The 47795-nt window shown below is 66.6% G+C and carries 48 protein-coding genes; 27 read left to right on the top strand and 21 right to left on the bottom strand.

Annotated elements, in window-relative coordinates; all coding sequences use genetic code 11:
• The first annotated feature begins 322 nt into the window (after nucleotides 1–322).
• Nucleotides 323–1732 (top strand): short-chain fatty acid transporter, encoded by a 1410-nt coding sequence (locus B597_RS32275; protein WP_024161884.1) that lies wholly within the window; start codon nucleotides 323–325, stop codon nucleotides 1730–1732.
• 10 nt (nucleotides 1733–1742) lie between these two features.
• A complete protein-coding gene (locus B597_RS32280; RefSeq protein WP_024161885.1) occupies nucleotides 1743–3023 on the top strand; it encodes an amidase in 1281 nt (426 codons plus the stop codon).
• 601 nt (nucleotides 3024–3624) lie between these two features.
• Here the strand turns inward: B597_RS32280 and mdcH are convergent.
• The 8 genes from mdcH to B597_RS32320 all read right to left on the bottom strand — a co-directional run bounded on the left by mdcH (nucleotide 3625) and on the right by B597_RS32320 (nucleotide 10682).
• Nucleotides 3625–4551, bottom strand: coding sequence for a malonate decarboxylase subunit epsilon (gene mdcH / locus B597_RS32285; protein WP_003293063.1), 927 nt, complete (start codon nucleotides 4549–4551; stop codon nucleotides 3625–3627).
• Nucleotides 4548–5171, bottom strand: a complete 624-nt coding sequence (locus B597_RS32290) for a malonate decarboxylase holo-ACP synthase (protein WP_024161886.1) — start codon at nucleotides 5169–5171, stop codon at nucleotides 4548–4550. Before B597_RS32290 ends, mdcH begins: the two co-directional genes overlap by 4 nt.
• Nucleotides 5172–5250: 79 nt before the next feature.
• On the bottom strand, nucleotides 5251–6036 hold the full coding sequence (gene mdcE / locus B597_RS32295; RefSeq protein WP_003296877.1) for a biotin-independent malonate decarboxylase subunit gamma: 786 nt from the start codon (nucleotides 6034–6036) through the stop codon (nucleotides 5251–5253).
• Nucleotides 6033–6899, bottom strand: coding sequence for a biotin-independent malonate decarboxylase subunit beta (locus tag B597_RS32300; protein ID WP_003296878.1), 867 nt, complete (start codon nucleotides 6897–6899; stop codon nucleotides 6033–6035). The genes mdcE and B597_RS32300 overlap by 4 nt, the downstream gene beginning before the upstream one ends.
• Nucleotides 6892–7191 carry a malonate decarboxylase subunit delta gene (locus tag B597_RS32305; protein ID WP_003296879.1) on the bottom strand — a complete coding sequence of 100 codons (300 nt, stop codon included), beginning with the start codon at nucleotides 7189–7191 and terminating at the stop codon, nucleotides 6892–6894. The genes B597_RS32300 and B597_RS32305 overlap by 8 nt, the downstream gene beginning before the upstream one ends.
• Before the next feature lie 2 nt (nucleotides 7192–7193).
• Entirely contained in the window at nucleotides 7194–8069 is an 876-nt protein-coding gene (locus B597_RS32310; RefSeq protein ID WP_003296881.1) for a triphosphoribosyl-dephospho-CoA synthase, read from the bottom strand.
• Entirely contained in the window at nucleotides 8069–9745 is a 1677-nt protein-coding gene (gene mdcA / locus B597_RS32315) for a malonate decarboxylase subunit alpha (protein ID WP_003296882.1), read from the bottom strand. The genes B597_RS32310 and mdcA overlap by 1 nt, the downstream gene beginning before the upstream one ends.
• A gap of 172 nt (nucleotides 9746–9917) precedes the next feature.
• Nucleotides 9918–10682 (bottom strand): SDR family oxidoreductase, encoded by a 765-nt coding sequence (locus B597_RS32320; RefSeq protein WP_003296883.1) that lies wholly within the window; start codon nucleotides 10680–10682, stop codon nucleotides 9918–9920.
• Nucleotides 10683–10948: 266 nt separating this feature from the next.
• Between B597_RS32320 and phnC the strand changes: the two genes are divergently transcribed.
• The 13 genes from phnC to phnP all read left to right on the top strand — a co-directional run bounded on the left by phnC (nucleotide 10949) and on the right by phnP (nucleotide 21824).
• Complete coding sequence (gene phnC, locus B597_RS32325; RefSeq protein ID WP_003296884.1) at nucleotides 10949–11779, top strand: phosphonate ABC transporter ATP-binding protein; 831 nt, start codon at nucleotides 10949–10951, stop codon at nucleotides 11777–11779.
• A gap of 51 nt (nucleotides 11780–11830) precedes the next feature.
• Entirely contained in the window at nucleotides 11831–12835 is a 1005-nt protein-coding gene (phnD, locus tag B597_RS32330; RefSeq protein WP_003296885.1) for a phosphonate ABC transporter substrate-binding protein, read from the top strand.
• Between the two features lie 62 nt (nucleotides 12836–12897).
• Nucleotides 12898–13692 carry a phosphonate ABC transporter, permease protein PhnE gene (gene phnE / locus B597_RS32335; protein ID WP_003296886.1) on the top strand — a complete coding sequence of 265 codons (795 nt, stop codon included), beginning with the start codon at nucleotides 12898–12900 and terminating at the stop codon, nucleotides 13690–13692.
• A 34-nt stretch (nucleotides 13693–13726) separates the two neighbouring features.
• Nucleotides 13727–14434 (top strand): phosphonate metabolism transcriptional regulator PhnF, encoded by a 708-nt coding sequence (phnF, locus tag B597_RS32340; protein WP_003296887.1) that lies wholly within the window; start codon nucleotides 13727–13729, stop codon nucleotides 14432–14434.
• Between the two features lie 11 nt (nucleotides 14435–14445).
• On the top strand, nucleotides 14446–14892 hold the full coding sequence (gene phnG, locus B597_RS32345; protein ID WP_003296888.1) for a phosphonate C-P lyase system protein PhnG: 447 nt from the start codon (nucleotides 14446–14448) through the stop codon (nucleotides 14890–14892).
• Nucleotides 14892–15500, top strand: coding sequence for a phosphonate C-P lyase system protein PhnH (phnH, locus tag B597_RS32350; RefSeq protein ID WP_003296889.1), 609 nt, complete (start codon nucleotides 14892–14894; stop codon nucleotides 15498–15500). The genes phnG and phnH overlap by 1 nt, the downstream gene beginning before the upstream one ends.
• Nucleotides 15500–16603, top strand: a complete 1104-nt coding sequence (locus B597_RS32355; protein ID WP_024161888.1) for a carbon-phosphorus lyase complex subunit — start codon at nucleotides 15500–15502, stop codon at nucleotides 16601–16603. Before phnH ends, B597_RS32355 begins: the two co-directional genes overlap by 1 nt.
• Nucleotides 16600–17469, top strand: a complete 870-nt coding sequence (locus B597_RS32360) for an alpha-D-ribose 1-methylphosphonate 5-phosphate C-P-lyase PhnJ (RefSeq protein WP_003296892.1) — start codon at nucleotides 16600–16602, stop codon at nucleotides 17467–17469. Before B597_RS32355 ends, B597_RS32360 begins: the two co-directional genes overlap by 4 nt.
• Nucleotides 17466–18278: a phosphonate C-P lyase system protein PhnK gene (gene phnK, locus B597_RS32365; RefSeq protein WP_003296893.1), complete on the top strand. Its 813-nt coding sequence runs from the start codon at nucleotides 17466–17468 to the stop codon at nucleotides 18276–18278. Before B597_RS32360 ends, phnK begins: the two co-directional genes overlap by 4 nt.
• A gap of 232 nt (nucleotides 18279–18510) precedes the next feature.
• Nucleotides 18511–19215, top strand: a complete 705-nt coding sequence (gene phnL / locus B597_RS32370) for a phosphonate C-P lyase system protein PhnL (RefSeq protein WP_003296894.1) — start codon at nucleotides 18511–18513, stop codon at nucleotides 19213–19215.
• Nucleotides 19205–20350 (top strand): alpha-D-ribose 1-methylphosphonate 5-triphosphate diphosphatase, encoded by a 1146-nt coding sequence (locus B597_RS32375; RefSeq protein ID WP_003296895.1) that lies wholly within the window; start codon nucleotides 19205–19207, stop codon nucleotides 20348–20350. Before phnL ends, B597_RS32375 begins: the two co-directional genes overlap by 11 nt.
• A 179-nt stretch (nucleotides 20351–20529) precedes the next feature.
• Nucleotides 20530–21084 carry a phosphonate metabolism protein/1,5-bisphosphokinase (PRPP-forming) PhnN gene (gene phnN, locus B597_RS32380; RefSeq protein WP_003296897.1) on the top strand — a complete coding sequence of 185 codons (555 nt, stop codon included), beginning with the start codon at nucleotides 20530–20532 and terminating at the stop codon, nucleotides 21082–21084.
• Entirely contained in the window at nucleotides 21075–21824 is a 750-nt protein-coding gene (gene phnP / locus B597_RS32385) for a phosphonate metabolism protein PhnP (RefSeq protein ID WP_003296898.1), read from the top strand. The genes phnN and phnP overlap by 10 nt, the downstream gene beginning before the upstream one ends.
• A gap of 120 nt (nucleotides 21825–21944) precedes the next feature.
• Here phnP and B597_RS32390 read toward each other — a convergent pair whose 3' ends face one another.
• Together B597_RS32390 and B597_RS32395 are read right to left on the bottom strand one after the other, a co-directional pair.
• Nucleotides 21945–22187, bottom strand: a complete 243-nt coding sequence (locus B597_RS32390; protein WP_003296899.1) for a hypothetical protein — start codon at nucleotides 22185–22187, stop codon at nucleotides 21945–21947.
• Nucleotides 22188–22260: 73 nt separating this feature from the next.
• Complete coding sequence (locus B597_RS32395; protein ID WP_003296900.1) at nucleotides 22261–22689, bottom strand: hypothetical protein; 429 nt, start codon at nucleotides 22687–22689, stop codon at nucleotides 22261–22263.
• A 365-nt stretch (nucleotides 22690–23054) separates the two neighbouring features.
• On the opposite strand from B597_RS32395, the gene B597_RS32400 reads away from it, so the two are divergent.
• The 3 genes from B597_RS32400 (at nucleotide 23055) to B597_RS32410 (ending at nucleotide 26572) form a co-directional block, all read left to right on the top strand.
• On the top strand, nucleotides 23055–24008 hold the full coding sequence (locus B597_RS32400) for a TAXI family TRAP transporter solute-binding subunit (protein WP_003296901.1): 954 nt from the start codon (nucleotides 23055–23057) through the stop codon (nucleotides 24006–24008).
• A gap of 135 nt (nucleotides 24009–24143) precedes the next feature.
• Nucleotides 24144–26168, top strand: coding sequence for a TRAP transporter permease (locus tag B597_RS32405; protein WP_003296902.1), 2025 nt, complete (start codon nucleotides 24144–24146; stop codon nucleotides 26166–26168).
• Nucleotides 26165–26572, top strand: coding sequence for a DUF1850 domain-containing protein (locus B597_RS32410; protein ID WP_003296903.1), 408 nt, complete (start codon nucleotides 26165–26167; stop codon nucleotides 26570–26572). The genes B597_RS32405 and B597_RS32410 overlap by 4 nt, the downstream gene beginning before the upstream one ends.
• A gap of 307 nt (nucleotides 26573–26879) precedes the next feature.
• Here the strand turns inward: B597_RS32410 and B597_RS32415 are convergent, their stop codons facing one another.
• The 3 genes from B597_RS32415 to B597_RS32425 all read right to left on the bottom strand — a co-directional run bounded on the left by B597_RS32415 (nucleotide 26880) and on the right by B597_RS32425 (nucleotide 30057).
• Complete coding sequence (locus tag B597_RS32415; protein WP_003296905.1) at nucleotides 26880–27602, bottom strand: ferritin-like domain-containing protein; 723 nt, start codon at nucleotides 27600–27602, stop codon at nucleotides 26880–26882.
• 10 nt (nucleotides 27603–27612) lie between these two features.
• Nucleotides 27613–28782: a hypothetical protein gene (locus tag B597_RS32420; RefSeq protein WP_024161889.1), complete on the bottom strand. Its 1170-nt coding sequence runs from the start codon at nucleotides 28780–28782 to the stop codon at nucleotides 27613–27615.
• A gap of 216 nt (nucleotides 28783–28998) precedes the next feature.
• Complete coding sequence (locus B597_RS32425; protein ID WP_031323341.1) at nucleotides 28999–30057, bottom strand: aminopeptidase; 1059 nt, start codon at nucleotides 30055–30057, stop codon at nucleotides 28999–29001.
• Nucleotides 30058–30200: 143 nt separating this feature from the next.
• Here B597_RS32425 and B597_RS32430 point away from each other — a divergent pair, with 143 nt between their 5' ends.
• The 4 genes from B597_RS32430 (at nucleotide 30201) to B597_RS32445 (ending at nucleotide 33638) form a co-directional block, all read left to right on the top strand.
• Entirely contained in the window at nucleotides 30201–30626 is a 426-nt protein-coding gene (locus tag B597_RS32430; protein WP_003296908.1) for a PA0061/PA0062 family lipoprotein, read from the top strand.
• A 91-nt stretch (nucleotides 30627–30717) separates the two neighbouring features.
• On the top strand, nucleotides 30718–31128 hold the full coding sequence (locus B597_RS32435; RefSeq protein WP_003296909.1) for a PA0061/PA0062 family lipoprotein: 411 nt from the start codon (nucleotides 30718–30720) through the stop codon (nucleotides 31126–31128).
• A gap of 35 nt (nucleotides 31129–31163) precedes the next feature.
• The gene (locus tag B597_RS32440; protein WP_003296910.1) at nucleotides 31164–32162 is read left to right on the top strand and encodes an LLM class flavin-dependent oxidoreductase; all 999 of its coding nucleotides are present in this window, start codon (nucleotides 31164–31166) and stop codon (nucleotides 32160–32162) included.
• A 123-nt stretch (nucleotides 32163–32285) separates the two neighbouring features.
• A complete protein-coding gene (locus B597_RS32445) occupies nucleotides 32286–33638 on the top strand; it encodes a cation:proton antiporter (protein WP_003296911.1) in 1353 nt (450 codons plus the stop codon).
• Nucleotides 33639–33657: 19 nt separating this feature from the next.
• Here B597_RS32445 and B597_RS32450 read toward each other — a convergent pair whose 3' ends face one another.
• From B597_RS32450 to B597_RS32475, 6 genes are all read right to left on the bottom strand, one after another.
• Complete coding sequence (locus B597_RS32450) at nucleotides 33658–33873, bottom strand: dodecin (protein WP_003296913.1); 216 nt, start codon at nucleotides 33871–33873, stop codon at nucleotides 33658–33660.
• 674 nt (nucleotides 33874–34547) lie between these two features.
• Nucleotides 34548–34763 carry a KTSC domain-containing protein gene (locus B597_RS32455; RefSeq protein WP_003296916.1) on the bottom strand — a complete coding sequence of 72 codons (216 nt, stop codon included), beginning with the start codon at nucleotides 34761–34763 and terminating at the stop codon, nucleotides 34548–34550.
• Nucleotides 34760–36565, bottom strand: coding sequence for an ABC transporter ATP-binding protein (locus B597_RS32460; RefSeq protein WP_003296917.1), 1806 nt, complete (start codon nucleotides 36563–36565; stop codon nucleotides 34760–34762). Before B597_RS32460 ends, B597_RS32455 begins: the two co-directional genes overlap by 4 nt.
• The gene (locus tag B597_RS32465) at nucleotides 36562–37716 is read right to left on the bottom strand and encodes a glycoside hydrolase family 1 protein (protein WP_003296919.1); all 1155 of its coding nucleotides are present in this window, start codon (nucleotides 37714–37716) and stop codon (nucleotides 36562–36564) included. The genes B597_RS32460 and B597_RS32465 overlap by 4 nt, the downstream gene beginning before the upstream one ends.
• 95 nt (nucleotides 37717–37811) lie before the next feature.
• Nucleotides 37812–39032 carry a UDP-galactopyranose mutase gene (gene glf, locus B597_RS32470; protein WP_003296921.1) on the bottom strand — a complete coding sequence of 407 codons (1221 nt, stop codon included), beginning with the start codon at nucleotides 39030–39032 and terminating at the stop codon, nucleotides 37812–37814.
• Nucleotides 39020–40204, bottom strand: a complete 1185-nt coding sequence (locus B597_RS32475; protein ID WP_003296922.1) for a glycosyltransferase family 1 protein — start codon at nucleotides 40202–40204, stop codon at nucleotides 39020–39022. Before B597_RS32475 ends, glf begins: the two co-directional genes overlap by 13 nt.
• Nucleotides 40205–40627: 423 nt before the next feature.
• On the opposite strand from B597_RS32475, the gene galE reads away from it, so the two are divergent.
• Complete coding sequence (gene galE, locus B597_RS32480) at nucleotides 40628–41680, top strand: UDP-glucose 4-epimerase GalE (protein WP_003296924.1); 1053 nt, start codon at nucleotides 40628–40630, stop codon at nucleotides 41678–41680.
• An 80-nt stretch (nucleotides 41681–41760) separates the two neighbouring features.
• Here the strand turns inward: galE and B597_RS32485 are convergent, their stop codons facing one another.
• A complete protein-coding gene (locus B597_RS32485; protein ID WP_003296926.1) occupies nucleotides 41761–42315 on the bottom strand; it encodes a cysteine hydrolase family protein in 555 nt (184 codons plus the stop codon).
• 102 nt (nucleotides 42316–42417) lie between these two features.
• On the opposite strand from B597_RS32485, the gene B597_RS32490 reads away from it, so the two are divergent.
• On the top strand, nucleotides 42418–43407 hold the full coding sequence (locus tag B597_RS32490; RefSeq protein ID WP_031323343.1) for a GlxA family transcriptional regulator: 990 nt from the start codon (nucleotides 42418–42420) through the stop codon (nucleotides 43405–43407).
• Nucleotides 43408–43525: 118 nt separating this feature from the next.
• On the opposite strand, the gene B597_RS32495 is transcribed toward B597_RS32490, so the two are convergent.
• The gene (locus tag B597_RS32495) at nucleotides 43526–44425 is read right to left on the bottom strand and encodes a LysR family transcriptional regulator (protein ID WP_003296928.1); all 900 of its coding nucleotides are present in this window, start codon (nucleotides 44423–44425) and stop codon (nucleotides 43526–43528) included.
• A gap of 154 nt (nucleotides 44426–44579) precedes the next feature.
• On the opposite strand from B597_RS32495, the gene trpB reads away from it, so the two are divergent.
• The 3 genes from trpB to B597_RS32510 all read left to right on the top strand — a co-directional run bounded on the left by trpB (nucleotide 44580) and on the right by B597_RS32510 (nucleotide 47269).
• Nucleotides 44580–45791, top strand: a complete 1212-nt coding sequence (gene trpB, locus B597_RS32500) for a tryptophan synthase subunit beta (protein WP_003296929.1) — start codon at nucleotides 44580–44582, stop codon at nucleotides 45789–45791.
• The gene (trpA, locus tag B597_RS32505; protein ID WP_003296931.1) at nucleotides 45788–46597 is read left to right on the top strand and encodes a tryptophan synthase subunit alpha; all 810 of its coding nucleotides are present in this window, start codon (nucleotides 45788–45790) and stop codon (nucleotides 46595–46597) included. The genes trpB and trpA overlap by 4 nt, the downstream gene beginning before the upstream one ends.
• A gap of 147 nt (nucleotides 46598–46744) precedes the next feature.
• Entirely contained in the window at nucleotides 46745–47269 is a 525-nt protein-coding gene (locus B597_RS32510; protein ID WP_003296933.1) for an REP-associated tyrosine transposase, read from the top strand.
• Nucleotides 47270–47795: the final 526 nt, after the last annotated feature.

The raw sequence follows: 47795 nt of genomic DNA on the forward strand, positions 1-47795 counted from the left end.
GCGGACCGACTTGAATCAATGGCCCCGAAGCGTATTTACGAATTTGGCTACGGTCGCCACCGATATCATCTCGTCTGGTTTCGTCTTCCAGCACCAACTCATGCAGATTATTAACTTAATCGTAACGGTGCTCTAGCCTCCTTGATTGATTGATCTTGGCAAGCCGATATCGTGTGACCCACAAGTCAAACAAAAAAGGAGACATGCCATGTATCAGACAGCAATCGGCACTCCCTAGGGCCGCGGTCGTCACCGCGCTCTTCTTCTCTCACCTGCCATTGAATTTCATCCGGCTCGAGCCGGCTCTAGGGAATTAGGAATCATGAGTAACGCTACCATTGCCGTGGGCGCACCCAAGCCCAATCTGTTGACCCGCTTCACCAACGTCTGCGTACGCTATGTTGAAAGATACATGCCCGACCCCTACCTCTTTGCGGTCATTCTGACTCTGGTGGTAGTGGGCCTGATCACGCTGTTCGTCGAGGGCGCCACGCCAGGCGGCATGGTCGATGCCTGGTACCGGGGCGTTTGGGGACCGAAGAGCATTTTCACATTCGCCCTGCAAATGATCCTCATCCTGGTGACCGGCTACACGCTGGCCGAAGCACCGCCGCTCAAGCGTGGCATAATCTGGCTGGCATCGCACCCACGTACCCAAGTCGAAGGCGCGCTGCTCTGCTTCGCCGTGGGCGCGTTCTTCTGCCTCCTGAACTGGGGCTTGGGCTTGGTGGCCGGCGCCCTGGTCGCACGCCAAGTCGCCAAACGCCTGCCTAAGGTTCACTTTGGCTACCTCATCGCCTCCGGCTACATGGGCTATCTGCTGTGGACCCAGGGGCTGTCCAGCTCCATTGCTTTGGCCAACACTGACACCAACAGTCCCATCAATGTCATCTACCAGTTGACCGGCATGACCGTTCCGTTCAGTCAGACTATCTTCCAACCCTATAGCTGGGTTCCGGTGGTCGCTCTGATCGTTATCCTGGCCATAGTCATCTTGCGCATGGAGCCCGATCACGCCCTTGCACCCGACCCAGCGGTTTTCAACGACGCCAGCAAGGACCAGCCGAAGACCCAGCCTACCACCTTCGCCGAGAAGCTGGAAAACCTGTGGATTCTCAACGTGTTGTTCTTCGCGGCCGGTATCTACTACTTCGTGCGCAGCGATTTCGCATTGAACATCTCGTCGCTGATCATGCTGTTCACGGTGACTGGCGCTCTGCTGCACTGGACGCCCATCCGCTTCATCAAGGCCTTCGTCGAGTCGGCCAAGACCGCCGGCCCGCTGATCCTGCAGTATCCACTTTACGGCGGCATCATGGGCTTGCTTGCCTACCTGCCCATGGAGAACAGCCAGGCGCTGGAAGAAATCCTTTCCTCGGCACTGGTCACCGGCGCGAACGAGTACACCCTGCCGTTCCTGACCTTCCTGGCCTCCATCGTGATCTCGCTGTTCGTGCCCTCCGGCGGTGGCCACTGGGGCGTGCAAGGTCCGATCGCCGTGCAGTCAGCAATCGCCATCGGTCAGGACAGCGCAGCCTACATGGGCCTCATGTCAATGGCTGTCGCCTTCGGCGAGGCCGTGGCTAACATGATCCAGCCGTTCTGGCTGCTGCCGGTTCTGGCCATCGCGCGACTGAACGTGCGGCAGGTCATGGGCTTCACCGTGGTGGCTTTCCTGATCGGCACGGCAGTACTCAGTATTGCCATCCTCATCGCCCCCTTCACGCTCTGAGGTCCGCGTCATGACGGCATCCCCTTCGACACTCACCAAAGCCACGGCCAGCCAGGCCGTGGAGGCCGCTATCGAGCGCTTCCACGAGACCGAAGCGCAGATCCAGGCCTTCCAATGGCTCGACGAAAAACGCGTCCGCGAGGAAGCGCGCAGCCAGGACGAGCGCAGCGACGCCGCGCCCCTGACCGGCATGGTCGTCGGCATCAAGGACCTGATCGACACCGTCGATGCGCCCGCCACCTATGGCTCGCCGATCTACAGCGACAACCGCCCGCACAAAGACGCTCTGATCGTTACCCGCTTACGCCAGGCCGGCGCGGTGCCATTCGGCAAGACGGTCACCACCGAGTTTGCGCTGTTCAACCCGCCGAAGACACGCAACCCGTGGAATCTGGAACGCACACCGGGCGGCTCCTCGTCCGGCTCGGCCGCCGCGGTTGCGGCCGGCGTGGTGCCGGTGGCGCTGGGCACCCAGACCGCCGGATCGATCATCCGCCCGGCGGCCTTCTGCGGCATCTTCGGCTTCAAGCCCAGCTTCAACCTGTTACCCTCGGCGGGCCTCAAGCACATCAGCCCGTCCTTGGATACCGTCGGTCTGCTGGCACGCCAGATCAGCGACATCCGCCGAGTGTTCGACGCCGTGCGCAGCGGGCACACGGCGCTGCCGCCGTCACCCTCGCGGCTGCGCATCGCAATCATACGCACGCCTTGGTGGCAGGATATCGCGACCGAGATCCGCGCGCGCATCGACTGGGTCGCCAGCCAGTTGGCCGATTGCGGCGATGGTTTCGACATCGTCGAGTCGCCGAACAGCATGTTGTTCGGCGACGTCACCGAGGCCCAGCAAGCCATCATGGCCGCCGAGGTGCTAGCCAACCTGGCCTACGAGCGCCGTGACCACGTCAGCCAGCTTTCCCCCCTGTTGCGGCGCTATCTGGACCAGGCCGCCCAGGCCGAACCATCCCTGGAAACGGCGGCACGGATGACGGTCAACCGGCTCAAGATCGAGCCGGACCTGATTTTCGGCGATGCCAACCTGCTGCTGAGCGCCGGCACCCTGACCGAAGCCCCCACGCGCGACTCTACCGGCGATCCGCTGCTGTGCCGCGCCTGGACCATCCTCGGCGCACCCAGCATCAACCTGCCCATCGGCTTCAGCACCAGCGGCCTGCCCATCGGTCTGCAACTCGCGGCCCGTCCGGGGTACGACGATCTGCTGCTGGACGCGGCCTCACACATCGCCCAGAGCCTGGACATCAGCACCGCCCCGATGGCCCGGCTGAACGCTTGACCGCGCGCCGCCCAAGGGCGGCGCGCCCCGGATTCCGCCGGTAATATCTTTCCCCGCCCTATTCAAGGGCGGTTTTTTTTGCACCGGCAACGCCCGGCAGCTACGCTCCATCGCGACGGCTTTTAGCTCACCGATTCTGGCGGAGTTCAAGAAGCCGCCAATCTTGATTTTCTCACTTGCCCCACTCTGAGCAAATGACAAGCCCCAGGAAAAGTCGATTCGGCAAGGCTTTACCGTAATCATCTTTTGGTGAAAACGTCTTTGCTCAATCAAACCCTACCGGGTACCGGCAGCACACTCAGGCGAGCTGACAGAAACAGAGCAGTCATCGCCTTAATGCTGATCAGATAAAGGCTTTTTACCCCCATTTTGCTTGCCGTAGAGGGCACTTTTCGTCGGATCCTGGGGGACGCCAGCCCTTGCTGGCGGTGCTCTGCTACGGCGGATCGCCGGCAAGCCGGCTCCTACAGAGACCGGGATTCACCAGGGGGGAGACAAAAACTTAACTGATAGGCATTAGCCATCGCCTGTGCCCTTCGCCAGCTCAGACCGGCTTCCACTAAGCGCCGAAGGCTAGGAGACAGAGCGTCTAGTACGTACTTTAATCGATGCGATCTGTTTCGCGACGCAGCAAGGCGTCCAGTGTGTCCAGACGGGCGCCATCGAAGGCGACCAGCGTACCCTGTTCGAAAACCCGCCGTGCCAGCCCGGTGAGCACCGAGCCGGGCGGCAGTTCGATATGCAGCCGCACGCCGCGCTCGTAGGCGGTGCGCAGGGTGCCGTGCCAATCGACGACACGGCACATGTTGAAAGCCAGGTCGTCGCGCAGGCGTTCGGCATCGAATACCGGGCGCGCCGAAGAACCGCTGAGGTAACGCACGCGCGGCGCACGCAGGCTGACCCGGGCGAAGGCTTCGGCCAGTTGCCGCGCCGGCTGTTCGAGCAGCGTGCAGTGCGACGGCACGCTCATCGCCAGGCGGCGAGCGCAGGACGCGCCGAGGCTCTTGGCCTGGGCGGCGACCGCGGCCATGGCGGCATCGCTGCCGGCGATGACGATCTGGTTGTCGGCGTTGATGTTGCCCAGATGGACCGGGCCCTCGGCGCCGGCCAGCAGACCTTCGACCGTGGTCAGCGACAGGCCGAGGATGGCGGTCATGCCGTAACCCTCGGGGTAGGCCTGTTGCATCAGTTCGCCGCGCAGGGCGACCAGGCGCAGGGCGTCGGCGAACTCCAGCGACTCGGCGACCACCGCCGCTGCGTAGGCACCGATGGACAGCCCGGCGACATAGTCCGGCCGCTGACCGTCGCGCAGCAGCAGCCGGGCCGCCGCCACTCCGGCGATCAGCAGGCAGAGCTGCACGGCGCGGGTCGACCGCAGCGCTTCAGCCGAATCCAGTGCCAGCGTGTCCTCGCCGAGCACCGCGCTGGCCTCGGCCAGGGTCGCGACGACTTCGGGCGCATCCGGCAGGCGATGAAGCATGCCGGGCTTCTGTGCGCCCTGGCCGGGAAAGGCAAGCAGGCTGCTCATGCCGCCAGCTCCTCTGCCCAAGGATCGCTGACCAGCAGCGGTCCGTGGCTGGTCTTGACCAGCACCCGCGCCGCGTCACCGGCCCATTCGCGCAGCGCCACGCCACCCAGCGGGGTTTCCAGCTGCAGATCGATACGGCAGGCGCGGCCTTCCAGCAACTGCAGCAGCGGGCGCGCCTCGCTGCGTCGCAGCGGCCGCTCGGCTCTGAGCAGCAGATCGAGATCGCTGTCCGGATGGGCGGCCGGCAGGCCGCTGGCAAGCTGGAATCCGGCCGAGCCAGTGACGCCCCAGGCATGGCCAAGCGCATCGAGCAGCGGACGCAGTTCGGCCAGTACGCGGAATACCGGCAGGTCTTCACTGGCGCGGCGATCGAGCAAATGTTCCGGCGCAAGCCGCTGGCTGACCGCCTCGACCGGCATCAGCGCGGCCAGGCGCTGCTCCCGCGTGGCTCCACGCAGGCCAACCCCGACCAGCCCTGGCGCCACGGCGGCACGGCGCACCACCACCGGCTGGCCGGCAGCGAGCACGGCGACCGCCCAGGCCGGCGCATCGGCGGGCAACTGCTCGGGGCGCATGCCCCAGAGCAGGTCGTGGGGCCGCAGATCTTCAGGCTGGTACATGGCAGTCTCCTGCTCTTGTTGTTCATCGCCGGCTTGACCGGCGCTGGTTCGCGGCCGCCTCGGCAGCGGCCGCAAGCCGTTACCACTGCGCGCGCAGCAGCTCCCGCACCCTGGTAGAAGCCGCACGATTCGGCGCGCCGAGGCGGCCACGCAGATCGCTGCTGCTGCCGATGTCTTCGACAGCCCTGTGCAGGCACTCGCGCACCCGCTGCAGGTCGGCGTCGGCAGGCTGCTCGATGTTGTCCACCGAGAGGGTTTCCCAGAGCAGGCCGAGGGTCGCGTAGTTGTCGATGTCGTAGGCCATCGGCGGCACCGACTCGGCCAGCGCCTCCAGCTCCTCGACGCTGCGCAGGGTGATGCGCGCCGCGGCGGCCTTGCCCATGGCATGCACCATCACGCCCGGATCGCGCAGGGCGATGATCCGCTGGGCCTGATAGCCATGGGCGAGGAAGGCGCCGGACATGGCCTTGCCGACCAGCAGCGAAACCACCGGATGCCCCGCCAGGCGGGCACGGGCATAGCCGTCCACCGCGCCGGCCAGCGCCTGGTGAATGCCCAGGGCTTCCTCGCGGCGGCCGTAGGCCTGGCTCGGCACGTCGACCACGGCCACCACGACGCGCTTGTCCGCCTTGTCGCGATCGGCTTCGATGACTTCATCCACGGCCTTGCCCAGCGCCCAACCTTCGAGCAGGCCGACCTCGCCGTTACGGGCGCGGGGAAAGGGGTTCTCGGCATCCGGCACCACGGCGATGTACCGCGCGGCGCGCCCGGCCAGTTCGCCGTCGACCACCTTCACCGAGGCGGGATAGCCCGCCAGTGCCTGACCGCCGGCCAGGGCTTGCAACCAATTCAGTCCACGGCTCATTGGGCATCTCCTTCATAGAGGGCGCGCACCGCGGCGGCATCGAGCTGCGCGCGGGTGTCGACATCGGCCAGGCGCTGCAGGAACCAGGCGTGCCGGCGGCTGCGCGGTTGCGCCGGCACGCCCCGGGCGAACAGCTCGTGCAGCTGCGCACGGATGGCGTCGGTGTCGTCGGCGACGTAGGCGTCCACCAGACCGCTGGCGTGGCGCTGCTCGCCGCCGGTCAGGCTCCAGATGAACGGACGGTCACGCGAGTCGTATTCCTCGATGCCGGCTTCCTGTTCGATCACCTGCGGGCCGTTGAGGCCGACCCGCGCTTCACGGGTGACGACCAGGTAGCTGCAAAGCCCGGCGGCGATGGACATGCCGCCGAAGCAGCCGACCGAGCCGGCGACCACGCCGATCACCGGCTGGTAGGTGCGCAGCTCGACGATGGCGGCCTGGATCTCGGCGATCGCGGCCAGCCCCAGGTTGGCTTCCTGCAGGCGCACGCCGCCAGTTTCCAGCAACAGCACGGCGCGGGTGGGAATGCCGTTGCGGTTGTCTTCGGCGGCCAGCTCCAGCGCGCCGGCGATCTTCGCGCCGCCGACCTCGCCCATGCTGCCGCCCTGGAAAGCGCCTTCGATGGCGGCGATCACCGCCGGCTGGCCGTCGATCGTGCCCTTGGCAACCACCACGCCATCATCGGCCTGGGTGACGATGCCCTGCTTCGGCAGCCAGGGCGAGGTGACGCGATCGAACGGGTCGAGCAGTTCGCGGAAGCTGCCTTCATCCAGCAGTGCGCGGGCACGCTGGCGAGCACCGAGCTCGACGAAGCTGCGCGATTGAAGTAAACGGGCCACGGTGTTAGCGGACACATCAGTCATGGCCGACCTCCTCCAGTCCCTGCTCCAGGCGCAGACGCACTACGCCGGGTGTGGCCCCAAAATCGTGAATATCGATGTTCAATGCCGGAGGCGTCTGTTCGCGAAACATCCGCTCGAACAGTTGCTGCCAGCGTTGCTCGGCACCGTTGACCGAGGTGACCACCTGGATCGCCAGCTTGCCGGCCTGGCCGGGTTCGAGCAGCACTTCCAGATCGCCCGAGCCGACCACGCCGACCAGGGCCTTGCCGCGGGCGGGCTGCCCGGCGGCGAATTCGAAAGACAGGGTTTCCATGATCAATAGCTCCCAATCGGCGCCGACGCGGCTGGCGTCAGGCGGTCGAGGAATAAGGTGGCGGCGAGCAGGTCGGCGGCACCGCCCGGCGAAGCGCGAAGGCTCAGCATCTCGCCTTCCAGTGCGCGCAGCCGACGACGGCCGGCCAGGCTGGCGCAACCGCCGGCATCGAGCACGGCGCGGGCACCGGCCTGCATGCGGGTCAGACCTTCGCGGCCGGCGCGGTGCAGCACGCAGGTGTCGGTCAGGTCACTCATGATCGCCAGCAGCGCATCGAGCCGGGCGTTCTGCTCGCCGGCACCGGCGCGGCGGCTGGCGTGCAGCTGCGGCAAGCCCTGTTCGATGACCGCGGGAAAGCCGTGCTGCGCCTGTTCACGGGCACCGAGCACACCGTAGATGCGGCAGACCCGTGCACCATGGCTGTCGGGGTTGGCCGGCGCGGCCGGATCGCTCAGGCGTGCCAGCGCTGCGGCGCTGGCGGCAATCGGCCGAGCGCTGCGCGCAGCGCTCTCGAGTGCCGCTGCCGCGCTGAGCAGCCCCAGCGCCCAGATGGCACCACGGTGCGTATTCACCCCGCCGGTGACGCGCAGCATCTCGACTTCGCCATCACGCCCCAGCTGGCCGAGCGCCTCGCGCAGTGGCTGGCCGACTTCACCAATCACCAGCGCTGCGTCGGCCATGGCTTTGAAGGTCGGCCACAAGGCGTTCGCCGAGGCGTGCATCAGGCCCAGATGCAGGTCGTCGTGCGCGCCATTGCCGCGCCGATCCACCAGGCCGGGCTTGGGCGACAGGTCGGCCTCGTCGACCAGCGCCTGCACCGCCAGATCCGCCAGCCGCTCGGCCAGCGAGGGCTGTTGTCTTGCAATGAGGGCACTCATCACCAGCTCCTGAACTTGGCGGGCGGGTTGTAGAGGCCGCCGGACCAGTCGACCAGTTCGGCGATGCTCTTGGCCGCCAGCAGTTCGCGCGTCGCGTCGTTGCGACGGATGCCGAGGTCTTCCGGCAGGGCGATCAGCCCTTCGCGGCGCATGCGCTCGGTGTCCTTCGGGTTGTGCCGCAGGCCGATGCTGGTGACGCCGGCCACCGCAGCGATCATTGCCTGGCGTTCTTCCAGCGAGCGCGCCTTGTACAGGTAGGCGATGCCTTCCTCGGTAAGCAGGTGGGTGACGTCGTCGCCGTAGATCATGATCGGTGCCAGCGGCATGCCGCTCTTCTTCGCCACCTCGATGGCATCGAGCTGCTCGACGAAGGTGGGTTTGCCGCCTTCCTGGAAGGTCTCGACCATCTGCACCACGAGCTTCTTGCCGCGCTCGAGCATGGTTACCGGCGCTTCGCCACCGGGCATGGCCATGTCCAGCCAGGCCGGCGTGGGATGGCGGCGACCACGCGGGTCGTGGCCCATGTTCGGCGCGCCGCCGAAGCCGGCCAGGCGGCCGCGGGTGACGGTGGAGGAATGGCCGTCGCCATCGACCTGCAGGGTCGCACCGATGAACAGGTCCACCGCGTACTGGCCGGCCAGCTGGCACATCATGCGGTTGGAGCGCATCGAGCCGTCGCGACCGGTGAAGAACACATCCGGGCGCTGGGCGATGTAGTTCTCCATGCCCAGCTCGGTGCCGAAGCAGTGCACGCTTTCGACCCAGCCGGTCTCGATCGCCGGGATCAGCGTCGGGTGCGGGTTGAGCGTCCAGTTGCGGCAGATCTTGCCCTTCAGCCCCAGCGACTCGCCGTAGGTCGGCAGGATCAGCTCGATGGCGGCGGTGTTGAAGCCGATGCCGTGGTTGAGTGACTGGACGTTGTGTTTCTCGTAGATGCCGCGGATCGCCATCATCGCCATCAGCACGTGCACCGGCTTGATGTGGCGCGGGTCGCGGGTGAACAGCGGTTCGATGTAGAACGGCTTGTCGGCGACCACAACGAAATCGACCCAGCTCGCCGGGATGTCCACCCGCGGCAGGTCACGCGGGTCATCGACGATCTGGTTGACCTGGACGATGACGATGCCGTCGGAGAAGGCGGTGGGCTCGACCAGAGCCGGGGTGTCCTCGGTGCTCGGGCCGGTGTAGATGTTGCCCTCGCGATCGGCGGTGAAGCCGGCCACCAGCGCGACGTTGGGGATCAGGTCCACCAGCAGGCGCGAATACAGTTCGATGTAGGTGTGGATGGCGCCGACTTCCAGCAGGCCGTCTTCCAGCAACTGGCTGATGCGCAGGCTCTGCGGTCCGGCGAAGGAGAAGTCGAGCTTGCGCGCGATCTGCCGCTCGAACAGATCCAGATGCTCAGCGCGGCTGACGCTGGGCATGATCATGTGCAGATCGTGAAGTTTGCCTGGGTCGACCTGGGCCAGCGAACGGGAGAGAAAGTCCGCCTGCTTCTGGTTGTTGCCTTCGAGCACCACCCGATCACCCGGAGCGATCAACGCTTCGAGCGCCGCGACGATCTTGTCACTCGGCAATACCACGCCATCGGCGAGGCTGCGCACCTGGTCGAGACGGCGGGCTTTTTCAGCACGACGACGCGACCATTGCGGCGGTGGGGATATTGTTGTTGTCATGACGACTCCACAGATTTCCGCGATGTGGAGCGCACAGTAGGGAGATGACCGACAGGTCATCAATCAAGCAGCCTGATCGACCGTTACGATTTTGTTAACGATAGGTCTGAGTCGCCGGTTTGCGCCGGATTCGAGAGGCGCGGCGCCTTGCGCGCCACGCCCCGTTTAACGATTACTTGTCGCGATCGATATTGAACGGCGACCAGGCCTGGCGCGTCGGCATCACTTCCAGGCGGTTGATGTTGATGTGATCCGGCAGGGTGGCGACGTAGAAGATCTGCTCGGCGATGTCCTCGGCGGTCAGCGGCGTGGTGCCGCGGTACAGCCGGTCGCTTGCGTCCTGATCGCCCTTGGTGCGGACCAGGGTGAATTCGGTCTCGGCCATGCCCGGGGCGATGTCGGTGACGCGTACGCCGGTGCCCAGCAGGTCGCAGCGCAGGTTGTAGCCGAACTGTTCGACGAACGCCTTGGTCGCGCCGTAGACGTGGCCACCCGGATAGGGCCAGTGCCCGGCCACCGAGCCGATGTTGACGATGCTGGCGCCCTTGCCGGTGGCGATCAGGGTCGGCAGCAGCGCATGGGTGACATTGACCAGGCCGGTGATGTTGGTGTCGATCATGGTGTGCCAGTCGGCGAGATCGACCTGCTGCGCCGGCTGCGGTGCCAGCGCCAGGCCGGCGTTGTTGACCAGGCAGTCGATCTGGCGGAACGCAGCGGGCAGTTGCGCGACCGCCTCCTGCACCGCGCCGGCATGGCGCACGTCGAGGGTGGCGATGTGCACCGGCACCTTGGCCGACAGTTCGCCCTTCAACTCTTCCAGACGCTCGCTGCGCCGGCCGGTGAGGACCAGTGCCCAGCCAGCCTCGGCGAAGCGGCGGGCGGTGGCGCGGCCGAAGCCGGAGGTGGCACCGGTGATGAATACGATCTTCTGTTTCATGCTCTTCCTCTTTCTCTAATGCCAGACCGTCGTGTAGGCGACGCGGCAGGTGAAGGCGTCCAGCTTAGGGGCACCGGAACCCCGAGGCAAAGGCCGGCGTGCGCCGGGCGGCCATCATCGGCTCGCCGCTGCGCTGACCCCATAACGTCACCGAACGGTCATCACAGGTTCATCGTCGCTTCGCCGGACTGCAACAGAGCCTGACTAGCTTCTCGTCTAGACAAGTTGGCCGACTCACCCGGCCGCACAGACGAAAGGGCAAGACGATGAATGCAGCTATTCGAGTCGAGCGACTGAACAAGACCTTCGCCGGCAAGCAGGCGCTGTTCGACCTGGGGCTGGCGGTGCAGCCGGGCGAGATGGTGGCGCTGATCGGCGCTTCCGGCTCCGGAAAGTCCACCCTGTTGCGCCATCTGGCCGGGCTGGCCTGCTGCGATCGCACTGCCGGCGGACGCATCGAGGTGCTCGGTCGCGAAGTGCAGGCCACCGGCCGCCTGCATGGCGAGGTGCGTCGCCTGCGCGCCGACATCGGCTACATCTTCCAGCAGTTCAACCTGGTCACCCGCCTCAGCGTGCTGGACAACGTATTGCTCGGCTTTCTCGGCCGCATGCCGCGCTGGCGCGGCTCGCTGGGCATGTTCAGCGACGAGCAGAAGCGCCAGGCCATGGCTGCGCTGGAGCGCGTCGGCCTGGCCGAGCGCGCCGCGCAGCGTGCCTCGACGCTCTCCGGCGGCCAACAGCAACGAGTGGCCATCGCCCGTGCGCTGACCCAGCAGGCCGAGGTGATCCTCGCCGACGAACCGATCGCCTCGCTCGACCCGGAGTCGGCACGCAAGGTCATGGAAATCCTCGCCGACATCAACCGCCAGGACGGCAAGACCGTGGTGGTGACCCTGCATCAGGTCGACTACGCACTGCGCTACTGCTCGCGCGTGGTGGCACTCAAGGGCGGCCGCATCCATTACGACGGGCCTTCTGCGGCGCTCAGCGACCACTTGCTCAATGACCTCTACGGCGCCGATCTGGATGCCAGCCTGCTGTTCTCCGACCGCGCCCGCGCCGCCGAGCCGCGGACGTTGCAGCTGGTCAACGGCTGAGCCGTCGGCAACGCCCCGACACCCAACGCCACACCTTCAGGAGTGACCTCCATGTTGAAATCCATCAGCCGCGCCGTCGCCGCCTCCACGCTGCTGGCCGGCGCCCTGTTCGGTACGGCCCAGGCCGCCGAGACCATCACCTTCGGCATCATTTCCACCGAGTCGTCGCAGAATCTGCGCAGCGTCTGGGACCCCTTCCTGGCCGACATGAGCAAGCAGACCGGCTACCAGGTGAAGGCCTTCTTCGCCCCCGATTACGCCGGGGTGATCCAGGGCATGCGCTTCGACAAGGTCGACCTGGCCTGGTATGGCAACAAGTCGGCGATGGAAGCGGTGGACCGCGCCAATGGCGAAATCTTCGCCCAGACCGTCGCCGCCAACGGCAGCCCGGGCTACTACAGCCACCTGATCGTGCACAAGGACAGCGCCCTGAACTCGGTCGAGGACGTACTGAAGAATGCCAAGGACCTGACCTTCGCCAATGGCGACCCGAATTCCACCTCTGGCTACCTGGTGCCCGGCTACTACGTGTTCGCCAAGAACAAGGTCGATGCCGGCCGGATCTTCAAGCGCAGTCTCAACGGCAGCCATGAAGTGAACGCGCTGTCGGTGGCCAACAGGCAGGTCGATGTCGGCACCTTCAACAGCGAAGGCATGGAGCGCCTTGAGATCACCGCGCCGGACAAGGCCGCGCAACTGAAGATCGTCTGGACCTCGCCACTGATCCCGGCCGACCCGCTGGTGTGGCGCAAGAGCCTGAGCGACGAGCAGAAGAACCGGCTGCGCGAGTTCTTCATGAGCTACGGCGCCAAGCCGGCCGAGAAGGAAATCCTCGCCGGCCTGCAGTGGGCACCGTTCCGCGCCTCCGACAACGACCAGCTGCTACCGATCCGCCAGCTGGAACTGTTCAAGAAGCGCAGCGAAGTCGCCGCCGACAGCAAGCTCTCCGACAGCGACCGCCAGGCGCAGCTGCAGGGCATCGACGACGAACTGGCCAAGCTGGAACAACGCATGGCCGAGCGCGAGCAGAAGAACGCCGCCGCCAAGGCCAGCTGAGCAACGCCGGGCGTGGCGCGCTGGCGCCACGCTCCCGTCCGCGCCGTTTGTGAGAACCGAACATGTCCACTCTGAGCACCACACCGCCACTGGCGGGCAACGACAAGCGCAGCTGGTTGCGCCTGCTCGGCTGGGGCCTGTGCCTGGCCGTACTGGCCTGGTCCTGGCAGGGCGCGGAGATGAATCCGCTGCTGCTGATCCGCGACAGCGCCAACATGGCGACTTTCGCCGCCGACTTCTTTCCGCCGGACTTCAGCGACTGGCAGCTGTATCTCAAGGAGATGGTCACCACGGTGCATATCGCCCTCTGGGGCACGCTGCTGGCGATCGTCTGCGCCATCCCGCTGGGCATTCTCAGCGCCGAGAACATCGTGCCCTGGTGGGTCTACCAGCCGGTGCGCCGGCTGATGGATGCCTGCCGCTCGATCAACGAGATGGTCTTCGCCATGCTCTTCGTCGTCGCGGTCGGTCTCGGCCCCTTCGCCGGCGTTCTGGCGCTGTGGATCAGCACCACCGGCGTGCTCGCCAAGCTGTTCGCCGAAGCGGTGGAAGCCATCGAACCCGGCCCGGTGGAAGGCGTGCGCGCCACCGGCGCCAGCGCGCTGCAGGAAGTCATCTTCGGGGTGACTCCACAGGTGCTGCCGCTGTGGATTTCCTACTCGCTGTACCGCTTCGAATCCAACGTGCGCTCGGCCACGGTGGTCGGCATGGTCGGCGCCGGCGGCATCGGCGTGATCCTCTGGGAGGCCATACGCGGCTTCCAGTTCGGCCAGACCGCCGCCCTGCTGCTGATCATCATCGCCGTGGTGAGCCTGATCGACCTGCTCTCCCAGCGCCTGCGCAAGCTCTTCATCTGACGGAGTGAGGGCCTGCGCGGCTCTCGAAAAAACCATGCAGTTGTCTAGACAACCCAGCGAACCGCTCTACCTTGAACTCGCCGAGCTGCTTCGGGGCGAATTGCACCACTACCGCAGCGGCGATTTCCTGCCCGGCGAGATGCAGCTGGCGCGGCGCTTCGCCGTCAACCGCCATACCCTGCGCCGCGCCGTCGACGAGCTGATCAGCGAAGGCCGCCTGCTGCGCCGCCAGGGCAAGGGCACCCAGGTGCTGCAACGCCCGCTGGTCTATCCGCTACAGGCCGACAGCGCCTACAGCGATGCGCTCGCCGCCCTCGGCGTGCGCACCGAGGCGCGCCTGCTCGAGCGTCGCACGCTGGCCGCCAGCGCCGAGGAAGCGCGCCACCTGGAATTGGCCGAGGGCGCCGCGCTGATCGAGCTGAGCACCCTGCGCCTGCTCGATGGCGAGCCGGTCAGCCTGATCCGCCACCGCTACTGCGCCAGCCATGCCGAACTGCTCGCCGACTACCAGGGCGGCTCGCTGCGCCGTTACCTCGGCGAACGCGGCCTGCCGCTGACCCGCCGCTTCAGCCTGATCGGCGCGCGCCTGGCCGATCGTGACGAGGCCGCACGGCTGCTGATGCCGCTGCGCATGCCGCTGCTGTCGGTGTTCACCCTGTCCTGCGACGCCGCCGGGCGACCGCTGGAGATCGCCCTCTCGGCCAGCCGGTCCGACCGCTTCCAGTACCAGGTCGCCACCTGATGGAGAACCCTATGCACACCCGCGAACCATCCCCCCGCCAGCGCTGGATGGCCGTGCTGGCCCGCGCCAGCGCCGCCGAGCTGGCGCCTTTCGAGAGCGCCCTGTGCGACTGCGCCTACCAGCTGATCCGCCCCGCGGAAATCGGCATGACCCTGGTGCGCGGCCGCATGGGCGGCACCGGCGCGCCGTTCAACCTCGGCGAGATGAGTGTCACCCGCTGCGTGGTGCGCCTGGCCGACGGCAGCACCGGCTACAGCTACCGCGCCGGCCGCGACAAGCGCCAGGCCGAGCTCGCCGCCCTCGCCGACGCCCATCTGCAGGGCGCCCGACAGAGCCGCTGGCTCGCCGAGCTGATCGAACCACTGGCCGCCGCGCAGGCCCGTCGCGCCGCGCACAAGGCTGCCGAAACCGCCACTACCCGCGTGGAGTTCTTCACGCTGCTGCGAGGAGAAGACTGATGTATCGCGCCCCATCCGAATTGCTGCAGGCCGCTTTCGACGACCCGGTGCTGGACGCCCAGCAGAGCTTCCGCGCCGCGCTCAAGGCCCTGTCCGAGCCGGGCACCCGCCGGCCGCTGGTCAGCGTCGCCGCCGTCGACCACTTGCAGGCCGCCACCTACGCGCTGTGCCTGAGCCTGCTGGATAACGACACGCCGCTGTGGCTGGCGCCGGCCTTCGACACCCCGGCGATCCGCGCCAACCTGGCCTTCCATTGCGGCTGCCCGGTGGTCGAAGCGCGCGAGGAGGCGATGTTCGCCCTGCTCGACGCCGCCGCACTGGACGACCTGTCCGGCTTCTACAACGGCAGCGAGCGCTACCCGGACCAGTCCTGCACGCTGCTGGTCCAGCTCGATCGGCTCGACCGCGGCCCGGCGCTGAGCTGGCAGGGTCCGGGCATCGACGGCAACCGGCTGGTCGGCCTGCCACTGAAGCCGACGTTCTGGCAGCAGCGCGCCGCGCGCAGCGACTTCCCGCGCGGGCTGGATGCGCTGTTCTGCGCCGACGGCGAGGTGCTCGGCCTGCCGCGCAGCACGCGCATCGGCGACTCGCTCGCGGAGGTCGCCTGATGTACGTCGCGGTCAAGGGTGGCGAACAGGCCATCGATAACGCCCACGCGCTGCTGGCGAAGAAGCGCCGCGGCGATACCGGCGTCGCCGAACTGGGCGTCGAGCAGATCCGCCAGCAGCTGCCACTCGCCGTGGCGCGGGTGATGAGCGAAGGCTCGCTGTACGACGAGGAACTCGCCGCGCTGGCGATCAAGCAGGCCGCCGGCGATCTGGTCGAGGCGATCTTCCTGCTGCGCGCCTACCGCACCACGCTGCCGCGCTTCGCCGAAAGCCTGCCGCTGGACACCGCCGCCATGCAGCTCAGCCGACGCATCTCGGCGACCTTCAAGGACGTGCCCGGCGGCCAGCTGCTCGGCCCGACCTTCGACTACACCCACCGCCTGCTGGACTTCGCCCTGCTCGCCGAGGGCGAACATCCCGGGCCGCCGGTGGATGACAGCACCAGCCTGGACAACTGCCCCCGCGTGCTCGGCCTGCTCGGCGAGGAAGGCCTGATGACCGCGGAGACCGATCGCGGCGAGCCAGTGCCGGACCTCACCCGCGAGCCGCTGGAGCTGCCTTCCAGCCGCGCCGAACGCCTGCAGGCACTGGCCCGCGGTGACGAGGGCTTCCTCCTGGCGCTGGGCTATTCGACCCAGCGCGGCTACGGCCGCAACCACCCGTTCGCCGGCGAAATCCGCATCGGCACGACAGAAGTATGGATCGAGCCGCAGGAGCTGGGCTTCCCGGTCTGCCTCGGCGAGATCGAGCTGACCGAGTGCGAGATGGTCAACCAGTTCGTCGGCGAGAGCGCCGCACAAGCGCAGTTCACCCGCGGCTACGGCCTGGCCTTCGGCTATGCCGAGCGCAAGGCGATGGGCATGGCGCTGGTAGACCGCGCGCTGCGTGCCGGCGAATACGGCGAGGAGGTGCAGGGTCCGGCGCAGCAGGAGGAGTTCGTCCTGATGCACTGCGACAACGTCGAGGCCGCCGGCTTCGTCTCGCACCTCAAGCTGCCGCACTACGTCGACTTCCAGTCCGAGCTGGAGCTGATCCGCAAGCTGCGCCAGCCGCAGGCCGAGCCGGCCGCAGCCAGCGAATCCGCCAAGGAGAAGCGCGCATGAATGCCCACGCCAGTCCGGCCAGCAAGGCAGGCTACAACTTCGCCTACCTCGACGAGCAGACCAAGCGCATGATCCGCCGCGCGCTGCTCAAGGCGGTGGCCATTCCCGGCTACCAGGCGCCCTTCGGCGGCCGCGAGATGCCGCTGCCCTACGGCTGGGGCACCGGCGGCATGCAGCTGACCGCGGCGATTCTCGGCGCCGACGATGTGCTCAAGGTGATCGACCAGGGCGCCGACGACACCACCAACGCGGTGTCGATCCGGCGCTTCTTCGCCCGCACCGCCGGGGTCGCCACCACCGAGCGCACGCCCGAGGCGACGGTGATCCAGACCCGCCACCGCATTCCGGAAACCCCATTGGCCGCCGGGCAGATCATGGTCTATCAGGTGCCGATTCCCGAGCCGCTGCGCTTCATCGAGCCGTCGGAAGGCGAGACGCGGACCATGCACGCGCTGGGCGACTACGGCGTGATGCACGTCAAGCTCTACGAGGACATCGCCACCTTCGGCCACATCGCCACCAGCTACGCCTATCCGGTGACGGTGGATGGGCGCTACGTGATGGACCCTTCGCCGATTCCCAAATTCGACAACCCCAAGCTGGACCGCAGCCCGGCGCTGATGCTGTTCGGCGCCGGCCGTGAGAAGCGCCTCTACGCCGTGCCGCCGTACACCCGCGTGGTCAGCCTGGATTTCGAGGACCACCCGTTCGAGATCCAGCGCTGGGACGAATGCTGCGCCATCTGCGGCAGCGGCGATTCCTACCTCGACGAACTGATCGTCGACGACGCCGGGAGCAAGCGCTTCGTCTGCTCCGATACCGACTACTGCGCACAGCGTGCCCAGCCACAGGAGGGCCGCCCATGAGCGCCGCCGAACAACTGCTGCCCGCCCCGGGCATCGGCACCGAGCCGCTGTTCACGGTGCGCGACCTGACCCGCCTGTACGGCCCGGACAAGGGCTGCCAGGGCGTGTCCTTCGACCTCTACCCCGGCGAAGTGCTGGGTATCGTCGGCGAATCCGGCTCGGGCAAGTCGACCCTGCTCTCGCTGCTCTGCGGGCGCTGCCCGCCGGACCGCGGCACGGTGCTCTACCGCGACGGCATAGGCGACTGGCTCGACCTCTACGCCGCCAGCGAAGCCGAGCGGCGCACGCTGCTGCGCACCGAGTGGGGCTTCGTCGAGCAGAACCCGCGCGACGGGCTGCGCATGGGAGTTTCCGCCGGCGCCAACATCGGCGAGCGGCTGATGGCCCAGGGCGTCAGGCATTACGGCCAGCTGCGCGCTGCCGGGCTGGATTGGCTCAAACAGGTGGAGATCGACCCGGCGCGCATCGACGACCTGCCGCGGACCTTCTCCGGCGGCATGCAGCAGCGCCTGCAGATTGCCCGCAACCTGGTTTCCAGTCCGAAGCTGGTGTTCATGGACGAACCCACCGGCGGCCTCGATGTGTCGGTGCAGGCACGCCTGCTCGACCTCTTGCGCGGACTGGTGCGCGAACTGGACCTGGCGGTGGTGATCGTCACCCACGACCTCGCCGTGGCGCGCCTGTTGGCCGACCGGCTGATGGTGATGCGCCGCTCTCGGGTGGTGGAGTCGGGCCTGACCGACCAGATCCTCGACGACCCGCAGCACCCCTATACGCAGTTGCTGGTGTCCTCGGTGCTGCAGCCATGAACGCCCTCACCCGCCCCAGCGCCGGCAAGCCAGCTCCTGCCACCCGCCGCCACCGTCGCACCTGTAGGAGCGAGGTCGCTCGCGATCCGCTGCCTCTCGGTACCGCAGCCATGAACGCCCTCACCCGCCCCAGCGCCGGCAAGCCAGCTCCTGCCACCCGCCGCCACCGTCGCACCTGTAGGAGCGAGCTCGCTCGCGATTCGGCCACTTCCCTCCCTCGAGGAGTGCACGCATGAATACCCTGATCGAGGTCCGTGACCTCGCCAAGACATTCACCCTGCACCAGCAGCACGGCGTCAGCCTGCAGGTGCTGCGCGGGCTGAACTTCACCGTCGCCGCCGGCGAGTGCCTGGTGCTGCACGGCCAGTCCGGCGCCGGCAAGTCGACCCTGCTGCGCACGCTGTACGGCAACTACCTGCCGGCCGGCGGCAGCATCCGCATCCGCCACGCCGGCGACTGGCTGGAACTGGTCGGCGCCGAGCCACGCCAGGTGCTCGCCGTACGCCGGCAGACGCTGGGCTACGTCAGCCAGTTCCTGCGCGTGATTCCGCGGGTGCCGGCGCTGGAAGTGGTGATGGAACCGGCGCTGGCCCGCGGCTGGAGCCGTGCCGATGCCGAGGCGCGGGCCAAGGCGCTGCTGACCCGGCTGAACATTCCCGAGCGGCTCTGGCAACTGGCCCCCGGCACCTTCTCCGGCGGCGAGCAGCAGCGGGTCAACCTGGCGCGCGGCTTCATGGTCAGCTGGCCGGTGATGCTGCTCGACGAACCCACCGCCTCGCTGGACGAAGCCAACGCCGGCGTGGTGCTGGAACTGATCGACGAGGCCAAGGCCGCCGGCAGCGCGCTGATCGGCATCTTCCACGACCGCGCGATTCGCGAGGCAGTCGCCGACCGTTACCTGGACATGACGCAGGAGGACCTGGCCCATGCCAGCTGAACAGATTCTCCGCAACGCCCGGCTGGTGCTGGCCGATCAGGTGATCCATGGCAGCCTGCTGATCCGCGACGGCGTCATCGCCGACATCAGCGAAGGCGCCAGCAGCCTGCCGCAGGCCCAGGACCTGGGCGGCGACCTGCTGCTGCCGGGGCTGGTGGAGCTGCACACCGACAACCTGGAAAAGCACATGAGCCCGCGCCCGGGCGTCGACTGGCCGTCCGCCTCGGCGGTGCTGACCCATGACGCGCAGATCGTCGCCGCCGGCATCACCACGGTGTTCGATGCGCTGTCGATCGGCGACATCAATCCCAAGGGCAAGCGCATGCAGCAGCTCGGCGTGATGCTCGAGGCCATCGCCGAGGCCGAAGCGGCCGGACAGACCCGCGCCGAACACCGCCTGCACCTGCGCTGCGAAGTCAGCCACCCGCAGTGCCTGGAGCTGTTCCGCGAGCTGGTCGAGCAGCCGCTGGTGCAGCTGGTCTCGGTGATGGACCACGCGCCCGGCCAGCGCCAGTTCGCGCGCTTGGAGAAGTACCGCGAGTACTACATGGGCAAGTACCACCTGAGCCTGGCGGAAATGGACATTTTCGTCAGCGAGCAGCTGGCCAACTCCGCGCGGCACAGCGACCAGCAGCGCGCCGCCATCGTCGACATCTGCCGCAGCCGCGAGCTGGCGCTGGCCAGCCACGACGATGCGACCCTGGAGCACGTTAGCGAGTCGGCGGACTACGGCATGGCCATCGCCGAATTCCCGACCACCTTCGAAGCCGCCGAGGCCAGCCACGCACGCGGGCTAAAGGTGCTGATGGGCGCGCCGAACATCGTTCGTGGCGGCTCGCACTCGGGCAACATCGCCGCTGCCGATCTGGCCCGGCGTGGGGTGCTGGACATCCTCTCCAGCGACTACTACCCGGCCAGCCTCCTGCAGGCCGCGCTGGGCCTGGCCGAACAGGACAACGATTACGATCTGCCACGCGCCATCGCCACCATCAGCCTGGCGCCGGCCCGCGCGGCCGGGCTGGATGATCGCGGCGAGATCGCCGTCGGCCTGCGCGCCGACCTGGTCCAGGCGCAAGTGCACAAGGGCCAGCCGGTGATCGGCCAGGTCTGGCGCCAGGGCCGGCGGGTGTTCTGATGGCGCAGGAGCACCGCCCCGGGCCGGACCTGCCAGCAGGCCTGTGGCAGGCGCGCCCTCGCGGCGATTGCCGGCCGCAGGGCCTGCCAGCAACAACCGAGCGCGGAACCACGAGTCGAGCCGCCTGCACCGGCCGACTCTATACTGCCTGTCCACCGCAGGCTTTCCGGAGGAACCCTATGCAAGGCCGCTTGATCTACCTGACTGGACCTTCCGGCGCCGGCAAGGACAGCCTGCTCGAGGCCGCCCGCGCGGCACTGGCCGAACGTGGCGTACGCATCGCCCGGCGGGTCATCACCCGTTCGGCCGAGGCAGTCGGCGAAGCCGCGCAATCGGTGAGCCACGAGGATTTCGAACGCCTGGAAACCGAACAGGCCTTCGCCCTCAGCTGGCGTGCCAACGAGCTGGCCTATGGCATCCCGGCGCAAATCGACGACTGGCTGGCGGCCGGTGAGCACGTCCTGGTCAATGGCTCGCGGGGCTATCTGCCTGAAGCACGGCGGCGCTACCCGAGCCTGCTCGCCGTGCTGCTGTCCGTCGAGCAGGATGTGCTGCGCGAGCGCCTGCTGACCCGCGGCCGGGAAAGCCCGGAGCAGATCGAGGCGCGCCTGGCGCGCAACGCGCTGTTCGCCGGCGAACTGGACGACTACATCCGCCTGGACAACTCCGCCTCCCTGGCACAGAGCGTCCAGCATCTGCTGGAACTGCTGGACGAGCACCTGCGATGCAACTGACCCTGCTCGGCACTGGCGATGCCGCCCAGGTCCCGGTGTACAACTGCGCGTGCCCGGCCTGTCGCGCCGCCCAGGCCGACCCGCGTCGACGCCGCCGCGCCTGCTCGGCGCTGGTGGAATGTACGGGTCAGCGCTGGCTGCTCGACAGTGGCCTGCCGGACCTCTGCGAGCGCTTCGCGCCGGGCAGCTTCAACGGCATCCTGCAGACGCACTACCACGCCGATCACGCCCAGGGTCTGCTGCAACTGCGCTGGGGCCGCGGGCTGCGCATCCCGGTGCTCGGCCCGGACGATCCCGAGGGCCTTGCCGATCTCTACAAGCACCCGGGCATTCTCGACTTCAGCGGGCCTTTCGCCGCCTTCGAGCAGCGCTCGCTCGGCACGCTGCGGGTCACGGCGCTGCCGCTGGTGCACTCGAAGCCCACCTTTGGCTACCTGCTTGAAGGTCACGGACGCTGCATGGCGTACCTCACCGACACGGTCGGCCTGCCGGACGCCACGCGGGAGTTTCTTCAGGACACCGCGCTCGACGTGCTGGTGCTCGATTGCTCGACCCCGCCACGCGAGACGCCGCCGCGCAATCACAACGATCTGACCCGTGCACTGCAGAGCATCGAGGAGCTGCAGCCGGCACAGGCGGTCCTGACCCATGTCGGCCACGAGCTGGATGCCTGGCTCATGCAGCAGCCACGAGAACTGCCGGACAACGTATGCCTGGCGCACGACGGGATGACGCTTTAATCGTAGGGTGGACAACGCGCAGCTTGTCCACCAAAGGCACCCGTGCCCGGCGAGGCACCAAGTCAGGCCCATACGACGCGTGCCCGGCGAGAAACCTTGGGCACGGACAAAAAAGCCGCCTCAGCGGCCCGGCTGTGGACGGAAGCCCGGTACGCTGGCCGGGCGTTCGATGCGCGCAGCCGGCAGCGTGCAATGGAGGTCGCGGAACGGGCGGCCGGAAAGCCGTTCCCAGCCGGGGCCCGGGGAGGTCTGGCGGCAGATGATGGTGCCGTCGAGCTTGCTCTGCCACTGGTAATAGGGCGCCGGCGCGGCACTGGCCGCGATGGACAGGAACAGGCTGAACGCGATGAGGAAACTGCGCATCGATGCGCCTTCGGCAGAACGATGTCCGCCACTGTAACCCGACGCCGGCGCTACGCAAGCGCCGTCCGATCGCTCAATACCAGATCTTCGCCGCCTCGCGCAGGAAGATTTCCACGGTCTTGGGCCCGACGCCCTCGAATTCGCCCAGGCGCCTTTCCAGATCCTTGCGGTTCTCGCTGAGTTCGTGGATGCGCCCGAGCTTGCCGCCGTATTCGCCGTTGAGCTTTTCGCAAAGCTTGAGCAGCCGCTCGGCGGTGGACTCGTCGTAGCGTACGTAATGGCCCTCGCCGAGCATGTCGACCAATTGCTGCCAGCTGCAATTGCCGAGTTTGCGCGGGGTATCGCGCTTGTGCCTGTCGACGATGACACGATAGGCCTCGGCGGCGATGTCCTGCTGGATGCGCTTGCCGAACAGAAAGCTGGCGACGAACCACTTGAACAGCTCGCCCTCGCCTTTGTCGATTTCGATGCCCAGGTCTTTCGCGCTGATTTCGGCTGTCATGACAAACCTCCGCAACGGCACTGTGCAGCATTCGAATACCTGTGCCGACCAAGGTTCGGCATCGCAATGAGCGAAATATCGCCGATGGCCGAACGACGATAAGCGGATTCTTGCCGACGATGCTCCTGCCGCAGCGCCGTGACCCGTCTAGCGCGCATGAATGCCGTGCTGGCACGCCTCCTGCTAAACGATTTGTGCTCGATGCGATTCCAACGACAAGAAGAGCTGCCAGCGATACCTACCTCCCCGGGACTCTCCCGGCGTCATCGCCCCTCTGCTTGTTCGTCAGCCGCGCACCTGCGTGGCGGTCATCGTCTATCGTCAACGTGCTGAGTCAACCAATAAAAACGAAACGGAGATCCAACATGAGACTGACCAAACGCCTGGGCCTGCTCGCTGCCGCTGCAGCCTTCACTGCCAGCACCGCGGCCGTTGCTGCGCCGACCTTCATCAACATCCTCACCGGCGGCACCAGCGGCGTGTACTACCCGATCGGTGTGGCCCTGTCGCAGCAGTACAACAAGATCGACGGCGCCAAGACTTCCGTGCAGGCCACCAAGGCTTCGGTGGAAAACCTCAACCTGCTGCAGGCCGGCCGTGGCGAACTGGCCTTCTCCCTGGGTGACTCGGTCGCTGACGCCTGGAACGGTGTCGAGGACGCCGGCTTCAAGGCTCCGCTCAAGCGACTGCGCGCCATCGCCGGCACCTACAGCAACTACATCCAGATCGTTGCCAGCGAAGAGTCCGGCATCAAGACGCTGGAAGACCTCAAGGGCAAGCGCATCTCCGTCGGCGCGCCGAAGTCCGGCACCGAGCTGAACGCCCGCGCGATCTTCAAGGCCGCCGGCCTGAGCTACGAGGACATGGGCCGCGTCGAGTTCCTGCCCTACGCCGAGTCGGTCGAGCTGATCAAGAACCGCCAGCTGGACGCCACCCTGCAGTCCTCGGGCCTGGGCATGGCCGCCATTCGCGACCTGGCCAGCACCATGCCGGTGACCTTCGTCGAGATTCCGGCCGCCGTGGTCGAGAAGATCGAGAGCGATGCCTACCTGCCCGGCGTGATTCCGGCCGGCACCTACGACGGTCAGGATGCCGATGTACCGACCGTGGCCATCACCAATATCCTGGTCAGCCACGAGAAGGTTTCCGATGAAGTGGCCTACCAGATGACCAAGCTGATGTTCGACAACCTGTCGGCCCTGGGCAACGCCCACTCCGCGGCCAAGGACATCAAGCTGGAAAACGCCACCAAGAACCTGCCGATCCCGCTGCACCCGGGTGCCGAGCGCTTCTACAAGGAAGCCGGGATTCTCAAGTAACCAAGCGCTGACAGACGGGGGAGCGGGCCCTGCGGCCTGCTCCACCCCGCTCCTTGTAGCAGCAGGCTTGCCCGCGTCGCCTCGTTGGCAAGCCTGCTTCTACAGGCCCCCACCTTGCAGTGAGAGAGTGATTCCATGAGCGAAAGCCAAGGGCTGCATGCCAGCCCCAGCGAATGGCCGAGGGCGCTGTTCTACGTCGCCCTGCTGTTCTCCATCTACCAGATCGTCACCGCCGCCTTTCACCCGGTATCCAGCCAGGTGCTGCGTGCCGGTCACGTCGGTTTCCTGTTGCTGCTGGTGTTCCTCTGCTACCCGGCACGCGGCAACGGCAAGCCGTTCCAGCCAGTGGCCTGGGTGCTCGGCCTGGCCGGGTTCGCCACCTTCATCTACCAGTGGTATTTCGAGGCGGACCTGATCCAGCGCTCCGGCGACATGACCACCGCCGACATGCTGGTCGGCCTGACGCTGATCGCGCTGGTGTTCGAGGCCGCGCGGCGGGTCATGGGCATCGCCCTGCCGATCATCTGCGGGCTGTTCCTCGCCTACGGCCTGCTCGGCGAGTACCTGCCCGGTGATCTCGCGCACCGCGGCTATTACCTGGACCAGATCGTCAACCAGCTGTCGTTCGGCACCGAAGGCCTGTACGGCACGCCGACCTACGTCTCGGCAACCTACATCTTCCTGTTCATCCTGTTCGGCTCGTTCCTCGAGCAGGCCGGCATGATCAAGCTGTTCACCGATTTCGCCATGGGCCTGTTCGGCCACAAGCTCGGCGGCCCGGCCAAGGTTTCGGTGGTGTCCTCGGCGCTGATGGGCACCATCACCGGCTCCGGCGTGGCCAACGTGGTCACCACCGGCCAGTTCACCATCCCGCTGATGAAGCGCTTCGGTTATCGCCCGGCCTTCGCTGGCGGCGTCGAGGCGACCTCGTCGATGGGTAGCCAGATCATGCCGCCGGTGATGGGCGCGGTGGCCTTCATCATGGCCGAGACCATCAACGTGCCCTTCGTCGAAATCGCCAAGGCGGCGCTGATTCCGGCGCTGCTCTACTTCGGCTCGGTGTTCTGGATGGTCCATCTGGAAGCCAAGCGCGCCGGCCTCAAGGGCCTGCCGAAGGACGAGTGCCCGAGTGCCTGGGCCGCAGTCAAGGAGCGCTGGTATCTATTGATCCCGCTGCTGGTGCTGGTCTGGCTGCTGTTCTCCGGTCGCACGCCGATGTTCGCGGGCACCATCGGCCTGGCGCTGACGGCGATCGTCATCCTCGGTTCGGCGATCATTCTCAAGGTCTCCAGCTTCGCCTTGCGCATCGCCTTCTGGATCGCCCTCGGCCTGCTCTGTGCCGGCTTCTTCCAGCTCGGTATCGGGGTGATCTTCGCGGTCATCGCCGCGCTGGTGGTGGTCTGCTGGTTCATCAAGGGCGGCCGCGATACCCTGGTCATCTGCCTGCACGCGCTGGTCGAAGGTGCGCGCCATGCGGTGCCGGTGGGTATCGCCTGCGCCCTGGTCGGGGTGATCATCGGCATCGTCTCGCTGACCGGCGTGGCCTCGACTTTCGCCGGCTACATCCTGGCCGTGGGCGAGAACAACCTGTTCCTCTCGCTGATCCTGACCATGCTGACCTGCCTGGTGCTGGGCATGGGCATCCCGACCATCCCCAACTACATCATCACCAGTTCGATCGCCGCACCGGCGCTGCTCGACCTGGGCGTGCCGCTGATCGTCTCGCACATGTTCGTCTTCTACTTCGGCATCATGGCCGACCTCACGCCGCCGGTGGCGCTGGCCTGCTTCGCCGCCGCACCGATCGCCAAGGAGAAGGGCCTGAAGATCAGCATGTGGGCGATCCGTATCGCCATCGCCGGCTTCATCGTGCCGTTCATGGCGGTGTACAACCCGGCGCTGATGATGCAGGGCGGTGACTGGGGTGCCACGCTGTACATGATGTTGAAAGCGGCCTTCGCCATCGGCCTGTGGGGCGCGGTGTTCACCGGCTACCTGCAGCGCCGCATGGCCTTGTGGGAGAAGGCGCTGGCCTTTGCCGCCGGTGCTGCGATGATCCTCGCCACGCCGATGAGTGACGAGATCGGCTTCGCCCTCGGCGCGATCTTCCTCGCGCAGCACATCTGGCGCGCCCGCCGCGCCGAGCCGGCGGTCGCATGATTGGCCTGTGCCTTGGGCTCGCGGGCGTGGTGTGGGCCGAGCTGCCCACCCCCGCCTTCACCCTGGCATGGAACCACACCATCGAGAAGATTCGCTGGGAGGAGGATTACCGCGTGACGCCGGCCGGCTTGCTGCTCGGCGAAGCGCGGGTCAAGGGTTCTGGCGCCGGGATGGAAATCCCGGATGACGCCGAACTGCGCGACGGGGCCTGGCATTACCAGCGCCAGATGCCTGCGTTGCCACTCCTGCGCCTGGGGCGAACCCCCGAGGCAGGGGATTACCAACTGTGTTTCGACCAGCGTTGCCACGCCATGAGCGAATGGCTAGGCCCGCCAAAAGCGGACCAGCCGGCGCTGGAAGTCTGGGGCTGTACCGTGCAAACGGCGAGTGTCGGCAACGATTGACCGGCTCGCCGGTGATCGTTGAGGAGGGGTGTTCGCGCAGGCGGCACCCCTTTTTCTTTGGTTAGTCTGTTGTCTTCGGGCTAGCAGGCTGGGTGCGTTGGATGAACGTTTTTGCCTCATGGCCGTTGGCGAGTTGCCTGAAAGGCTGGTTTCGCCCTGCTGGGCGAAACCAAGCTCCCAAGCAGCTCGGAAATCGGCCACTACAAAAAGCCGATAATGCCCCAAACTCCGCATCACCTTTCCCCGCCAAAAAAAGACGCACATCCCCTTTCGGTGGTGTGCGCCAAAACGTCACGCTTGCACGCGATTACTTGGTCTGCATGATCAGATCCCGACGCATCAGCGTCTTGATCTTCACCAAATGGTCGTCTTCCTGAGTCTTGGCATGAACGAAGCTGTCGGCGATGTTCGGATGACCGGCCGCCTGCGCCAGCTCGATCAGCAGTTCCCAGGCGGCGTTGTCCGCCAGCTCCACGGTCAGCAACGCATTCAGGCACTGGTCGACATTGGTTCGCGGGTCGGTCAGCACGTTGACGATGCCCAGCGCCATAGACCCGACCACATCGGCACAGGGCGTTTGCGACGTCGGATCGGCGCCGAGGGTTTCGATCGCCTGGTGCACCAGCATCATGTGCTCGTGCTCCTCGTCACGAATGTGCTTCAGCGTGTCGACCAGCGCCGAATCAGGGGTGTCGAGCCCCTTGACCTTGGCGATCATCGCCTCGTACAGGCGCACCCCGTTGCGCTCGTAGGCCAGGCGCTCGCCGAGCTTGTCGAGAAACACCTCGGGGCTCTTGCCGCGCATCATGTCGAAGCCGGTCTTGAGCATGCCCTTGGCCGAACCCGGAACCGGCACCGATCCGATGCGGTCCGCCTCGGCGGCGCGCTCCGAGCGCTCGACGAGCATGCCGCGCTCGTCGCCCGGCACGTCCGGATGAATGTCGTTGACGGCATCGAGCAGGCGCTTGGTGTCCTTCGGGGACATCTGCACGCCGGTAACGTTGGAACCTACTTTCGCTGCAGTAGCCATGGTCGTCTCCTCAGGAAGCCTTGCGCATCAGTTCGCCACCCGGCGCCCACTGGTAACCCGCCGAGACGATGTCCGAGGCGAGCCCTTCCGAGGCCAGGTGGTTGCGGTAGTCGAGCGAGGACTTCGGCTCCTTGGCCTTGTCCACGTAGGCCGGGCCGGCGCTGCGCAGGTTGACCTCGGCGGCCAGTACCTGCCGCACGAAGTCGCGCTGGCTCTTGAACTCGACCATCTTCGGCAGCGGGCCGGCGAGGATTTCCGCCGGGTCGCGGCCCTCGAGCTTCTTGAACCATTCGCAGGCGACGTTGAGGTGGCCCAGCTCGTAGTCGAGGAAGCGCTCCCAGATCGCCTTGATCCGCGGATTGGTTTCCTGCTCGGCGCAGCTGGCGTACATGTAGACCTCCATCGCCTCGTGCACCAGCCACTTCTCGATATGGCTTTCGCTGGGGTCGGACAGCGAGCCGTACTGGGTCACGTGCTGCTCTTCCACCGAGGCGATCTCGGCGTACAGCTGGCGCGCCAGCGGGTCGGCGAACAGTGGGCCGATGTTCTGGTAGTAGTCGTGGGTCTGGTACTCCGCGCCGGTGATCAGCGCCGCGTGGATCTTGGTGATCAGCGCGGCGGTGTTCTTCTCGTAGTTGTCGCGGATGTCGTTTTCCGGGTGGCGATGGTGCTCGGATGTCTTGCGACCCGGAACGATGTCGGTGTAGCCCTGCAGGATGTTGTTGGCATCCTTGCCCTCGAGGCGATCGAGCATCGCCGAATAGCGGTACAGGTGGTCGAAATCCTCCAGCAGACCGAAGCGGTAGGTCTGTGCCTGGTAGGGATCGGGCTCGCTCTGGGCCACGGCGGCGGTCACCTCGATGGCGACCTGCTCATAGGCGACGGTGGTTTCCAGCGGCGAATGGTCGGCGCCGATCAGCCAGTTGATCATGGTCGCCTGGTGCTGCTCGGTGCGACGGATTTCGGCCAGCGGCAGGCGCAGCTCCTTGTTGAAGCGGGCAATGCCGTGCTTGAGGCGCAGGGCATCGGTTTCCACGCCGTTCATGAGGATGATGCGCACACGGGTAAACGCATCGTCATCGAGCTTGCTGATCGGCTTGCCGGCCATTTCCTTCCATGTGAACTTCTGCTTCTCCAGTGGCGTGCCTTTGTTGTCGAAAATTCCGGAAATGGTCTCCATGGAGCCTCCGTTGTCATACGTGAGTATCAGGCATAGGGAGATCGCCGCCATGAACATGGGCGACCTTCAGAGAGGACCGGGGCGTCCGGAAAAGGATTCACGCCGTTCGGCAGGCAGCAGGATTGCCGCCGATGAACGGCAGATCGCGTTTTTTTGCAAGCACGCCGCACATTTTGCGCAAGGACCCGTGGCAGCAGGCGGCGACGCTTCGCCTGTTCAGCCGGCGAGTCGCCCGAGCCTGGCTTCCCGCTCGTCGGCGGGCAGCTTGGCCAGCGCTGCCACCGCCGCGTGAAAACGCGGCCAGTCCCGCCCGCTCTGCTCGAACAGCACGGCAAAGGCCGTTACCCAGCGGTCATAGAGACCGAACGGCAGCAGGGTGGCGTTATTCAACGGCTGCGCGAACCAGCGGTCGAAGCGCGCATCGCCACCCCATTGCTCGTCACGCAACGTCCGATAGCGCTGGCGCAGCTCGACGAAGGCGGCCCGTTTGAGCGCGCGCAACTCCGTTGCCGGCCGCCCGGAGGCATAGAGCCGGTCAAGCCGTTCGCGCGTATCCAGCAGCAGCGCCACCAGTTGCCGGTAGCGCATACTGCTCTGCTCGTCCTGCTGCGGCAGTTGGCGATGGCTGCGCCACTGGCGCAAACCCTCGCGCTCGACGAAGCTGGCGTAGGACTCGTTGAAGGCGGTGTCGCCCGGCAGGTACAGCTGCTGATGCGCCAGTTCGTGGAAGATCAGCGCCGCCAAGTGCTCGTCGTTGCGGTGCAGCATGGAGCTGAGCAGCGGATCGGCGAACCAGCCCAGCGTGGAATAGGCCTCGACACCCGCCACATGGGTATCCAGCCCGGTCAGACGCAAGCGAGCCGCCTCGCCGCGCGCCGCGCCCTGGCGAAAATAGCCGCGGTAGGCCACGCAGCCGGCGATCGGGAAGCAGTGCTCGAGCGGCTTCACCGAGAACTCCTCGGTGGCGAACAGATTCCACACCACGTATGGCCGGCCCAGTTCGGCATACAGCCGATAGCTGCGATTGTCCGGCAGCGCCAGCGCCCGGCTGGCGAAGCGACGGGCCTGCAGCACCTCGGCCAGACGCTGCCGCAACACCGCATCGCGCGACTCATCGGCGATCAGCTGCTCGATCGGCTCGCGCTGGCGCAACAGCTCCAGCTGTCCGGCGGCGAGCTGCCCGTAGTAGCTGCACCCGTTCAGACAGACGGCAAGCAGCAGTGGAACCCAGCGCAGGCTGCGGCTGTCGATCAAAGCGGTGTTGGGCTTGGGCATCGGATTGACCGGTCGGTGGGCCGGCTCGCGCCGGCGTGCGTAGCGCACCCTACAAAGGCCCTGCTGCCGATTGCAACCTGCGGCGCCAGCGCCTCCCTCATTCGATCCCTTGCCGGAGCACATCGCCGGCTGGAGCTTTGTTCATGCGCGGTTTCGTTCTTGTCCCATTCATCGCCAGCCTGGCCGGTTGCGCAGCCTGGATGCCCAAACCCGATCCGCAACAGGCCTGGGTCGAGCTAAACTCCAACGGCGAAACCCACCTGCAGGCCGTTGCCGTCGACGGCCAGGCACTGGACGATGACCGCTATTTCCAGGTTCCGCCGGGCAGCCGCACGCTGGAAATGCGTTACCGCTTCGAGGTCAACGGCGCCAACGTCGGCCCGGGCAGCAGCGCGCTGACCCGCGATTGCAGACTGACCCTGGAATACGACCGTTTCCGCGCCGGTGCGCGCTATCAGCTGGTGGCCGGCGGTTATGGCTTCCGCCCCTGGGTCAGGCTCTACGATCAGCATCGCTACGTACTGGCGCGTGCCGAGGAAAAAGGCTGCGGCGACCTCGCCGGGCACTGAGCCCGCGTTGAAATGCGCCGCCATCTGGCGCACCCTCGACAGCCTTTGCGAGGCGCCGGCGTCTCGCCACCCAATTGCCGAGGACTCAACCATGCGTCAGCCGCTCGCCCTGCTTGCCCTCCTCGCCCTGGCCGGCTGCGCCGGGCCATTGCCGCAACCCGATCCGAACATGGCCTGGGTCGACATGATGGCGCAGACCAGCGACATCTTCATGTCCGACCAGCTGGACGGCGAACGCACCCCCGACGGCCGCTATTTCCAGGTCCCGGCTGGTGCCCATGAACTCGAGGCACGCTACGAATTCGAAGTGAGCGGGGGCGACTTCGGCCTGTTCGGCGAAACCCATACCATGCGCTGTACCCTGGTAATCCGCTACGACGACTTCCAGCCCGGCCAGCGCTACCTGTTCCAGGCCCGCTCGCTGGGCTTCACCCCGCAGGGCTGGTTGCGCGACGAACAGCGCAACGTGCTGGCCGAGGCCCAGGCCGAGCATTGCCACTGAGCCACCTGCGCCACCGTTTCTTTCAGAGGTAGACGATGTCCCGTATTGCACAGACCCGCTTTTCCGCCCTCGACTTGGCACCGATTCGCGATGACGGCACGCCGGCCCAGGCGCTGCACAATGCGCTGGCCCTGGCGCGCCATGTCGAGCAGCTCGGCTTCGAACGCTTCTGGGTCGCCGAACACCACAACATGGACGGCATCGCCAGTGCCGCGACCGCCGTGCTGCTCGGCTACCTGGCCGCCAATACCACGCGCATCCGCCTCGGCGCCGGCGGCGTCATGCTGCCCAACCACGCACCGCTGGTGATCGCCGAGCAGTTCGGCACGCTGGAAGCGCTGTATCCCGGTCGTATCGATCTGGGCCTCGGCCGTGCACCGGGCGCCGATCAGTTCACCGCCCACGCCCTGCGCCGTGACCGCATGGGCAGCGCCGACGACTTCCCGCAGGACGTCGAGGAGCTGGAGTTGCTGCTCGGTCCGCGCCAGCCGAACCAGCGCGTCATCGCCATGCCGGGAGTGAACAGCAACATACCGATCTGGTTGCTCGGCTCCAGCCTGTTCAGCGCCCAGCTGGCCGCGGCCAAGGGCTTGCCCTACGCCTTCGCCTCGCACTTCGCGCCGCGCTACATGCACCAGGCGATCAAGCTCTACCGCGAAAACTTCAAGCCTTCGGCAGTGCTCGACAAGCCCTACGTGATGCTTGGCGTACCGCTGATCGCCGCCGACAGCGACGAGCAGGCCGAGTACCTGGTGACCAGCGTCTACCAACGCATCCTTTCACTGATCCGCGGCCAGAGCCTGGTGCTGCGCCCGCCGGTGCAGAGCATGCAGGGCCTGTGGCTGCCGCATGAGCAGCAGGCGGTGGGCGACTTCCTCGGCCTGGCACTGACCGGCGGCCCGGAAAAGGTTCGCGCGCGCCTCGAGGTGCTGCTGGAGCAGACCCAGGCCGACGAGCTGATCTTCACCTGCGACCTCTACGAGACCGCCGACCGCCACCACGCCTTCGAGATCGTCGCGCAACTGCGCCAGTGATCGCCGTGCCGCTGCCCTGACCGGCGGCGGCCTTCCTCTGCGCTGGCGGCGAACCCTGCTGCCGCCCGCCGTTCCAATGGACAGACTTTTTCGGGCGCCCGGCGCCATTCCAGCGGAATACCCATGAACTTTATCGAATGGATGGCCGTTCTCGGCGTCCTGTTGCTCATCCTCGCCCTCGCCTCGGCTTTCCTGCGCTGGCTGCCGATCACCACGTCGCTGATCTACCTGGGTTTCGGCGTACTCATCGGCCAGCTCGGCATCGGCCTGTGGCAGATGGACTTCCTGCAGATCGCCGGCTGGATGGAACACCTCACCGAGGTCGCCGTGCTGGTTTCGCTGTTCGTCAGCGGGCTGAAGCTACGCCTGCCAATGAGCCACCCAGCCTGGAAAAGCGCCTATGTGCTGGCAGGGCCGGTGATGCTCGCCTGCATCGGCGGCGTCACCCTGTTGTGTCACTACGGGTTCGGCCTGAGCTGGGGTGTCGCGGTGCTGATCGGCGCGATCCTGGCGCCCACCGACCCGGTACTGGCCAGCCTGGTGCAGGTCAACAGCGCCCGCGACAGCGACCGCCTGCGTTACGGCCTGTCCGGCGAGGCGGGCTTCAACGATGGCACGGCGTTTCCCTTCGTGGTCTTCGGCCTGATGCTCATCGCCCAGGGCCGACTGGAAGCGGACTGGGTCGGCGAATGGGCTCTGCACAGGCTGCTGTGGGCGGTACCGGCTGGGCTGCTGATCGGCTTCCTGCTGGGCAAACTGGTCGGCCGCGTGGCGATCTACCTGCGCGCCCGGCATGGCGATACGGCGATGTCGCCCAACGACTCGCTGGCCCTGGCACTGATCGCCCTTGCCTATGTCGGCGCCGAGCTGGCCGGCGCCTGGGGCTTTCTCGCCGTGTTCGCCGCGGGCCTCGGCCTGCGCCATGCGGAACTGGTTGCGGCCGACGACTCGGAGACACCCTCCGAAGAACTGATCCACGATGCGGTGCCCCATCAAACCGAAGGAGGCCTGACGCCACGTGCCCTGCCACTCGACAACCGGGAGCTGGGTAAGCCGCAGGTCGCAGCGGGCGTGCTGATGGGCGATGTATTGGCCTTCGGTGGACAGCTGGAGCGCAGCCTGGAAGTGCTGCTGGTGACCATGCTCGGCGTGCTGGTTTCGGCCCATTGGGACTGGCGGGCCGTACCGCTCGGGCTGGCGCTGTTCCTGCTGATCCGTCCGCTGAGCGTGACGCTGCTGATGCCGCGGCGCTACCTCGACCGGGTGCAGTGCCTGACCGCTGGCTGGTTCGGTATCCGCGGCATCGGCAGCCTGTATTACCTGAGCTACGCGGTAACCCATGGCCTGCTGCCGGACGAGGCGCATACGGTCGTCGGGCTGGTACTGTCGGTGGTGGCGCTGAGCATCGTGCTGCATGGGCTCAGTACCCAGCCGCTGCTGCACCGTTACGAGCGCAGCCGCGGCGTAGCCGGCTGAGCGCCAGCCACACTCGGCGTCAGCTGTCCGCCAGACGGAAGCCGACCTTCATGGTCACCTGAAAGTGACCGACCTTGCCGTTTTCCACATGGCCGCGAATCTCGCCGACCTCGAACCACTCGACGTTCTGCAGCTTGCTGCCGGCTTCGGCGATGCCGTTCTGAATCGCTTCGTCGACGCTGTTGCGCGATGAGCCGACGATTTCGATCTTCTTGTACGTGTGATGATCCGACATGGCACTTTTCCCCTTCTGGTCTGAGGAGCCTCCGCTCGGTGATGACGCGTCCTGTCTGACTGAGGCCCGCAGAGCGCCCCGGAAGTTCAGCGCAACGGTCGATCCGCCGATGGCGGGCGCCACCGTCATTCCATCCGCCAGCAAGGTCAGGGCCGTAGGGTGGTCTTCAGCCCACCACCACGCGCACCCTCATTTGGTGGGCTGAAGCCCACCCTACCTGCCAAGGCCAGCGCGCCGCACGTTCAACGGAGCAGGCGATCCGCCGATGACTCCATCCACGTAGGGTGGATAACGCGAAGCTTATCCACGCGGTTTGCAGACCGTCTCTCCAACGACAGGGCCGTAGGGTGGGCTTCAGCCCACCGCCACGCGCACCCTCATTTGGTGGGCTGAAGCCCACCCTACCTGCCGAAGCCCGCAGCGCCCGGACGCTCAACGGAGCAGACGGTCCGCCGATGACTCCATCCACGCGGTTTGCAGACCGTCTCTCCAACGTCAGGGCCGTAGGGTGGGCTTCAGCCCACCGCCACGCGCACCCTCATTTGGTGGGCTGAAGCCCACCCTACCTGCCAAGGCCAGCGCGCCGCACGCTCAACGGAGCAGGCGATCCGCCGATGGCTCCATCCACGTAGGGTGGATAACGCGAAGCTTATCCACGCGGTTTCCAGCCACCATCATTCCAGCCGCCGATAGCGATAATGCTGCGGCTTGAACACCTGGTTGAAATGCCGGCCCAGCGAGTCGGCCTCGAGCAGCGCCTGCACCGCCGCGGCCGGGACCTGCTCGTAGCGGTACAGCGCGCCGCTGCTGAACTCCACTTCCAGCACCTGCCGCCCGGGGTCGTAGCCCAGCGCGCGCAGGCTGCTGGAGTTAACCGCGACGCGCTTCATGAGGCTGCGTCAGGCTCGTGGGCGAAACCCTCGGCCTGCATGCGCCACAGCGCGTCGAACTCGCCACCCTGGCGGCGCAATTGCTGGGGTGGGCCGTCCTCTACGATACGGCCGTCACGCAGCACGATGACCCGGTCGAAACTCGACAGCGTCGACAGCCGATGCGCCACCGCCACCACCGTGCGGTTGTGCACCAGGTGGTTGAGCGCCGCCTGGATCTCGCCTTCGGACTGGCTATCCAGCGCCGAGGTGGCCTCGTCGAGGATCAGGATCGGCGCATCCTTGAGGAACGCCCGGGCGATCCCCAGGCGCTGGCGCTGGCCGCCGGAGAGCATCACCCCGCGCTCGCCGACCAGGGTGTCGTAGCCCTGCGGCAACTCACGGATGAAACCATCGCAGAAGGCACTGCGCGCGGCCTCGACGACCTCTTCGTCGCTGGCATCGGGACGGCCGTAGCGGATGTTCTCGCGAATGCTGCGGTTGAACAGCGCGGTTTCCTGCGGGACCACGGCGATCTTCTCGCGCAGGCTGTCCTGGCTGACGCTGCGGATGTCCTGGCCATCGACCAGGATGCGTCCGTCCTGCACGTCGTCCAAGCGCTGGATAAGGTTGATCAGGGTCGACTTGCCGGCGCCGGACGAGCCCACCACACCGACTTTCTGCCCGGCCGGAATATGCAGGTCGAGCTTCTCGAACACCCGACCGCGGTCAGGGTAGCTGAAGCAGACCCCTTCGAAGGTGATGTCGCCCTCGGCCAGCAGCAGTTGGTTGTCGGTGTCCTCCAGGCCATGCGGCTGGACGATGATGCGCAGGGTGTCGTCGATGGCGCCGAGCTGCTGCGTGGCATCCACCAGCGCCAGCGCCAGATCCCGCGAGCCATGCAGGATGCGAAAGGTCAGCGCGCTGACCAGCACCACGTCGCCGGCCGTCACCGAGCCGGCGACCCACAGGTTGATCGCCCAGACCAGCATGCCGCCGGCCATCACCGACAGGCAGACGTCGTGCATCACCCGGGCTTTTTCCAGGTACATCCAACTGCGCCGCTGGGCATGGGCCTCGTAGCCGATCTCATGGGCCAGGCGCTCGGCCTCGCGATCACGCGCGGAAAAGGCCTTGATGCTCCAGACGTTGGATACCGCATCCACCAGTTCGCCGCCGACCCGCGCCGATTGCGCGGCGAAGCGCTGGTGCCGGGAGCGGCCGCGAATGCCGAAGCCGGTGATCAGCGCGGCGACGATGGCGACGAAGACGATCAACGCCACCGCCATCTGCCAGCCAACCGTGAACAGCACCACCACCGCGCCGATAAAATCGACGATCGGCGGCACGATCTTCCAGGCCAGCCCGCCGTAGATCGAGCCGGCAGCGGCACCGAGCGCGGAAATCCGGTTGCCCAGCGAGCCGGCGAAATGTTCGGTGAAATAACGCATCGGATGGCCGGTCAGATGCTTGAACAGGTCGACGCGGATATCCACCACGCTGGCCACCACGGTGCGACAGCCGAGCCAGCCACCCAGGCGCCAGAACACGTTTTCGGTGACGATCAGGCCGATGAACAGGCCCAGCGGCCACCAGACATTGGCCGAACTGCGCTGCGTACCGCCCTGCGCCATGGCATCGACCAGCAGCTTCATGCCGTACTGCACCGCCACCGCGCAGCTCGCCGCACCGATGATCAGTGCCAGCAACCCGCCGAAATGCCAGGGCCGGGCGCAGATGTAATGCCAGAGGAAAGCGAGCGGACGGCCGGGCAGGGGCACCTCGCCCGGCTTTGCCGGTGCCGCGCCGGCCGTCCGGTTCATGGCATGGTTTCGACAGACTGCGGCGCCGGGCTCGACTGGCTGAAGCGCGTCTGCTGCAGACGCAGCTCGTCGGCCAGTCCCTGGTGCACGCAGCGCTTGCCGTTCTCGTCGGCAAAGCCGAGCAGCCCGACCGGACAATGCCGCTCATCGGTCCAGCCCGGGTAATCCAGCACCGGATACAGGCAGATGCCCTCCACCGGCACCCCGGCCTGCATCGCCAGGCCGGCCTGCTCGCTGACGTAACGCAGCCAGTCGCCGCGCACATCACCCTCGGCGCCGGTTTCGGCGATCAGCAGCGGTCGCCGATAGCGCTGCCAGACTTCCCGAAGAATGCCCTTGAACGGCCGATAGTCCGGGTTGCCGCGCTCGATGGTGCGGCCATCGCCGTGGTACCACTGGTTATCCGAGTAGTAGTTGACGCCGATGATGTCGAGGTACTCCGGGCCGCCACCAAGGCCCGGCCACCGCTCGCCGCAGAGCATGTCCCAGGCCTCGAACTGCGCCTGGCGGAAGCGCTCGGCATCGCGCTGCGGGCCGGGCCGGTCGTTGGCCGCGACTACATGAATCGCCGGGTCGACCTGGACGAAACGCGCTCGCGGATCGACCGCGCGAATCGCCTGCATCGCCGCGAGGGTGGCGCGTACCAGCTGGTGCTTGAGCTCGAAGCCGCGACCACGCGCCATTGGATTGAAGTAGGCCTCGTCGCCGCCGGCCCAGGCCCAGAAGGAAATCTCGTTGAGCGGCGCATAGAACGGTACGTCGTTCGTCTCGTCCTTGACCAGTTGCGCCACCGCCGCGGCATAGCGGGCGAAACGCTCGACGAACTGCGGGCGCCAGATGTCGATGTCGTCCGGCCAGCCGTAGTGGCACAGGTCCCAGATCACCTGGATGCCCTGGCGCTGCGCCGCCTGCAGCATGGGCAGGAAGCTCGACCAGTCGTACTGCCCCGGCGTGCGCTCGATCAGGTGCCAGCGCAAGCCGTCGCGCGCACCGTGCAGGCCATGCCGGTGCAGCTCGGCATAGTCGTGCGCGGCCCAGCGGTCATGCGCCGTCGCGGCGATCAGATCGAGACGACGACCGTCGCTGCGCCGATGATTGGAACACTCGAAACCGCCAAGGAAGAAGCTCTTGAACAGGCTGGGGTGATGCATCGTTGACCTCATGAATGACTCGCTACCGGCCGGACAGCCGCCGGGCGGCCGTGGCCCGCCATGCGACGGGCCTCACGCATAACGACCGCTGCGCTTCAGCCGAGTTGCTCGGGCACCGCTTGCGGCTGGCTCGCCAGCTCGGCTTCCTCGATGCGCTTGTACAGCGCCAGCGCCTGGCCGACCACCTGGTCCATGTTGTAGTACTTGTAGGTGCCGAGGCGGCCGACGAAGGTCACGCCCGGCGTCTGGTCGGCCAACTGCTGGTAGCGCTTGTACAGCTCGGCATTCTCCGGCCGCGGGATCGGGTAGTAGGGATCGCCCTCGGCCGAGGGGTATTCGTAGGTGATGCTGGTCTTCGGATGCTCTTGCCCGGTGAGGTGCTTGTACTCGCTGATGCGCGTGTAGGGCACGTCCTCGCTGGGGTAGTTGACCGTGCCGACGGCCTGGAACTGCGCCTGGTCGAGCTGCTTGTGCTCGAACTTCAGCGAGCGGTACGGCAGCTTGCCGAAGCGGTAGTCGAAGTACTCGTCGATCGGGCCGCAGAAGATCAGCTGGTCGTACTGCACCTCGTCGCGGATCTCGCGGTAATCGGTGTTGAGCATGACCTTGATGTTCGGGTGCGCCAGCATCTTCTCGAACATCCGCGTGTAACCATGCCTGGGAATCTGCTGGAAGCTGTCGGTGAAGTAGCGATCGTCGGTGTTGGTGCGCGTGGGGATGCGCGAGGTCACCGACTTGTCCAGCTGCGACGGGTCCAGGCCCCACTGCTTGCGGGTATAGCCGCGGAAGAACTTCTCGTACAGCTCGCGGCCGATGCCGTTGATCACCACGTCTTCGCTGGTCTGGATGTGCTCCACCGGCTCGGCGCGGCTGGCAAGGAAACCCGCCGCTTCCTCTTCGGTGCTCATGTTCAGGCCGTAGAGCCTGTTCAGCGTGGTCATGTTGATCGGGATCGGCACCTGCTGGCCATCCACCTGTGCCAGCACACGATGCTCGTAGGGCCGCCATTCGGTGAAGCGCGAGAGGTAGTCGACGATGCGCTGGGCATTGGTGTGGAAGATGTGCGGACCGTAACGGTGGATCAGCACGCCGGATTCGTCGTGGTAGTCATAGGCATTGCCGGCGATGTGCGGGCGCCGGTCGACCACCAGCACACGCTTGTTCAAGCCAGCCGCCAGCCGCTCGGCGAGTACGCTGCCGGCAAAGCCGGCACCGACGATGAGGTAGTCGAAGCCGCGCCTGCGCGCCTGTGGCCGTTCGCCGGAGCCACTGCCGAGGCGTTCCGGGTCGCTGTCCTGCGGGCTCATATCGCGCATTGCATCTTCTCCTTCATCAGGCTCCAGGTGTGATCCCAGGACATGTCGCCGAGAATCTCGTCGGCCTTGGCCAGCAGCGCATCACGGTCTTCGGCGTCAGCCATGGCGGCTTCGCTGGCCGCGACGAACGCCTCGGCCGTATCGGCGATGCGCACGATGCCGGTGTCGCCATAGGTGCGCACCACATCGGTGATCGGCGTGGACACCACCGGGCAGCCACCGGCGAGGTATTCCGGCGTCTTGGTCGGGCTGATGAAACGGGTCGATTCGTTCAGGGCGAAGGGCATGATCGCCACGTCCCAGCCCGACAGGTACTGCGGCAGCTCGTCATAGGTCCTGCCGCCGAGGTAGTGGATGTTGTCGCGTTGCGGCAGCTCGGCCGGATCGATCTTGACCACCGGGCCGATCAGCACGATCTGCCAGTCCGGCTTCATCCGTGCCACCTGCTCGATCAGCGCCAGGTCGAGGCGCTCGTCGATCACGCCGTAGTAGCCCAGGCGCGGATGGGGGATTTCCGCCTGGTCGTCCGGGTCGTGCTGTGGCCGGCGCGCGGCGGCGAAGTGTCCGACGTCGACGCTGCTGGGGAACGGGTGGGCGTTGTCGTGGCGCTGGCGCTTGGCCTCGTAGAGGCTGTAGCCGCCGGTGAAGACCAGATTGGCGCGGCACATCAGCTCCACTTCGCGTTCGATCAGCTGCGCTGGCGCGCCGCGGAACGCCGACAGTTCGTCCATGCAGTCATAAACGATCAGGTTGGGTGCCAGGTGCTCGGAAAACGCCAGGCTCATCGGCGTGTAGTACCAGAGCATGAGCTGGCCGACGCCGAGCTTTTCCAGATAGTCGTCGAGCAGCTTGCGCTGCACGCGGTTCGCCTCGTCGCCTTCGCAACCGGCGGGCAGCCGCGGGATGAGCACCTGCACCCCGTTCTGTTCGGGGCGCACCTCCAGCCAGGGCTCGGCATCCTCGGTGGCAATCGGCTCTTCGTGAAAGAGCACGTTGTAGTCGCGGGCGAAGCGCGACATCAGGTGCTGCGGACGCTGGTAGACGAAGCTCCAACGCAGGTGCGACAGGCATAGCAGCGTCGGTACCTGATCGTCGAAGACCACTTCGGCCGGCGCCTGTTGCGCATTGCGGGATTTGCCGATGTCGTATTGGTATGGGCCGGCCCAGCTCATCTAGCACCTCGTCACGGCGACGGCGGCAGGCTTCCATTGCCCGATCACCCGTCTCTTAAAAGCCAGCGCTGCCGTGCGTAAGGCGTGTCATCGCGGCGCGGCGCGGGGTTGATCAAGGGTCCTGCAACCCGCGCCACCTGTCGGTAATGGACGACATCCACCGGTACGGGTTCCCGCCAATCATCCGATCGCGCAGGCGGCCGACCGGCCAGCGGGTGGATTGAACTCGCCCGGACCTTGCTCCGTCCCTATCTGCAGGACACCTGTTTTGAACACCGGCATCGGAACCTTCCGCGCGCAGCCTGTCGTCGCCGTCCCGTTCCGTTTCGCCGATCCCAGTTATGAGACTCATGCAGCGCCAGCCATGGCCAGCCGCAGTGTCTTGAGCGTGTCGAAAAGACCGCGAATTCCGGAGGTAGGCAGATGATTCTGGTGACAGGAGGGGCCGGGTACATAGGCTCGCACGCGGTGCTCGAGCTGCTGCAGGCCGGGCACGAGGTGCTGGTGCTGGACAATCTGTGCAACAGCTCGCAGCTGGCCCTGGACCGGGTCGAGCAGCTGGCGGGGCGGCCACTGCACTTCGTCAAGGGCGATGTGCGCAACCGTGCGCTGCTCAAGGCGCTGTTCGCGGCCTATCCGATCAGCGCGGTGATGCACTTCGCTGGCCTCAAGGCGGTCGGCGAAAGCGTGCGTGAACCGCTGCGCTACTACGAAACCAACGTCGGCGGCAGCATCGCCCTGTGCCAGGCGATGGCCGAAGCCGGCATCTTCAGGCTGGTGTTCAGCTCCTCGGCCACGGTCTACGGCGAACCGCCGGTGATGCCGATCACCGAGGACCTCCCCATCGGCGTGCCGACCAATCCCTATGGCCAGTCCAAGCTGATGGCCGAGAGCGTGCTCAAGGGCCTGGCCGACTCCGACCGACGCTGGTCCATTGCCCTGCTGCGCTACTTCAATCCAATCGGTGCCCATGAATCGGGACTGATCGGCGAAGATCCCAACGGCGTGCCGAACAACCTCTTGCCCTACATGCTGCAGGTAGCGGTGGGCCGTCGAAAACAGCTGAGCGTCTACGGCAGCGACTACCCGACCCCCGATGGCACCGGCATCCGCGACTACATTCACGTGGTCGACCTGGCCAGAGGTCATCTCCGGGCGCTGCAGCGGCTGGACCACATGCAGGGCGCCGCGGTGTGGAACCTCGGCACCGGCAAGGGTCATTCGGTACGCGAAATGATCACCGCCTTCGAGGAGGTCACCGGGCGCACCCTGCCCCATGTGATCAAGCCACGCCGCAGCGGCGACATCGCCCAATGCTGGTCGGACCCGAGCAAGGCCGAACTGGAACTCGGCTGGCGCGCCGAGAAGGATCTGACCACCATGCTCGCCGACGCCTGGCGCTGGCAGAGTCGCAACCCGCACGGCTACGCGGCGGACAAGGTCGCAGTCGCCACGCAGACCGCGCTGGCCAGCTGAGTCCACGCTGCGCAGCCACACTTCGACGATGGCGAGCGCGTCACGGCGCGTAGGCGCTGTGCGCTCGCCGTCGTCTGCCGTTACTGCCGCTCAGCCAGATACGCCTCGGTGGATTGCACGTTGGCGTAGCCGAACGCCAGCGACGCCATGATCGCCGCATGCACCTGTGCCGCCGGCACCTGGGTGCCATTGAATTCCACGTCACGCGATGCACAGGCATCGTGGATCACCGTGCCGCTGAAGCCGAGGTCGGCACTGGCGCGGGTAATGGCATCGATGCACAGATGACTCATGTTGCCGACGATGGTCAGTTCCTCGATGCCATGCGCCCGCAGCAGCGCCTCGAGCTCGGTGTCGCGAAACGAGTTGACCTGCTGCTTGAGGATCACCGGCTCACCCTCGCGATTCTCCACCTTGGGGTGAATCCGCGCGCCTTCGGAGCCCGGCGTGAAGAACGGCGCGTCCGCCGAGGCGAATTCATGGCGGACATGCACCACCAGATCGCCCGCGGCCCGCGCCGCGGCGAGGATACGCGCCGCGTTGTCCGCAGCTGCCTCGATCCCGTGCAGCGTCCACTTGCCGCCCGGGAAATAATCGTTTTGGATGTCGACCAGAACCAACGCTCGCTTGCCCATCACTTTCTCCTGTCGTCGAGCCCATTGCCCGTAGGCAGACTGTAGGTGCCACGACGACCGCCGAGGATGGGCCAGACCGACATTATCGTGGGAAAAACTGACATGCCTGCCGCACCCGAGACGCTGGAAATCGGCCTGCTCCTGTACCCGGGCGCCCAGTTGGCGGCCGTTCATGGGCTGACCGACCTGTTCGGCGTGGCCAACCGCATGGCAGCCGAACGCCAGGCGGCGGCGCTGCCGACCCTGCGCGTCAGTCACTGGGCACTGCAGGACGGCCTGCCAGAGGTGCGGCGGATCTTCGACAGCCTGCCGGGAAGCGAGAGTTCGCCACGCATCATCATCCTGCCGCCGTGCCTGGACGCCAGGCCCGAAGCGCATCTGGCGCAGCCATTCACCGCCTGGCTGGAGCAATGCCACCAGGCCGGCGTCACCCTCGGCTCGGTCTGCGCCGGAGCCTTTCTGCTCGCCGAAACCGGCCTGCTCGACGGCCGCACCGTCACCACTCACTGGGGCCTGGCCCAGGCCTTGCGCGAGCATTTCCCGAAGGTGCAGGTCGATGCGGACCGGATGATCGTCGATGACGGCGACATCATCACCGCCGGCGGCCTGATGGCCTGGACCGATCTCGGGCTGGCGCTGGTGGAGCGGCTGCTGGGGCCGACCATCGCCTCGGAAACCGCACGCTTTCTGGTGATCGACCTGACACGGCACTCGCAGCGCTACTTCAGCAGCTTCGCCCCGCGCCTGGATCATGGCGACGAGGCCGTGCTGCGCGTGCAGCGCTGGCTGCAGAGCCAGGGCGCCAGCGCGGTGCCGGTCGCCGCCATGGCCGCTCAGGCGGGGTTGGGCGAGCGCACCTTTCTGCGTCGATTCCGCGCGGCCACCGGCCTCAAGCCAACCGAATACTGCCAGCAGCTGCGTGTCGGCAAGGCCCGTGAACTGCTGGAGCTGACCAACCGAGGCATCGAACAGGTGGCCTGGGCGGTGGGCTATCAGGACCCTGGCGCGTTTCGCAAGGTGTTCCACAAGCTGGTGGGCCTGTCGCCCGGCGACTACCGCCGACGCTTCGGGATCGGTGCGCAGCCGTCGTAGGGCCCGACGGCCAAACGCGGCCAGCAGCGTGCGACCCGCCTGGTGGTCGAGCCGATGGCCTTCAGCGCGCCGGCATATCCTGCCGGGAGCAGCGCGGGACGCGCATGCGAAGGCTGCGTCATTCGGCCGCCTTGTCGCGCAGCTCGTCACGCAGCCACTCGGCCAGGCGCTCGGCGCGGCGATCCATGCGCCGTGCCGGGACCCATAGCGTCAGCCTGGCCGCCGTTTCGACAAAGCCCCAGGGTGCCAGCAGGCGCCCTGCCGCCAGATCGTCGGCCACCAGCTGTTGCGGCGCGATGGCCACGCCCAGGCCGGCCAGTGCCGCTTCCAGCAGGAAATACAGATGTTCGAAGCTCTGGCCCAGGCGCAACTGCGCGGGGTCCAGGCGCTGCTGGCGCGCCCAGGCCGGCCAGGCCTGCGGGCGCGATGCGGTGTGCAGCAAGGCTTCATCGAGCAACGCCGCTGGCGGCGCGCTGCGCAGTTCGGCACAGCGCGGATGGTAGGGGCTGAGCACCGGACCGATGCGCTCGGCGGCCAGCTCGAAGACCTGCATGTCCGCCGGCCACGGCGGTTCGGCGTAGCACAGCGTGGCATCCAGCCCCGGCTTGCGCGGGTCCAGCTCACCCTCGCTGGCGGACAGCTGCAGGCGCAGTTCGGGCAGGTCGCGATTGAGCCGATCCAGGCGCGGGATGAACCAGCGCGCCAGCAGGCTACCGGGGCAGCCGAGCACGAACGGCGCCTCGGCGGTCTGCCGTTGCAGCTCGGCACAGGTACTGCGCAGGCGCTCGAATGCCTCAGTGGCGGCGTCGCGCAGGCGAACGCCTGCATCGGTGAGTTTTACGCCGCGTCCTTCCTTGACGAACAGGATGACGCCCAGCTGCTCTTCGAGCTGCCGCACCTGCCGGCTGATCGCGCCGTGCGTGACATTCAGCTCGCCCGCTGCCTGGCCGATGCTCTGCAGGCGGGCCGCAGCCTCAAAGGCGCGCAAGGCATTGAGCGGCGGAAGGCTCTGGGTCATTGGTGAGTTTTCCTGACGGGTTGCGGCGATCTTATCGCTTTTAACAGGACGCCCATAGCCGTAATCTGGCGCCACTTGCCGAGGCCCGTGGGAGCGGTCTTGACCGCGAATCCTCCCGACCGTGCCCGGCAGCCAGCCCAAACAGGAGCCTCACATGACTTCATACCGCAACGGCCCTGACGCCAAGGGCCTGTTCGGCCACTTCGGCGGTCAGTACGTCGCCGAAACCCTGATGCCGCTCATCCACGAGCTGGCCGCCGAATACGAAAAGGCGAAGAACGATCCCGAGTTCGCCAAGGAACTCGCCTACTTCCAGCGCGACTACGTCGGCCGTCCCTCGCCGCTGTATTTCGCCGAACGCCTGACCGAGCACTGCGGCGGCGCGAAGATCTACCTCAAGCGCGAAGAGCTGAACCACACCGGCGCGCACAAGATCAACAACTGCATCGGCCAGATCCTGCTGGCCAAGCGCATGAACAAGCAGCGCATCATCGCCGAGACCGGCGCCGGCATGCACGGCGTGGCCACCGCCACCGTCGCCGCGCGCTTCGGCATGCAGTGCGTGATCTACATGGGCACCACCGACATCGACCGCCAGCAGGCCAACGTCTTCCGCATGAAGCTGCTCGGCGCCACGGTGATCCCGGTCACCGCCGGCACCGGCACGCTGAAGGACGCGATGAACGAAGCCCTGCGTGACTGGGTGACCAACGTCCACGACACCTTCTACCTGATCGGCACCGTCGCCGGCCCGCACCCCTACCCGGCGATGGTCCGCGACTTCCAGGCCGTGATCGGCAAGGAAACCCGCGACCAGATGCTGGCCCAGGAAGGTCGCCTGCCCGACTCGCTGGTCGCCTGCATCGGCGGCGGCTCCAACGCCATGGGCCTGTTCCACCCCTTCCTCGACGATGAAAGCGTGAAGATCATCGGCGTCGAGGCGGCCGGCCACGGCATCGAATCCGGCAAGCATGCCGCGAGCCTGAACGGCGGCGTGCCCGGCGTGCTGCACGGCAACCGCACCTTCCTGCTGCAGGACGACGACGGCCAGATCATCGACGCCCACTCGATTTCCGCCGGCCTCGACTACCCCGGCATCGGCCCGGAACACGCCTGGTTGCACGACATCGGCCGGGTCGAATACACCTCGGTGACCGACGACGAAGCCCTCGCCGCCTTCCACAAGTGCTGCCGCCTGGAAGGCATCATCCCGGCCCTGGAAAGCGCCCACGCGCTGGCCGAAGTATTCAAGCGCGCCCCCGGCCTGCCGAAGGATCACCTGATGGTGGTCAACCTCTCCGGCCGCGGCGACAAGGACATGCAGACCGTCATGCACCACTACGACGAACAGGAAGAACACATATGAGCCGTTTGCAGACGCGCTTCGAGCAGCTGAAACAGGAAAACCGTGCGGCCCTGGTGACCTTCGTCACCGGCGGCGACCCGGACTACGCCACCTCGCTGGCCATCCTCAAGGGCCTGCCGGATGCCGGCGCCGACGTCATCGAGCTGGGCATGCCCTTCACCGACCCGATGGCCGACGGCCCGGCGATCCAGCTGGCCAACATCCGCGCCCTGGCTGCCAAGCAGGACCTGGCCAAGACGCTGCAGATGGTTCGCGAATTCCGCCAGGACAACCAGACCACCCCGCTGGTGCTGATGGGTTACTTCAACCCGATCCACAAGATGGGCGTCGAGCGCTTCCTCGCCGAAGCGGTGGAAGCCGGCGTCGACGGCCTGATCGTCGTCGACCTGCCGCCGGAGCATAACGAAGACCTCTGCGACCCGGCCCAGGCCGCGGGCATCGACTTCATCCGCCTGACCACCCCGACCACCGACGACAAGCGCCTGCCGGTCGTGCTCAACGGAAGCTCGGGCTTCGTTTATTACGTCTCGGTGGCCGGTGTGACCGGTGCCGGTTCCGCCACCCTGGAACACGTCGAGCAAGCCGTGGCGCGCCTCAAGCGTCATACCGACCTGCCGGTGTGCGTCGGCTTCGGCATCCGCACCCCGGAGCAGGCCGCGGCCATTGCCCGCCTCAGCGAAGGCGTGGTGGTCGGCTCGGCCCTGATCGACCAGATCGCCAATGCCGAAAGCGGCCAGCAGGCGGTCGAGGGCGTGTTGGGATTGTGCCGGGAGTTGAGTGAAGGCGTTCGCAAGGCACGTGGCTGATCCACGTTGCAAGGTGAACAGCGCGGCTCAGCCAACGATGGTGGGCTAAAGCCCACCCTACAGTGAACTTGGGGCCGTAGGGTGGGCTTCAGCCCACCTTTTCCGATAGACCCGGTCCGCACAATCCATGAAGGCAAGGAGGCCTCCATGTCGAACTACCGCCGAAGCCGGGTGCCCGGCGGCACCTGGTTTTTCACCGTGACCCTGGCCGATCGCCGATCTCGGTTGTTGGTCGACGAGATCGCTCGGCTGCGCCAAGCCTATGGCCTCACTCAGCGGTCCCGCCCCTTTCGAACCGTCGCTATCTGCATCCTGCCCGACCACCTTCACGCCATCTGGACGCTCCCGGAAGACGACGCCGACTTCGCCGGCCGCTGGGGCCTGCTCAAAAGCAGCTTTTCCCGCCAGCTCCCCGCAGCCGCACCAAGCCCCAGCAAGGCACGCAAGCGAGAAAAAGGCCTGTGGCAGCGGCGCTTCTGGGAACACCAGATCCGCGACGCAGCAGACTTGCAGCGTCACGTTGAGTACATCCACTTCAACCCGATCAAGCACGGACTGGTCACACGGGCAGCCGACTGGCCCTATTCAAGCTTTAACCGGTATGTAGAAAACGGATTGTTGCCACATGACTGGGCCGGTAGCGATAACTCCAGCGGCTCGTTTGGCGAGTAGATATCGGACCCTGACATCACCGAAGCCGCGCCCTGCCGCAACCGTAGGGTGGGCTTTAGCCCACCGCTTGCCGCCCATCACCCGTGCAAACACCTGACCCGCTGCGCCGGCCGCTGACCCTGGTGGGCTGAAGCCCACCCTAACCCGCACCGAAGCCGTGCCCTGCCACAACCGTAGGGTGGACTTTAGCCCACCGCTTGCCGCCCATCGCCCGTGCAAACACCTGACCCGCTGCGCCGGCCGCTGACCCTGGTGGGCTGAAGCCCACCCTACCCCGCACCGATGCCGTACCCTACCGCAACCGTAGGGTGGGCTTTAGCCCACCGCTTGCCACCGATCGCCCGTGCAAACACCTGACCCGCTGCGCCGGCCGCTGACCCTGGTGGGCTGAAGCCCACCCTACCCCGCACCGAAGCCGCGCCCTGCCGCAACCGTAGGGTGGGCTTTAGCCCACCCTACGGTTGCCGCCCATCGCCCGTGCAACCGCCCCCATCGATGACCGATATCGACTCACTTGATTTCGACT

The organism is Stutzerimonas stutzeri KOS6 (genome assembly GCF_000307775.2).
Classification (GTDB): Bacteria; Pseudomonadota; Gammaproteobacteria; order Pseudomonadales; family Pseudomonadaceae; genus Stutzerimonas; species Stutzerimonas stutzeri_B.

Bases quoted from the DNA above. Each gene is read 5' to 3' on its own strand.
- galE (WP_003296924.1), top strand. From the start codon at position 40,628: ATGATTCTGGTGACAGGAGGGGCCGGGTACATAGGCTCGCACGCGGTG.
- B597_RS32395 (WP_003296900.1), bottom strand. From the start codon at position 22,689: ATGACAGCCGAAATCAGCGCGAAAGACCTGGGCATCGAAATCGACAAA.
- phnC (WP_003296884.1), top strand. From the start codon at position 10,949: ATGAATGCAGCTATTCGAGTCGAGCGACTGAACAAGACCTTCGCCGGC.
- B597_RS32375 (WP_003296895.1), top strand. From the start codon at position 19,205: ATGCCAGCTGAACAGATTCTCCGCAACGCCCGGCTGGTGCTGGCCGAT.
- B597_RS32465 (WP_003296919.1), bottom strand. From the start codon at position 37,716: ATGCATCACCCCAGCCTGTTCAAGAGCTTCTTCCTTGGCGGTTTCGAG.
- B597_RS32405 (WP_003296902.1), top strand. From the start codon at position 24,144: ATGAGCGAAAGCCAAGGGCTGCATGCCAGCCCCAGCGAATGGCCGAGG.
- phnP (WP_003296898.1), top strand. From the start codon at position 21,075: ATGCAACTGACCCTGCTCGGCACTGGCGATGCCGCCCAGGTCCCGGTG.
- glf (WP_003296921.1), bottom strand. From the start codon at position 39,032: ATGCGCGATATGAGCCCGCAGGACAGCGACCCGGAACGCCTCGGCAGT.
- B597_RS32280 (WP_024161885.1), top strand. From the start codon at position 1,743: ATGACGGCATCCCCTTCGACACTCACCAAAGCCACGGCCAGCCAGGCC.
- phnD (WP_003296885.1), top strand. From the start codon at position 11,831: ATGTTGAAATCCATCAGCCGCGCCGTCGCCGCCTCCACGCTGCTGGCC.
- B597_RS32450 (WP_003296913.1), bottom strand. From the start codon at position 33,873: ATGTCGGATCATCACACGTACAAGAAGATCGAAATCGTCGGCTCATCG.
- B597_RS32275 (WP_024161884.1), top strand. From the start codon at position 323: ATGAGTAACGCTACCATTGCCGTGGGCGCACCCAAGCCCAATCTGTTG.
- B597_RS32435 (WP_003296909.1), top strand. From the start codon at position 30,718: ATGCGTCAGCCGCTCGCCCTGCTTGCCCTCCTCGCCCTGGCCGGCTGC.
- phnH (WP_003296889.1), top strand. From the start codon at position 14,892: ATGTATCGCGCCCCATCCGAATTGCTGCAGGCCGCTTTCGACGACCCG.
- mdcA (WP_003296882.1), bottom strand. From the start codon at position 9,745: ATGACAACAACAATATCCCCACCGCCGCAATGGTCGCGTCGTCGTGCT.
- phnL (WP_003296894.1), top strand. From the start codon at position 18,511: ATGAATACCCTGATCGAGGTCCGTGACCTCGCCAAGACATTCACCCTG.
- B597_RS32360 (WP_003296892.1), top strand. From the start codon at position 16,600: ATGAATGCCCACGCCAGTCCGGCCAGCAAGGCAGGCTACAACTTCGCC.
- B597_RS32425 (WP_031323341.1), bottom strand. From the start codon at position 30,057: ATGCCCAAGCCCAACACCGCTTTGATCGACAGCCGCAGCCTGCGCTGG.
- B597_RS32400 (WP_003296901.1), top strand. From the start codon at position 23,055: ATGAGACTGACCAAACGCCTGGGCCTGCTCGCTGCCGCTGCAGCCTTC.
- trpA (WP_003296931.1), top strand. From the start codon at position 45,788: ATGAGCCGTTTGCAGACGCGCTTCGAGCAGCTGAAACAGGAAAACCGT.
- trpB (WP_003296929.1), top strand. From the start codon at position 44,580: ATGACTTCATACCGCAACGGCCCTGACGCCAAGGGCCTGTTCGGCCAC.
- mdcH (WP_003293063.1), bottom strand. From the start codon at position 4,551: ATGAGCAGCCTGCTTGCCTTTCCCGGCCAGGGCGCACAGAAGCCCGGC.
- B597_RS32460 (WP_003296917.1), bottom strand. From the start codon at position 36,565: ATGAACCGGACGGCCGGCGCGGCACCGGCAAAGCCGGGCGAGGTGCCC.
- mdcE (WP_003296877.1), bottom strand. From the start codon at position 6,036: ATGAGCCGTGGACTGAATTGGTTGCAAGCCCTGGCCGGCGGTCAGGCA.
- B597_RS32495 (WP_003296928.1), bottom strand. From the start codon at position 44,425: ATGACCCAGAGCCTTCCGCCGCTCAATGCCTTGCGCGCCTTTGAGGCT.
- B597_RS32300 (WP_003296878.1), bottom strand. From the start codon at position 6,899: ATGACTGATGTGTCCGCTAACACCGTGGCCCGTTTACTTCAATCGCGC.
- B597_RS32310 (WP_003296881.1), bottom strand. From the start codon at position 8,069: ATGAGTGCCCTCATTGCAAGACAACAGCCCTCGCTGGCCGAGCGGCTG.
- phnG (WP_003296888.1), top strand. From the start codon at position 14,446: ATGCACACCCGCGAACCATCCCCCCGCCAGCGCTGGATGGCCGTGCTG.
- B597_RS32455 (WP_003296916.1), bottom strand. From the start codon at position 34,763: ATGAAGCGCGTCGCGGTTAACTCCAGCAGCCTGCGCGCGCTGGGCTAC.
- B597_RS32305 (WP_003296879.1), bottom strand. From the start codon at position 7,191: ATGGAAACCCTGTCTTTCGAATTCGCCGCCGGGCAGCCCGCCCGCGGC.
- B597_RS32410 (WP_003296903.1), top strand. From the start codon at position 26,165: ATGATTGGCCTGTGCCTTGGGCTCGCGGGCGTGGTGTGGGCCGAGCTG.
- B597_RS32320 (WP_003296883.1), bottom strand. From the start codon at position 10,682: ATGAAACAGAAGATCGTATTCATCACCGGTGCCACCTCCGGCTTCGGC.
- phnE (WP_003296886.1), top strand. From the start codon at position 12,898: ATGTCCACTCTGAGCACCACACCGCCACTGGCGGGCAACGACAAGCGC.
- B597_RS32475 (WP_003296922.1), bottom strand. From the start codon at position 40,204: ATGAGCTGGGCCGGCCCATACCAATACGACATCGGCAAATCCCGCAAT.
- B597_RS32440 (WP_003296910.1), top strand. From the start codon at position 31,164: ATGTCCCGTATTGCACAGACCCGCTTTTCCGCCCTCGACTTGGCACCG.
- phnN (WP_003296897.1), top strand. From the start codon at position 20,530: ATGCAAGGCCGCTTGATCTACCTGACTGGACCTTCCGGCGCCGGCAAG.
- B597_RS32420 (WP_024161889.1), bottom strand. From the start codon at position 28,782: ATGGAGACCATTTCCGGAATTTTCGACAACAAAGGCACGCCACTGGAG.
- B597_RS32430 (WP_003296908.1), top strand. From the start codon at position 30,201: ATGCGCGGTTTCGTTCTTGTCCCATTCATCGCCAGCCTGGCCGGTTGC.
- phnK (WP_003296893.1), top strand. From the start codon at position 17,466: ATGAGCGCCGCCGAACAACTGCTGCCCGCCCCGGGCATCGGCACCGAG.
- B597_RS32390 (WP_003296899.1), bottom strand. From the start codon at position 22,187: ATGCGCAGTTTCCTCATCGCGTTCAGCCTGTTCCTGTCCATCGCGGCC.
- B597_RS32415 (WP_003296905.1), bottom strand. From the start codon at position 27,602: ATGGCTACTGCAGCGAAAGTAGGTTCCAACGTTACCGGCGTGCAGATG.
- B597_RS32355 (WP_024161888.1), top strand. From the start codon at position 15,500: ATGTACGTCGCGGTCAAGGGTGGCGAACAGGCCATCGATAACGCCCAC.
- phnF (WP_003296887.1), top strand. From the start codon at position 13,727: ATGCAGTTGTCTAGACAACCCAGCGAACCGCTCTACCTTGAACTCGCC.
- B597_RS32510 (WP_003296933.1), top strand. From the start codon at position 46,745: ATGTCGAACTACCGCCGAAGCCGGGTGCCCGGCGGCACCTGGTTTTTC.
- B597_RS32290 (WP_024161886.1), bottom strand. From the start codon at position 5,171: ATGTACCAGCCTGAAGATCTGCGGCCCCACGACCTGCTCTGGGGCATG.
- B597_RS32490 (WP_031323343.1), top strand. From the start codon at position 42,418: ATGCCTGCCGCACCCGAGACGCTGGAAATCGGCCTGCTCCTGTACCCG.
- B597_RS32485 (WP_003296926.1), bottom strand. From the start codon at position 42,315: ATGGGCAAGCGAGCGTTGGTTCTGGTCGACATCCAAAACGATTATTTC.
- B597_RS32445 (WP_003296911.1), top strand. From the start codon at position 32,286: ATGAACTTTATCGAATGGATGGCCGTTCTCGGCGTCCTGTTGCTCATC.